This is a genomic window from Streptomyces sp. NPDC005805 (genome assembly GCF_040630445.1).
Taxonomy (GTDB): Bacteria; Actinomycetota; Actinomycetes; order Streptomycetales; family Streptomycetaceae; genus Streptomyces.
In genome coordinates, this window is the sequence record NZ_JBEXXN010000052.1 from 1 (window position 1) to 52,559 (window position 52,559).

The following is a 52,559-nucleotide window of genomic DNA, read 5'->3' on the forward strand; positions in this document are numbered from 1 at the left end:
CCCCACCCCGACGCTCTTCCGATCTGGTTCGTGGGCCGGGGGCGCGGCGTGCGGGGCCGCCGGACCGCCGGTACGGGCGGTCCGGCGGCTCATGCGTCCGCCCGGTCCGGGCCCGGCTCCCGGCCCGGACCGGGAGCCGGGCGCAGGAAGTGGACGCCGGGGTGCGGGTGCATCAGGAAGTCGTGGTGGGAGATGTTCCAGGCGTACGCGCCCGCGAGGGCGAACAGCACCCGGTCCCCCGCCCGCAGGCCCGGCAGGGGCACCCGGCGGGCGAGGACGTCCTTGGGGGTGCAGAGCTGCCCGGTGAGGGTGACGCGGCCACTGCGGGCGGCGGGCCGGGGCCACGGGTGGGGCCAGTGGTCGACCGGGAGCACGGCGCAGGGCTGGTCGTGCCCCTTGGTGGCCGGGGTGCGCAGATGGTGGGTGCCGCCGCGCAGGACGGCGAAGTCCTCGCCGTGGCTGTGCTTGACGTCCAGGACCTCGGTGGCGTACCAGCCGCAGTAGGCGGTCAGGGCGCGTCCCGGTTCGACGCGCAGTCGCAGTCCGGGGCGGTCGGCGAGGAGGCGGGCGAGGCCCTGCCCGTAGGCGTCCCAGTCGAAGAGGGTCCCGGGGCGGGTGTAGTCGACGGCCATGCCGCCGCCGGTGTTGACCTCGTGCAGGGCGGTGCCGTGCCGGGCGGCCAGCTCCTCGGCCCAGGTGACGACGGAGTGGGCGACGCGCAGGAGTTCGGGGGCGGCGGGGCCGCTGACCAGGTGGGCGTGGACGCCCCGCAGCCGGAGGCCGGGTGAGCGGGCCAGCAGGGCGAGGGCCTGGTCGGCCTCGGCGGGGTCGATGCCGAACGGGGTGGGTCCGCCGCCCATGGCGAGGGCGCCGGTCGCAAAGGCCCCGGCGTCCAGGGGCAGGTTGAAGCGGAGCAGGACCTCCGCTGTGCGGCCGGGCGCGCCGGACTCGGTGAGATGAGCCAGGGTGCGCAGTTCGGTGAGGCTCTCCACATGGACGCGGTGGACCCCGGCGGCGAGCGCGGCGGCCAGTTCGGCGGGGGTCTTGCCGGGGCCGCCGAAGGCGAGGGGGCGGCCGGGCACGGCCTTGGCGACATGGGCGAGTTCGCCGGCCGAGGCGACCTCGTAGCCGTCGGTGTGCGGGGCGAGCGTGCGCAGGAGTTCCGGTTCCGGGTTGGCCTTGGCCGCGTAGTACAGCTCGACGCGCTCGGGCAGGGCGGCCCGGACGCGGGCCGCGTGGGCGTCCAGGGCCCCGAGGTCGTAGAGGTAGGCAGGCAGGGCGGCGGCGCCGAGGGTCAGGGCGTGGTCGCGGACGGCGGCCGGGGGCACGGGGCGCGCCGGGTCGCCACTGGGGCGGGTGGCGTCGGGGGGCGGGGTCACCGGGCGGCTCCGGGGGCGAGGGGGGACGGCAGGTCGACATAGCCGGCCTCCCGGTCGGGGCCCCGGCCCCAGCGGGTGAGCAGGTTGGTCTTGGCGGGCAGCGGCGCCCCGGCGAGCAGGGCCCCGAGTGCGGGCGGGGTGCCGTGCCCGGCCGCGTACGCGGTGAGGACCCGGCGGACCTCCTGCCACAGCTCGTGCTCGGTGTGGGGGTGCAGATCGGCGACGGCGGCGAGGAGTTCGGCGATGTGGTTGACGAGGAGGCAGTAGGCGACGCGCCGCCAGCCCCGCGCCGGGTCGTAGGTGAGCGGTCCGGCGACCTCGGCGGGCAGGGCCGCGAGGGCGGCGGCGTGCGGGCCGGGGAGGAGCTTGGTGCCCTCCAGGTCGCGGAAGAGGACCCGCTCGGGCAGCCCGTCGGGCCCGGTGACCACCAGGACGTTCTGGAGGTGCGGTTCGAGGACGACGCCGTGGTCGAAGTAGGCGGCGAGGACGGGCGGGACGAGGAGGTCCAGATAGCGGCGCCACCAGTCGAGGGCGGCGGCCGGCGGGCGGCCGGCGAGCAGCCGGGAGACATGGTGGGGGCCGGTGGGGTACTCGTCGGCGACGGCGGCGGCGAGCAGGGCGGTGCCGCCGTCGGGGAGGTGGGGGTCGAGGCCGTCGCGGACGATGACGCCGAGCCCTTCGAGGAGTTCCCGGTCGGGGCGTCCGCCGGGGCCGGGGACGGCGGCGGAGCGGTAGGCGGGCTCGCGCAGGACGGCCGCGCCCGGGAAGCGGACCGCGAGGTCGGCGAGGGCGGGGCGCAGCAGACGGCTGAGGGCGACGGCGCCGCTGAGTTCGTAGTGGGCGTTCTTGCGGAGGCAGTTGGTGATGCGGACGTCCAGGCTGAACTTGAGGAAGGTGTCGCCGTCGTAGAGGGTGCGCACGGAGGCGGTGGGCACGAAGCGGCGGCGGCCGGTGCCCAGGTCGAGGACGTCGCCGCGGGCGAGCGCCCCGGCGAGGGCGGGCCGGGTGCGCAGCATGGCGTACTGCCAGGGGTGGGCGGGCAGCAGGCGGTAGCCGGGCGGGGCCTCGCCGAGGCGGTCGAGGGGGGCGGCGGCGCCGGGGTCGGCGCACTCCTCGGCGGTCAGTTCCTCGCGCACGGCGAGCAGGCGCAGGGGGAACGCGGCGCCGGACTCGGGGGCGTAGGCGGCCCAGGCGGCGGGGTCGGCGCCGTGCGCCTTGGGGGTGGGGTGGAAGCGGTGGCCGAGCGGGAGGGACTGCTCGGAGGCGAGGTAGGCGGCGAGGCGTCCGCTGCCGTGGGTGCGGCGGGGCGCGGCGAGGGCGGTGGCGACGGCCCGGTGCCCGGCGGCGACCTGGCCGGTGAACTCCTCGTTGGCGAGGCCGCTGCGCAGGGTGAGTTCGGCGTGGACGTGGTCGGCGAGGCGGCGCCAGCCGATGGGCGTCCAGGAGCCGTGCCGTTCCTCCTGGACCGGGCCGGTGAAGCGGTGGGCGCCGATCAGGGAGGTGCGGCGCAGGGCGATCCGGAGCCGGACCCCGCGGCGGGGCAGGCGCAGCAGCAGGTGTCCAACGCCGGTGGCGGCCTGTCCGTCGGGTCCGGAGACCTCCCGGAGGAGGCAGTTGACCAGGGTGTGGGCGACGGCGTCGTCCGCGGTGGGGGGCGCGGTGGGGGTGGCCGTCCGGGGCGAGGCGGGCGCACCCGGCGGGCGGGCCGGGGTGCGGGCGCCGGTGGGCAGGGGCGGGCGGGGCCGGGCGCGCAGGGGGCCGGGAGTGGTGCTGGGCATCGTCGGTCATGCCTCTCGCGACGAGGGGTTCCGGTGGTGGTTCAGGTAGTTGGGGCCGGTGGTGTAGTGCTTGTTGATGTCGCTCGCGCCCGAGCGGGCCTTGGTGAGCAGGGTGCCGGCGGTGACCATCGCCTTGACGGGCAGGTGCGGGGCGTCCAGGACGCGGGCGCGCAGCACCTCGCCGCCGTGTCCCTCGCCGAGCCGGGAGACGGCCTCGCGGAGCCGGTCGCGGACGAGGCCGAGAAGGGCGCCGAGGGGCGCGCGTCCCGCCCGGGCGAGGCCGAAGGCGTAGGCGCCCGCGCAGAGATGGACGGTGACGGTGGTGAACAGGTCGGCCACCGGGGCGTCGGAGGTGCCGGTGATCCGGGGGTCGTCGAAGCCGGGTCCGGTGGCCTCCTCGGCCGCGTCGCCGAGGCGGTCGCGCAGCCGGGCGGTGTTGACGCGCGGGCCGTCGTTGTCCTTGAACAGCAGGCGCAGCGGGTGGGGGCCTTCGGGGTCCAGGACCAGGGAGACGTTCTGCTGGTGGGACTCCAGGGCGATCCCGTAGCCGAAGAGGGTCGTCTGCCAGTCGAGCAGCAGGGTGAGCAGGGCGTCGAGGAGGGCGAGGGGGTCGCCACCGTGGTGGCGGTCGGCGAGGTGGTCGATCACCGGACGTCCGCCGGGGGCGGGGGCGAGGAGGGCGGCCAGGGGGACGGTCACGGCGGTGGCGGGCAGAGCCGGCAGGGTGCGGGCGAGGACGGCGAGGAGGGGGTGGCCGGCGTGGGCCCAGCGGGTCTCGTCGGCGAGCAGGACGGTGTCCCGGAAGCGGGGTTCACGGGCGAGGACGGTCTCCAGCAGTCGCTGCCCGGCCGTCCCGTCGCGCAGGGTGCCGGGTTTGACGGTGCGCCGGTTGAGCCGGCCGAGGGTGGCGGTGGCGAGGGGCAGTTTGAGGTGGACGCGGGGGTCGGCGGCGAGGGAGACGGTCCGCATCGACAGGGTGGGCACGACCGGGCCCCAGGTGCCGTCCGCGAGGTGCGCCCGGCCGCCGAGGCCGAGGTCCGCGAGGGCTTCCCGGAGGGGCCCGGCGGCGGTGAGGGGGTGGACGGGCAGCACGGTGTGGGTGGCGTCCAGCCGCGCGGGCAGCCCGGTCGCGGAGGGGGTCGCGGGCCAGGGCCACGGCGTGTCCCCGCCTGCGGTGGTGACGGTCCCGGCCGGGAGGGCGAGCAGCCGCAGCCCGAAGGAGGGGTGGAACTCGGGTGCGTGGGCGCGCAGTTCGGCGGGGCCGAGTCCGGCGCGGGCGCGGGAGGTGGGGTAGACGGGGTGGTCGGTGCGGGCGGCCAGGGTGTCGAAGGCGAGGGACGCGGCGGGGCCGGTCCAGTCGGCGGGGTCGGGGCCGTACCGCTCGCTCAGGGCGGTCGCGGTCTCCGCCCCGGTGGCCCGGTGCAGCAGGGTCGCGTCCAGGGCTTCGCGGCATTCGGCGGCGTAGGCGAGGTAGCCGGGCCGGTCGGCGGGGTCGGCCAGGGCGGCGAGCGCGGCGAGGATCTCGTCGGCGCCGGTCAGGTCGGTGCCGTCGGCCTCGCGGCGGAGGAGCGGCAGCCGGGCGGTCCAGCGGCTCTGGAAGCCGTCCTCGCGCACCGGCAGCAGCAGGGCCCCGGGGCCCTCGGCGACCCGGAGCCAGTGGCCGTCGGCGGCCCGGTGGACCGTGCTCCGGCTGCGCAGCCCGGCGACGTCCTCGCGCAGCAGGGCGCCGAGGACGCGCAGCAGCAGGGCCCCGGCGGGGTCGGCGCCCCCGGGGCCCGGGTCCGCGCTCACGGGGTGATCTCCCAGTGCTGCGCGGCGAGGAAGCCCTCCACGGCCCGGTCCACGGCGCTCTGGTCGTCGCCGGTGGCGCGGACCACACCGAGGAAGTCCCGGTTGGTGCGCCGCACCTCGTGGTAGCTGCCCTGGGCGCGCAGCGGACGGTACGTCAGATGCACGTCCCCGATGGCCTGTTCGAGAGGGCCGGGCGCGGCGGTGAGGGTGCCGTCCCGTTCGGCGACGGGGTAGTCCAGGCGTGCGGCCCGGCCGGTGCGGAGGCCGAGTGGGTCGGGCAGCGGGCGGCCGAGGTACGGGGCGAGGATCAGCTCGAACAGGGGGATGCCCAGCAGTTCGGCGAGGAGGAGGTCGCAGCGGTCGCCGATGGCCCGGTAGTTGACCTCCACCAGCCGGGCGCGCCCCTCGTGCACGGTGAACTCGGTGTGGCACGCCCCGAACCCCACGCCCAGGGCGTCGAGCTGGGCGAGGACCTGCGCGACGACCGGCTCGGGGTGGGCGGGGACCCAGGTCAGGCTCTCCTCGATGAAGTGCGGCGGCGGGGAGAGCCGGGTGCGGAAGCCGCCGAGCACATGGCGCCGCCGCCCGTCGCCCAGGGTCTCCAGGGTGCACAGCTCACCGGGCAGGTACTCCTCCACGACCAGCGTCCGACCGGGCCGGCGGTCCCGTATACCGGCGCAGAGGGCGGCGAGTTCCCCGGCGTCCCCGGCCAGCACCACGTCCTCGCTGGCCACGCCCTCGCGGGGTTTGACCACGCACGGGAACGGCCAGTCCGGTTCGGCGGCGAGGAGCCCGGCCGGGTCCCGGCCGGGCGGCACTTCGGCGGCGCGGACGGCGTCGAGCCCGGCGGCGGCCAGGGCGCGGCGCATCTGGGCCTTGTCCTTGGTGCGCAGGGCGGCGCGCCAGTCCTTGCCGGGCAGGCCGAACCAGTCGGCGGTGAGGGCGGCCTGCACCTGGAGGTGGTCGCTGTTGGTGAAGACCGCGTCCGGCGCGGGTCCGGCGCTCAGCCGGCTGATGACGGCCCGGAAGTCCCGCACCTCGCACGGCAGTACACGCGTTCCCGGGCAGGCGGCGAGGTGCGCGTCCGGCTGGTCGGTCAGCACGGTGACATCGAGGCCGAGCCGGCGGGCGGCGGGGAGGAAGCCCTCGGTGACGGAGTCGGTGGGGTTGAGGGCGAGCAGGGAGAGCTGCATGGGGTTCCGTTTCCGCGACGGCGCCGTGCCCGGCGCGGCGCACGGCTCCGCGCAGGGCGCCGGACGGCCCCCTGACACGGGTCCGTTCCAGGTCATGACGGGTGAGCTTAGGTTAGGCAAGCCTAAAAGCACCAACTCGCCACACCTGCACCCCGGTTCACACGGACCACAGCCGGGAGCGAGTAAGGTGAGCCTTCCTTCGACCCGGCGGCGACCGCCGCCGGGCGTGTGCCGCGCTGCCGTGCCCGCGCTACCCGCCCCCGGCCCGCGGACCCCGACCGGCCCTGCACGTCCCAAGGAGTTCCCGTGACCCCGGCCCCGGCGTCGGCGACCGTCCGACCCGCCGCGAGCTGCTCTGCCCTGCTCGCCTCGGCCTACCGCCGCCTCGGCGCGCTCTGCCCGGCGCTCGACCTCACCGTCGCCGAACCGGCCGCGCCCGCCGGCCAGGGCTGGGCGGACGGCGCCGAACTGGTCCTGCGGCCGCCGCTGCTGGAGGCGCTGCTGGACGCGGAGGCCGAGGGCATCCGCGAGCGCTACGGGGTCGGCCCCCGGCCGGATGTGGCCGCGACCCGCATCCTGCACGGCTGGCTGTGGTCCGTCTGCCTGCTCGTCAGCGGGCCCTGGTACCTGGAGCGCCGGGTTCCGAGGCTGCGCGCCGACGAGGTGCGGGTCCATCTCTCCTCCGGCGCCTGGCAGGTGGTGCCGGGGGCGTTCACCTGCCTGCCCGGTGACCCGGCCGCGGGGCTGCCCGGGGTGCAGACGGTCCCGGACGAGGACGCGCTGCGGGCGGAGGTGCGCGAGACGGCCGCCCGGCTGGCGCGCCCGCTGCTCGGGGCGCTCGGGCCGCGGCTGCGCCGGGGGCCGCGGGCGCTGTGGGGCATGGTCGGCGACGACCTGGTGTCCGGGGTCTGGTACCTCGGGCGGATGCTGGGCGAGGAGGAGGCCGCGGTGGGCGCCGCGGGCGCACTCCTCCCGGGCCCGGTGGGGCCGTTCCCCGGCGGCGCGGACTTCCGGACGCTGACCGGGCGCGGCGGCGCCCGCCATCCCACGCGCACCCGGCTGGGCTGCTGTCTGCACTACACGGTCCGCCCGCTGGAGGCGTGCGCGACCTGCCCGCGCACCTGCGACGTGGAGCGCCTGCGGCGGCTGGAGGAGGAGGCCGCGGGGGGCTGAGCCGAAGGCCGGTCCGGCCGGCGCGCCCGGGGCCGGCCCCGGGCCGATCGTCTCCCGGCATCCGGGCGGCCACCGGAACGGCTCCCGACAGACCTCCGGCCGACCGAACAGATACTGACAGGCCGTCAGCCGGTCGCGCGGGCGATCAGCAGGGCGACGTCGTCGGGGGTGTCGGGCCGTCGCAGGGCCCTCAGCAGCCGGTCGCACGTCTCCCCCAGTGTCGCGTCCGCCGTGTGCAGCAGCCCGGTCAGGGTGCCGAGCCGGGTGTCGATGTCCTGGTCGCGGGTCTCCACGAGCCCGTCCGTGTAGAGGACCAGCACATCCCCGGGGTCGATGCCGACGGTGATGCTGCGCAGTCCCGTCCCGCCGACCGCGCCGACGCCCAGCGGCGCGCCCGGCGGCAGGTCCAGCAGCCTCGGGGTGCCGCCCCGCCGCACCAGGACCGGCGGCAGATGCCCGGCGTTGGCGATGCAGACCTGGGCCCGGTGCGGGTCGTAGACGGCGTAGATGCAGGTCGCGATGTACGGGTCGAGACCGGCGGTGATCTCGTCGAGATGGCGCAGCACCACGGCCGGGTCGAGGCCGAGGCGGGTCAGGGTCTGGGTGGCGGTGCGCAGCCGGCCCATCGCGGTGGCCGCGTTGATCCCGCTGCCCATCACGTCCCCCACGACCAGGGCGGTGCGCTCGCGGTCCATGGGGACGACGTCGAACCAGTCGCCGCCGATCTCGCTCCCGGCGCGGGCCGGCTGGTACCGGGAGGCGGCCTCCAGGCCGACCAGGTGCCGGGGCATCTCGGGCAGCATGCTGCGCTGGAGGAGGAGCGCGGTCTCCCGCTGCTGCCGGTACCAGCGCGCGTTGTCGATGCAGACCGCGGCACGGGAGGCGAACTCGGTCGCCAGCAGCACGTCGTCCTCGCTGAACGGCTCCTGGTTGCGGGTCCGTTTGAGGTCGAGCGCGCCCAGGACCTCGCCGCGCGCGATCAGCGGGACGGCGAGGTAGGAGTGGACCCCGGCCCGGGCGAGGAGTTCGGCCGCCCGGTCGTCGCGGGCGATGTCGCGGAGGTCGCCGGGGCCCAGCACATCGATCCGCACCGGCTGCGCGGTCCGCACACACCGGGTGACCAGGCGTCCGGCACCGTAGCGGGCGAGTTCCCCGGGCCGGTCGGCCGCCTCGACGGCCACCGTGGGGTACGCGGCGGTGACGGCGAGCGCCCGGATGAGGACGTCCCCGTCGCCCTCGTCGCGATCCCGGTCGGGGCCCGCGCCGGGGTCGGCGAGGATCCTGTCCAGCACGTCCACGGCGGCCACGTCGGCGAGGTCGGGCACGGCGACATCGGCCAGTTCGCGGGCGGTCTGCTCCAGGTCGAGGGTGGTGCCGATGCGCATGGACGCGTCGGCGACCAGGGCGAGGCGGTGGCGTGCCCGCTCCGCCTCGGTCGCCGCCCGGTGCCGGTCGGTGACGTCCACGACGGAGACGGCGACGCCGATGACCCGGCCGCCGGGGTCGTCCAGCCGGTACAGGGAGAGCGACCAGGCCCGCTCCCCCGCCTCCGGCGGCAGCGGCCCGAGCACATGGCGGTCCACCAGCGGCTCCCCGGTCGCGAGGACGCTGCGCATGGCGGCCTCCAGGCGGTCGGCGTCGCCGAAGTGCAGGGTCTCGTGGATGCCCCGGCCGAGGAGTTCACCGGCGGGCAGGCGGCCGAGCCGCTCCAGGGCGGGGTTCACGGACACGTACCGCAGGTCGGTGTCGAGGACCGCGAGGCCGATGGGCGACTGGTCGACGAGCCGGACCGAGAGGGCGAGGTCGCGCTCGACGCGGTGCAGGGTGGCCCGGTCGGTGGCCAGGCCGAGGGCGTAGTAGCCGCCGAGGTCGTCCTGGAGGCGCATGTTCCGCCACTCCAGGAGGCGGGTGGAGCCGTCCTTGTGGCGGACCCGGAAAACGCCCTCCCAGCCCTCGCCGCTCTCCATGACCCGGCGGAAGAGGTTCAGCACCAGGTGCAGGTGCTCGTCGGCGACGAGCAGTTGGGCGGCGTACCGGCCGAGGGCCTCCTCGGTGGTCCAGCCGAGGAGTTCCTCCGCCTGCGGGCTCCACAGGACGATCCGGCCCTCGGCGTCCACGACCACGGCGGCGACGCCGAGGAGTTCCATCAGCCCGCCGGGCGGGGACAGGGCGAGGTCCGCGCCGCCGTCGTCGGCGAGGCTGCCGTCGTCGGCGAGACCCGCACGGAACACGTCAGCGCTGCCCACCGTGGCTCCTTCCGCTGTCACGGCTCGGGGCGCGCCCGGCCGCTCGCGCCCTCTCGCCGGGATGACGGGTACCCCCATACTCCCCCGGCAGGGGCTCGGACCGCAGCCCTTCGGACCGAACCGGGCGCCCGGGAAACGCGCGGGGGCGGGCCGGGCCGGGTCCGGCGGTGGTCGTAGGGCGAGCCGGGTGGGTCAGGCGGTGGTCGTGGGGCGGTAGGCGGCGAGCGCCCAGATCACGAAGACGTCGATCGCGATCATGATCACGGCCCAGACCGGCGAGTAGGGCAGGAACAGGAACTGGGTGATCAGGGAGAGCGAGGCGAGCAGGATGCCGGTGAGCCGGGCCCATTCCGCGCCCTTGAGGACACCCGCGCCGGTGACGGCCACCAGCACGCCGACGACCAGGTGGATCCAGCCCCAGCCGCTGAGGCTGATGCGGTACACGTAGTCGCCGACCCGGGTGTACCAGTCGTCCTCGGCGATCCCCGCGATGCCCTGGAGGACGGCGAGGACCCCGCCGCACAGCATCAGCACACCGGCGAACACGACTCCGCCGGTCACCCAGTCGCTGTCGGGATCGGGGACGGGCGGCCTGGCGCCGACCGGGGGCGTTTCCTGGGTCATCGAGCGCTCCTTCCGGATGCGCGCACCGGGTGGGCGCGGGAGGTTCGAGCGTCCGGCGCGGGCCCGCCGGTGCGCCATCCGGGCGCGTCCGAACGGGGTGTCCCGGGGGGAGCCCGTCTGGGTCCGGGAGCGTCCGAACGGGGTGTCCCGGGGTGGGCCCGTCTGGGTCCGGGCGTGTCCGAACAGGGTCTCCCGGGGCGGGCCCGTCTGGGTCCGGGCGTGTTCCCCAGGGGGCGTCCCGGGGGGGAGCCCGTTTCGGTCCGGGAGCGTCGGGACGGAGGGCGCCGGGCCGGGTGCGGCCTGGCCCGGGGGCGTCCCGGCCCGGTGCGGCCCGCCGCCGTTCACCCGGTCCGCGCAGCACACCGGGCAGCGGGACGGGCGGCGGGCGTTGACTGAAGGGTGCCCGGCGGTCCCCGAGCCGCCGGGCACCCCTGCGGGGGACGCCGAGCGCGGGAGGACCCATGGCGGAGGCGACCGGCCTGCGGGAGCTGCTGCGCAGCCCCGGCTACGCCCGGCTGCTGGCGCTCTCCGCCCTGATGGGCGTCCCCATCGCGCTGGCCTGCTTCTTCTTCGTCAGCCTCCAGCACGAGCTCCAGCACTGGGTGTGGGAGTCCCTGCCCGAGGCGGCGGGCTACGACGAGGCCCCCTGGTGGTGGCCGCTGCCCGCGCTGCTGCTCGCCGGACTGCTGCTGGCGCCCGTGGTGACCCGGGCGCCGGGGCACGGCGGGCACATCCCGGTGAACGGGCTGGGCGGGCCGATGCTGGGGCCGCGCGACCTGCCGGGGGTGGCGTTCGCGGCGCTGGCGACGCTGCCGCTGGGTGTGGTCCTCGGCCCCGAGGCGCCGCTGATGGCGGTCGGCAGCGGGCTGGCCCTGCTCGCCCTGCGGCCCGCGCGCCGGGCCGCGGACCCGCGGGCCGCCCTGGTCGTCGGCACCACCGGGTCGACGGCCGCGATCTCCACGATCCTCGGCGGACCGGTGGTCGCGGCGGTGCTGGTACTGGAGGCCGCGGGGCTCGCGGGCCCCCGGCTGGTGGTGCTGATCCTCCCCTGCCTGCTGGCCAGCGGGGTCGGCGCCCTGGTGTTCACCGGCTTCGGCGACTGGACGGGCCTGTCGGTCGGGGCGCTCTCCCTGCCGGACGTGCCGCCGCCGGCCGCGCCGGACGCGGGCGACTTCCTGTGGGGCGTCCCGCTGGCGGTGCTGATCGCCGTCGTCGTCACGGGCATGCACCGGATCGGACGGGTGACAGCGGCCTGGACCGCCCGGCGCACGGCGGTGCGGACGGTCCTCTGCGCGGCGGGCGTCGGGGGGCTGCTGGCCGCGTACGGGCTGATGACGGGCCGGTCCCCGGAGGAGGCGGCGCTCTCGGGCCAGGCGGCGATCGCGGAACTGGCCGCCGATCCGGGCAGCTGGCCGGTGGGCGCGCTGCTCGCGCTGGTGCTGTGCAAGGGGCTCGCGTGGGGGCTGTGTCTCGGCAGCATGCGCGGCGGGCCGATCTTCCCGGCGGTGATGCTGGGCGCGGCGGCGGGGGTGGCGGCGTCGGGCCTGCCGGGGCTGGGGGTGACCCCGGGGCTCGCGCTGGGCCTGGCGGCGGCGACCGCGGTGGTGACCCGGCTGCCGGTCACCAGCACGGTCCTGGCGGTGCTGCTGCTGGGCCGTGACGCGCACGACCAGATGCCGCTGATCGTGGTGTGCGCGGTGGTCGCGTTCGTGACGGCGGAGCTGCTGGAACGGGGCCCGGGCGCGCAGGCACCGGGCCCGGCCCCGGCGGACGTCCCGGCGGGACCGGCCCCGGCGGACGTCCCGGCGCAGGGCTCGGCGGGACCGGGTCCGGGGCCGGCCGGTCCTGGCCCGGGGGACGGTCCGGCGCAGGGCTCGGCGGGCTCGGCGGGTGGGCCCGGTCCGGACGGGCCTGCGGGTCCGGCTCCGGGCGGGGCAGGCTCGGCGGGTGAGCCCGGTCCGGCGGGGCCTGCGGGTCCGGGCCGGCCTTCGCGTCCCCCAGACGGGGACGGGTCATGACCGGCAAGGGCAAGGACCCGCACCCGGCCGCGCGGAAACCGCACCGCTCCGGACGCGGCCTCGCCCTGCGGTGGGCGCTGAGCCTCACCGTCGTGGCGGCGATGACCACCGGCTACTTCCTCTTCCCGCTGGAGCACTTCGGCCCGGACCGCCCCGTCCTGAGCTGGACGCTGTTCATCGCCGCGCTCGGCTCCGTGGCGCTGCTCCTGCTGCTCCAGATCCGGGACGTGATCCTGGAGAACGACCGCGCCCGGCCGGGCATCGCCATCCCGCTGCTGATGTGCCTCTCGGTGGTGGTCTTCTCGGGCGCGTACCACACCCTGGCCCGCACCGGCGGCGAGTTCCACGGCCTCGAAACCCGCCTGGACGCCCTCTATTTCACGATCATCACCCTGGCCACGGTCGGCTACGGGGACATCGTCCCGACCGGGCAGACGGCCCGGGTGGTGACGATCGTGCAGATCCTCTACACCTTCGTCTTCCTGACGGCCGCGACGACGACCCTGTCCCGCCGCGTCCGCCGCCAGGTCGGCCGCCGCCTCGGCCACCAGCCACCCGCGGACGACTCCTGAACGCGGGCGCGCCGCTTGTGGCGTGCGCGTACGCGTGCGCCCCGGCGGCCCGGCCCGCCGCCTCCTGACGGGGCCGGCTGTCAGTGGGTGCCCGCATGATCGGTGCGTCGGTCCCACCCACACGTCCCACGAGGAGCAGCACCATGGCGGTCACCAACCGGCAGGTGGCGGAGCACGCCTTTCTCCGTCCCCTGTACGAGGACCCGTATTTTCCCGACCACGTGCTCGACAAGGGCCGGGCGATCCTGCTGCGGCTCTGCGAGCGGATCGAGGCGGAGCAGCCGCGCGACCTCGCGGGCCTCTACCGGCTGACGGCGGGGGCCACGGAGGAGTTCAACCTGCTGGAGGCCGAGTTCGAGGCGGCCGGGAGCGAGATCGAGACCGTCGCGAGGGAGGAGATCGGCGACGCCTTCTGGTTCATCGCCCAGGCGTACGGGTTCAGGGACGCGGACGGGGAGGAGCTGATCGCCGGCCGGGACTGGTGAGGCTCGCCGACGGGGGCGGCCGGGCTCGCGTCAGGCGGCGCGGGCCAGGTCCTCGCGGGTGCCCTCGGCGCGGGCGGCCCGGTGGGCGCTCGCGTCCTCGGCGCGGACCGCTTCCGCCCACTCCGCGAGGAGTTCCCGGTACCGCTCCCGCTCGCTGACGGTCAGCATGCCGCGGCACCACAGCGCACGGATCTCGGCGTTCACGACGGAGGCAGCCCGTGAGCCCGTACGGCGGTGTGGTGTCGAAAGCATGGTCGAACTGTAGTGGCGGGGTACAACAGCGAGGGTGGAGGGCGGGCAGAGTGACCGGTTCTCGACCCCGGGGCCGCGGCGGCGTCGGCAAGGTGTAGGGCGGCGGCGCGGACCGCCAGCGGCGCCACTTCCGGCGCAGCGGCAGCCTGCGCGCCGTGGTGGACCGCGCGCCGGAAGCGGCGGGCTGACGCAGTGTGCGCGCAGCCCATGTGTGCCGGACCTATGTGTGCCGGGCCTATGTGCGCGCAGCCCAAATATGCGCCCACATATGAAGTCCGCACACGAAACCCGCAGTTGTACAGCGGCGCCGACCGGGTAGCCGGAGCCCAAGCATCCGTGAGGTGGTGAAGGCAATGAGCGACATCCGTCGGGATGTCCCGGACGAGCCGGTCGGAGAGCTCGTCGGCCGGGCGTCGCAGCAGATCTCGCAACTGGTCCGCGAGGAGCTGCTGCTGGCCCGGGCGGAGATGACCGAGAAGGGCAAGCGACTCGGCATCGGCGGCGGGCTGTTCTCCGCCGCCGGGCTGACCGCCCTGTTCGGGTTCCAGGCGCTGGTGGCCACGGCGGTCATCGCCCTGGCCCTCGTCCTGCCCTGGTGGGCGGCGGCGCTGATCGTGACGGTGGTGCTGTTCCTGACAGCGGCCGTCCTCGGCGCCGCGGGGAGAAGGAACGTCCGCGCGGCCACTCCGCCGAAGCCGGAGGAGGCCCTGCGCGGTGTGCAGCGCGACGTACACGAGATCAAGGAAAGGGCACATCGATGAACACCCCTTCGCACAGCAGCAACACGGAGCCCGGCGCCCCGTCCAGCGAGGAGCTGCGGGATCAGGTGGAGCACACCCGGGAGGAACTCGGCCGGACCGTCGAGGCGCTCGCCGCGAAGGCGGACGTGAAGAGCCGGGTCAAGCAGTCCGCGTCCGAGGCGAAGGCGAAGGCCGCGGACAAGGCCGCGCACGCCACGGAGGAGACCGCCCGCCGGGCGGGCGAGGTCAAGGAGCAGGCCACCCGCAAGGCGGCCGCGGCGAAGGAGCAGGCCGCCCACAAGGCGTCCGAGGCCAAGGAGAAGGCGGCACACACGGCAGCGCTCGCCAAGGACCAGGCGGCGCACAAGGCGGTCGAGGCGAAGGAGAAGGCGGCGGCCGCCGCGGCGACCGTCGGCGACAAGGTGCGGGAGAAGGCCCCGCCGGCCGTTCAGGACACCGCCCAGCAGGCCGCCGAGACCACCCGGCGCAACCCGAAGCTGATAGCCGGGGCCGCGGCCCTCGTGGTCGCCGTGGTGGCCCTGGTCCGGCGGAGGAGGAACCGGTGAGGACGTCGAAACTCCTCTACAAACCGGTCGGCTTCGCCCTCGGCGCGGCGACCGGAGCGGTGGCGGGAGCCGTCTTCGGCCAGGTGTGGAAGCGGGTCGGCGGCGACAGCGAGGCCCCACGCGCGACCGACGAGGACCGCGGCTGGGGCGAGGTGCTCCTCGCGGCCACCTTGCAGGGCGCGATCTTCGCCTGCGTCAAGGCGGCGGTGGACCGCGGCGGCGCGGTCGCCGTCCGGCGCGTCACCGGCACCTGGCCGGACTGACGTCTCCGGACCGCCTTCGCCCCTCCGGCCCGGGCCCGCTCACGGCGGGGTCCCGGACCGCCTTCGCCACGCCGACCGCGCACAACGGCCCGGGCCCGCTGAGACAGGGCCCGGGCCGTCGCACATCCGAGCCCCTGGCCGTGGCCCGGCGCGCGGAGCCCGGACGGCCGCCGCGCGCACCCCGGACCCGGTGGTGCCGTCCCGCCCGGAGCGGCGACACCACCGGGGACGCGATCGAACCCCGACCGCACGCCTCCGACCCCGGGCCGGGACGACCGAGGGCCGGTGACGGCCCGTCACATCGTCGCACCCCGGCGGTCGTCGTCGCTGGTCCGGCGGAGCCGGCCGGCGTGGGAGGTGACGTCGGCGATACGGCGGGCGATCTCGGGGTGGGTGTCCACCACATGCTCGTGGGTGTCGGCGAGCGGGGCGACGAGCCGGGCCGCGTCGTCCTCGCCGAGGGCGGTCACGACGCGGGCGACGTCCGCGCGGGCCTCCGGCGGCAGGTCCCCGAGGGAGGCGACCTGGCCGGCGAGCGCGCGCAGTTCGGAGGCGTGGCCCCGGGCCCAGGTGGTGACGCTCCGGTCGGCGGCCCTGCGGTCACGCGTGGCCCGGATCCGCCCCTCCCCCGTGCTGCCGGGGTTTCCGGGACGCAGGGCGGTGAAGAGGCATGGACCCCGTTCACCCGGTCCCGGACCCCATGTTCACCCGACGGCGGGCCGCGTCAGTCGCAGTGGACCGCGTCAGTCGCAGTGCCGGCCCTGCGGCGGGGTGTCGGAAGTACGCGGGACGATGTAGGTGGTGGCGCCGCTCGTACCGCTCTTGGCGTACGAGACGTTGTGGCCCGGCACGGTCCACTTGTGGCCGTCCAGCGCGATCTTCCAGTATCCGATCGTCTCGCGCAGGACCGGTGCGATCTCCACCCAGCCGAACTGCCGCGGCGGTACGTGCACCTGCACCTGCTCGGCCTTGGTGCTCTCCTGCAGCCAGCTGAAGTTCAGACTGAACTCACTGGACAGGAATCCGACCGAGACCCCCACGGTCCGGCCGAAGGAGAACTGCGTGCCGGTGGTGCGCGACCAACTGATGTAGTACTCCGCGTCCCGTTCGGGGCTCTGGTTGTACAGCACCTGCCCGCTCACGCAACCCTCGGCGGCCCGGTATGCCTTCGGCGTCTCCAGGGCGACGAACTCGCACGTACTGGTCTCGGGGCTCACCGCGCACCGTTCGGCGGCCTGCTTCAGGACGATGTCCAGAACCCCGGGAGCGGTGGCCGTCGTCTGCCCCGGAACCAGGGACTTGTTGCCGAACCGCCAGGTGTTGTGGTCGTTCTCCGCGTCGGTGTCGCAGTCGATCAGCTCCACCTTCCTGGCGGTGTGCGGCCAGACGTCCTCCGCCAGCGCGGTCAGGCAGCTGTCGGGGTCGGAACGGTGGCGCAGGCGGAACGTGGACGCGGTGTCCTTGCCGGCGTCGGCCCCCTTGGCCATGACCGGCTCGATGAACCACAGCTGCTCCTTCCGCTCCGGATCGCACGGGGCGATCACGAGGTGGTAGGGAGAGACGAGGTCGTCGTCCTCGTCGAGGCACCTGTCCTTGGCGCGGTTGACGACGGCGACCGCGCCGCGCGGGTCGTCCGTCTTCTTCAGCGCCCACTTCTGCCACGACTGGTTGCGCTCGGCGTCCCGGGTGACGTTGCCGCCGGGGTCGAGCGAGTTCTCCAGGCCCAGGACGAGCTTCAGATCGGCGCTCTCGATGCTCAGGCACTCCAGGGAGCCGGGGCCGGAGCACGGTCCGGAGCCGACGGGCGAGAGGTCGGCCCAGTCGAGCCAGACGTCCTCGCGGCTTCCGTCACCTGTGCCGGCGGACAGCCGGGACCGCTGGTAGAGCGTGGCCGAGTTCTTCCCGATGGCGAACACGTCGAAGGCGGTGGACGTTCCGAGCGACGCGGAACGCACCGCGACGGAATCGACCTGCCGGTCGCCGAGAGCCTTCCAGCCGGCGGCCCAGATCCCGTTCGGAGCGGCCTGGGTGGAGGAACTCGTCTGCGTCCGATAGGCGACATGGCCGTCGGCGTTGACGCTGTAGACAGCGAGGCGGCTGTCGCTGTGGGCGATGACGACGGGGCGGCCGGGCACCGCGGGGCCGATCCTCTGCGCGCTGTTCGCGGCCCAGGTCCCCGTCGGGTTCTTCGCCGTGCCGGGCTCGGACTGGGTGACGGTCCACAGCCCGTTCCCGCCGCGGTTGCCGAAGACCTGGAGGAACGTGCCCTTTTTGCGGTTGTTGAGGGCCACGGTGACGTTGCCGGTGTGCCCGGTCCCGATCTCCTGCCAGGGAACCCAGTTGTCCGCGGGCAGCGGCTTCTGCGGCGTGCTCGGGTGCTTCTGCGCCGTCACGCGCAGGCGTCCGTCGGGCTTGCGGGCGAAGACGCTGATACGCCCGTTCCCGGAGACCACGGCGGCGGGGTTGCCCGTCCACGTACCCGGCAGCGCCTCCCAACCGCTCCAGCCGGAACCGTTGGGCGCCTTCTGGACGCGGTGCCAGATCCGGTTGTCAGCGCCTCGGACGAAGAGTTCGAGCCGCCCGTCGGTGTTGCCCCGCACGACCCCCTCCTTGTTCGGAGCGGGGCTGCTGTACGTGTTGTCGTTGGCGACGACGACCGGCGCCCCGGCCGCCGTCGTGCCGGGAGGAGCCCCCAGTTCGCTCCACCCGCTCCAGGAGCCGTCGGCCTGCTGCTTCTGGTGCCAGAGACGGCCGTCGGCGCGCCGTACGAACACGACGGTTCGCTTGTTGAGGTTGCGGGCGGTCACCGGATCGCCGACGGCCTTGCCGCCCGTACTGGCCCAGGCGTTCCACGTGTTCTTCTCCGTGTGGTGGGCACGCCGGTAGACGGTGCCGTCCTCGCCGCGCACCAGAACCAGTGCCGCACCGTCCGCCCCGGTGGCCACGACCGGCGCTCCGGTGGAGGTGTCCGCCGCGGCGGCTGCCGGGGCCGGGCCGGCCGGTGCCTCGCTGAGCGGCACCAGCCATCCGACCACCAGAGCCGTCGCGGCCAGTAACGCGTTCCGGCCCCACATGCCCCGAAAAGATGGTCGATTGAGTGTTTCAGCCATCACATACCTCCATGAGAGCTTCTTTCAGCGAAAACGCGCATATCAGCGCGTCGGGCCGACCCTATGGGCATTCCGCAGGGTCCTGAGGCGGTTTCCGCTGATTTCACCGGGACTCGAGACCCGGCTCGTCCAGGCCGGCCGGCGATCCACGAGGGGCGGCGGCCGACCGGCCGGCGTTCATCACGGCGGGGAAGCACTGAGTCGCACCCGTGCACGTGCACGGTGGAGCGCCGATAATTTCGCCATGCTGTGCATACGCGAAAAGCGTCCTGCCGATCCCCCCTGACGCGCCGTCAGGAGTCCAACCACATGCTTCGCCTGCCCCGACCCGCAAGAACCCTGTTCAGCGGCTTGCCTGCCAGTCTCATTCAGGAGGTACCCATGAGGATGCTGATCAACGTGCCGGAGACCGTTGTCGCGGACGCCCTGCGGGGCATGGCGGCCGCGCACCCCGAACTGACGGTGGACGTGGAGAACCGGGTGGTCGTGCGGCGGGACGCGCCGGTGGCCGGGAAGGTCGCTCTGGTGTCCGGGGGCGGGTCGGGGCACGAGCCGCTGCACGGCGGGTTCGTCGGTCCGGGGATGCTGGACGCGGCCTGTCCCGGGGAGGTGTTCACCAGCCCGGTGCCGGACCAGATGGCGCGGGCCGCCGCGGCCGTGGACAGTGGCGCGGGCGTGCTCTTCGTCGTCAAGAACTACACGGGCGACGTACTCAACTTCCGGATGGCGGCGGAGCTGGCGGAGGACGAGGGTGTGCGGCTCGCCACCGTTCTCGTCAACGACGACGTCGCCGTGACCGACAGCCTCTACACCGCAGGGCGGCGCGGCACCGGGGCGACGCTCTTCGTGGAGAAGATCGCGGGCGCGCTGGCCGAGGAGGGGGCGCCGCTGGAGCGGGTCGAGGCGGTGGCGCGGCGGGTGAACGAGCGGTCGCGGAGCTTCGGCGTCGCGCTCAGCGCGTGCAGCACGCCCGCCAAGGGCGGCCCGACCTTCGATCTGCCGCCCGGCGAACTGGAGCTGGGCATCGGCATCCACGGCGAACCCGGCCGCGAGCGGCGGCCGATGATGACCTCGGGCGAGATCGCGGACGTGGCCGTCGGGGCCGTCCTCGACGACCTGCGCCCCGACGCGCCGGTCATCGCGCTGGTCAACGGGATGGGCGCCACCCCCCTGCTGGAGCTGTACGGCTTCAACGCGGAGGTGCAGCGGGTACTCGCCGAGCGCGGTGTGCCCGTGGTCCGCACCCTCGTCGGCAACTACGTCACCTCGCTCGACATGGCGGGCTGCTCGGTGACGCTGTGCGAGGCGGACGAGGAGCTGGTGCGCCTGTGGGACGCGCCCGTCGCCACGCCCGGGCTGCGGTGGGGCCGCTGACCGGGCCGGCGCCGGGCCGCCGCGCGGGTGACCGTTCGTCAGTGAGTCAGTGAGTCAAAGAGTCAGTGAGTCAATGAATCGACAGAACCAGGGAGTTACCGTGCTCGACACCGCGTTCTTCCGGCGCTGGCTGACCCTCGCCGCGGCGGCCGTGGACCGGGAGGCGGACCGGCTGACCGAGCTGGACTCGGCGATCGGCGACGCCGACCACGGCAGCAATCTCAAACGGGGCTTCGCCGCCGTGACCGCCGCGCTGGAGAAGGAGCCGCCGGCCACCCCGGGGACGGTCCTCACGCTCGCCGGGCGGCAGCTCATCTCCTCCGTCGGCGGCGCCTCCGGACCGCTGTACGGGACGCTGCTGCGCCGCACCGGCAAGGCCCTCGGCGAGGCCGCGGAGGTCACACCCGGCGAGCTGGCCGAGGCCCTGCGCACGGGTGTCGCGGCGGTGGCGCAGCTGGGCGGCGCGGCGGCGGGCGACAAGACGATGCTGGACGCGCTGGAGCCGGCGGTCGCCGCGCTCACGGACTCCGCGGACTCCTTCGCGGCGGCGGCGACCGCGGCGGAGGAGGGCGCCGTGGCGACCGTGCCCCTCCAGGCGCGCAAGGGCCGGGCGAGCTACCTCGGTGAACGCAGCATCGGCCACCAGGACCCGGGCGCGACCTCCTCGGCGCTGCTGATCGCGGCCCTGGCCCGCGCCGCCGAGCAGCCGACCGGGCCCGCCACCGAGGGGACGGCGTCGTGAGCGCCCCAGGCGACCGGCCCCGACCGGGCAACGCCCCCGGCGATCGGCCCGGACCGGACGCAGCCCCCGCCCCCGCCCCCGTCGGCATCGTGCTCGTCTCCCACAGCGCCGCCGTCGCCGCGTCCGTCGCCGAACTGGCCCGCGGGCTGGCCGGGAGCGGGGACACGGCTCCCGTCGCGCCCGCCGGCGGCACCCCGGACGGCGGCCTCGGCACCAGCGCCGAGCTGATCGCGGACGCGGCCCGGAGCGTGGACCGGGGCGCGGGCGTGGCGGTCCTCGTCGACCTGGGCAGCGCGGTGCTCACGGTCAAGGCCCTCCTCGCGGAGGGCGATGAACTCCCCGACGGGACACGGCTGGTGGACGCCCCCTTCGTGGAGGGCGCGGTCGCCGCCGTGGTGACCGCGTCGGCCGGCGGCGACGCGGACGCGGTGGCCGCCGCGGCCGGGGAGGCGTACGCGTACCGCAAGGGGTGACGCAGGCCCGGGCGGGGCCACGGCCCCGGGGGGCGCCCGGCCCACCGGTCCGTGACGTGGGACGCACCCGTGCGCGGGTTGTGAGGGCGCAGGTCGGAGGACTACTGTCACGCTGCCTTGGTGTTCGGGAAACCGGTGCGGTACCGGTGCGGCCCTCGCCACTGTGATCGGGATGTCCGGTTCCACCCCCTGCGGGGAGCCACTGGGACACCGCGGGAGACCGCGGTTCCTGGGAAGGCGGAGTCGGGCGGCTTCGGCGTGTCCGGAAGGCGACTTCCGGCCCTCTCCCGTCAGCCAGGAGACCGGCCAGGGTGCGTTGTCCATCCACGAGGTGCTGGAGAGGGTCTCCCGATCATGCATATAGCCGAGGGGTATCTGCCCCCCTTGCACGCCGTCGCGTGGGGTGCCGCGTCCGCCCCGTTCGTCGTCCACGGCGTCCGCGCGCTGACCCGCGAGGTCAAGGCGCATCCCGAGTCGACACTTCTGCTCGGTGCGTCCGGTGCGTTCACGTTCGTCCTGTCCGCTCTGAAGATCCCTTCGGTGACGGGCAGTTGCTCCCATCCGACCGGTACCGGGCTCGGTGCCATCCTGTTCCGGCCGCCGGTGATGGCGGTCCTGGGCACCATCACCCTGCTGTTCCAGGCACTGCTGCTCGCGCACGGCGGCCTGACCACGCTCGGCGCGAACATCTTCTCCATGGCGATCATCGGGCCATGGGCCGGCTACGCCGTCTTCCGGCTGCTGCGCCGGTACGACGTGCCGCTGATGGTCAGCGTGTTCTTCGCCGCGTTCGTCGCCGACCTGTCGACGTACTGCGTGACCAGCGTCCAGCTCGCGCTGGCCTTCCCGGACCCGGGCAGCGGTATCGCCGGGTCGCTGGCGAAGTTCGGCGGCATCTTCGCCGTGACGCAGATCCCGCTGGCCGTCAGCGAGGGCCTGCTGACCGTGCTGGTGATGCGTCTGCTGGTGAAGTCCAGCAAGGGTGAACTGACCCGGCTCGGCGTGCTGGTGAGCAGCGTCGGCGGGTCGAAGAAGAAGGAGGCCGTGGTCCGATGAGCCGCAATGCGAAGATCAACTTCCTGCTCGTCCTGGTCGTGGTCGTCCTCGCCGTGCTGCCGCTGGCCTTCGGGCTCGGCGACCACAAGGAGGAGCCGTTCGCCGGGGCGGACGCGGAGGCCGAGACGGCGATCACCGAGATCGCGCCGGACTACGAGCCCTGGTTCTCGCCCCTGTACGAACCGCCGTCGGGCGAGGTGGAGTCGGCGCTGTTCGCGCTCCAGGCCGCGATTGGCGCCGGGGTCGTGGCGTACTACTTCGGGGTGCACCGGGGCCGCCGCCAGGGCGCGGCGCGCGCGGCGGCGGACGCCTCGGGGCCGGCGGAGTCGACGGACCCCGAGGCCGCGGAGCCCGGCTCGGAGGCGTCCGGGTCCGGGGAGCCCGGGTCCGCGGCGGGCGCCGGGACCACGGCCGGTTCCGCCTGACCTCCGGTGCTGCCGATCGACGCGGCGGCGCACAGCAGTCGCTGGCGCCGCCGTCACCCCTGTGAGAAGGCCGTGCTGGGGCTGGGTCTGACGGTGGCGGCCGTGTGCCTGCCGCCCTGGCCCGGCGCCGTGCTCGTCGCCGCCGCGACCCTCGCCGTGCTGCTGGGCCCGGCGGGTGTCGGGGGCCGGCAGCTCTGGCGGGCCTTCCGGATTCCCCTCGGCTTCTGCGTCACGGGCGCGATCCCGCTGCTGTTCGCCGTCGGCGGGCCCGATGGGCCGGTGTCCCTGGCGCCCGGCGGGCCGCTCCACGCGGGCCAGTTGCTGCTGCGCACCTCCGCCGCCTCCCTGGGGGTGCTGCTGTTCGCGTTCACCACACCGGTGTCGGACGTACTGCCGCGCCTGGTGCGCGCCGGGGTTCCCCCGGCCGTGGTGGACGTGGCCCTGGTGATGTACCGCATCACCTTCCTGCTGCTCGACTCGGTGAGCCGGGTCCGCCAGGCGCAGGCCGCGCGGCTCGGGCACACCGGCCGTGCGGCGACCTGGCGTTCCCTCGCCGGCCTCGGCGCGACCGCGTTCGTACGGGCCTTCGACCGCGCCTCCCGGCTCCAGTCCGGTCTGGCGGGGCGCGGGTACGACGGGACGCTGCGGGTCCTGGTGCCGCAGGCGCGGGTCTCGCGGCCGTTCCTCGGCGGGGTCGCCGCGCTGCTGGCCGGAATCGTCCTGGCCACCCTCCTGCTCGAAAGGTTCGTCCTGTGACCGTCGTCCGCCTGTCCGGTGCCCGCTACGCCTACGAGGACGGCCCCGTCGTGCTGGACGGGGTGGACCTGGCCCTCGCCGAGGGCCGAGCCACGGCGCTCCTCGGCCGCAACGGCAGCGGCAAGACCACCCTGCTGCGGCTGCTCAGCGGCGGGCTGCGCCCCGACGCGGGGCGGCTGCTGCTGGCGGACGAGCCGGTGACCTACGACCGGGCCGGGCTGACCCGGCTGCGCACCACGGTGCAGCTCGTCGTGCAGGACCCGGACGACCAGCTGTTCGCGGCCTCCGTCGAACAGGACGTCTCCTTCGGCCCGATGAACCTCCGGCTGCCCGAGGAGGAGGTCCGGGCCCGTGTCGAGGAGGCGCTCGCCGCGCTGGACATCACGGCACTGCGGGACCGTCCGACGCATCTGCTCTCGTACGGGCAGCGCAAGCGGGCGGCGATCGCGGGCGCCGTGGCGATGCGCCCCCGGGTGCTGATCCTGGACGAGCCCACGGCGGGTCTCGACCCGCACGGCCAGGAGCGGCTGCTCGATGTGCTGGCCCGGCTGCGGGAGACCGGGACGACGGTGGTGATGGCCACGCACGATGTGGACCTGGCGCTGCGCTGGGCGGACGACGCGGCGGTCCTGGCACCGGACGGGCTGCGGACCGGGCCGGTGGCCGAACTCCTCACGGACCGGGCCCTGCTCGACGCGGCCCGGCTGCGCAGGCCGTGGGGCACGGCGGTAGGGGCGTTGCTGCGGGCGCACGGCCTGCTGGGCGCCGGCGACCCGGTGCCGCTCACGGCGGAGGACCTGGCCGGGCTGCACCCGGCCCAGGCCCCGTCCCCGGACCGGTCGGGGTGACGGCCCCGGGCCGGGGCGAACCGCACTCCCCGGACCCGTGGGGCCCATCGGCCCCCTTGAAGTGGCAGCCGCCCCCGGCCGCTCCTAGCGTCGGTGCCGTCGAGGCGCACCCTCCCCGCTGTGGACCCCTCCGCGACTGCTCCTCGGGAACCGGAGACCGACCATGCGCACGAGAACGAGCACAAGCACGATCCGGGCCGCCGCCGCACTCGGCGCGGCCGTGCCGACCGCCCTCGCGGCCCTCGCACCCACCGCCCTCGCCGCGCCCGCCGCGCCCGTCGGGGACACCGACGAGGTCTCCGGCATCACCTCGTTCGCGTACAGCGTCTCCCCCGCCAAGGTCGCGCCCGGCGGCAAGGTGACCGTGACGGCCTCCGAGTGCGAGAAGGTCGAGGTCACCGTCACCGCGCCGGTGTTCGACACCCTCACGGTGAAGGACGGGCACCCCGGCCACGCGCAGGTCTACGGGGACGCCAAGCCCGGGGCGCGGTACGAGGTCGTCTTCGACTGCGACGGCGAGAAGGGGCGCGCCACCCTCACCATCGAGGCGGGCTCCACCCACCCCTCCCCGCGGCCGAGCCCCGGTCACGGCGACAAGACGCCGGGCGGCAAGGAGTGGCCCGCCGAGGACGTGAAGCCCGGCGGAGGCGTCAAGGCGGGCACCGGCGGCAGCCTCTCCGACCTCGGGCCCGCCCGGCTCGCGGCGGGCGGCACGGTGATCGCGGGCGCGGTCGTCGCCGGCGCCGTACTGCTGCGCCGCCGCCCCGGCCGCCGCGTCTGACGGGCCGGGGCACACGGTGACCGCCACCGGTGACACCGCCCGGCGCGGCGCCTGGTGCACCGTGCTCTGCGTCCTGCTGTTCGGCGTCTTCCTGGTCCGGGGCGGCGCGCTGTCCACACCCGCGGGCGGTCCGCCCCGGCCCGCCCCGGCCGCGGCCGCCCCCGATCGCGCCGCTCCCCTCCCGCCGTCCGCCGCCCCGCTTCCGCACGCCGTGCCCCGGCGGGTGGCCGTGCCGTCCGCCGGTATCGACGCCCCGGTGGCGCCGGTCGGCCTGGACGCGGACGGCTGGGTCGCGGCGCCGCCCCCGGAACGCGCCGGCACCGCGGGCTGGTACACCGGCGCCGTCTCCCCCGGGCAGCGCGGCACGGCCGTCGTCGTCGGCCACGTCGACAACGACGCCGGGCCGGCCGTGTTCTACGCACTCGGCTCGCTGAAGCCCGGCACCCGGGTGGAAGTGGCCCGGGCCGACGGCCGCACGGCGGTCTTCGCGCTGTACGCGGTCGAACTCTTCCCGCAGCAGGGCTTCCCCGCCCGGTCCGTGTACGCGGACGGCCCCCGGGCGGAGATCCGCCTGATCACCTGCGGCGGCGCGTACTCGCCCCGGGACGGCTACACGGGGAACGTGGTGGCCTCGGGACGGCTGGTCGCGGTCCGCTGACCGGCGCCCCGGTCGGCCGCTCCCCGGGGCATCCGCCGCCGCCCCGGCTACGAATGCCGGGTGAGGGGGAAACCGGCAGAGCCGTCCCGAGGAGCGGTCATGACCACCACCGCGTCACCGCCGACAGCGGCGCAGCACACCGCCGCCCTGGCCTGCGACCCGTGCGCCCCGGCTGTCGCCCGGCGTCTGGTGGCGCGATGGCTCGGCGCGGACGACGGCCCGGCGAACCGGGTGCGCACCACGGACGCGGTGCTGATCGTGTCGGAGCTGGTGACCAACGCCGTCCGGCACACCCGCGGCCCGTGTGTGCTCAGCCTGACCGCACGGGACGAGCTGCTGGACATCGCGGTCGCCGACCACAGCGAGGAACTCCCGGAGGTGGACCGGACGCGGGGCGGCGACGAACGGGGCGGCTTCGGTCTGGAGATCGTCCGCCGGCTCGGGGGCCGGATCACCGTGGTCCCCCGGCTCGGCGGGAAGACCGTCCACGTCCTGCTGGACGGGGCGGCGGACCCCGGCGGGGCACGGAGTCCGCGATGAGTCCCGGACCGCCGCGCCGCCGCCGTTCTCACCCGGTCGGCGGTGCCGCCCTGCGGTCGCGCCGGTCCGGGGGCAGAGTCGGGCAGGGGCCGCAGGGGCACGCCGGGAGAGCCCGTGGCCGGGCGGCGGACGACGAGGTCGCGGGGGGCGAGGCGGGTGAGGAGGATCAGCGCGTGCCGCAGGCAACCGGGCCGGACGCCCCCGTCGACGACTTGCTCCTGCGCGCGGCGGCCGGTGACGAGCAGGCGTTCGCCGCTGTCTACGACGCCCTCGCCCAGCCGGTCATGGGCCTCGCCTGCCGGATCGTGCGGGACACGGCACAGGCCGAGGAGGTGACCCAGGACGTGATGGTGGAGGTCTGGCGCACCGCCGGGCGGTACCGCCCGGAGCGCGGCACGGCCCGGTCGTGGGTGCTCACCCTCGCGCACCGCCGGGCCGTGGACCGGGTCCGCACGGCCCAGGCGGGCCGGGAACGCGAACGCCGGGCCGGGATGCTGTCGGAGGCCCGGGAGTTCGACGAGGTCGCGGAGGCGGTGGAGGGCGACGACGAGCGCCGGCGGGTGTACCGCTGCCTGGCCCGGCTCGCCCGGCTCCAGCGCGTGCCCCTCGTACTCGCCTACTACCAGGGCCTGACGTACCGGGAGGTGGCCGACTCGCTGTCGACGCCGCCGGGGACCGTGAAGTCCCGGATGCGCGCGGGCCTCAAGGCGCTCCGCGCATGTCTGGAGGCCGGCTCATGACGCCCGCCGGGAACGTGCCGCCGCCGGGGGCGGAGGATCCGCACCTCGACGCGGCCGCCTACGCGCTGCACGCCCTGCCGCCGGCCGAGGAGACGGCGTTCGAGCACCATCTCGCCGGCTGCGCGGAGTGCCGGCGCGCGGTGGACGGGTACCGCGAGACGGCCGCGCGGATGGCCTCCGCCGAGAGCGCCGAGGTGCCCGCAGGGCTCCGGGGGCGGGTTCTCGGCCTGGTCTCGCGCACCGCGCAGGAGCACGCCGGGCCGGGGGAGGCACGGCCCGGGCCCGGGTCGGCGCCGTGGTGGCGGGGCCGGCGGGCCCTGGTCCTCGGTCTGGCGGCCAGTCTGGTCGCGGCGGCGGCCCTGGGCGGGGTGGCGGCCTGGCAGCACTCGGAGGCGGAGGACGCCCGCGCCCGCGCCGCCGAGATCGAGCGGAGCGGCGACGTCTCGGCCGCCGTCCTCGCGGGGGTGCTCACGGCGCCGGACGCGACGGTGCACACCGGGCGGCTCGACGACGGCGCGGCGGTGGCCGTCGTGGTCTCCCGTTCCGAGGGCCGGGCGGCGTTCGCGGCCGAGGAGCTGCCCGCCCTGACCGGCGGGCGGGTGTACGAGCTCTGGTACGCGGAGCCGGCGGGGGACCTGCGCCCGGCGGGGCTGCTTGCGGGGTCCGGCGACCACCCGGCCCGGGTCCTGGAGGGGCGGCTCGGCGACGCGGTGGCCGTGGGCATCACCGTCGAGCCTGCGGGCGGTTCGCCGCAGCCGACCACCCGGCCGCTGGGGCTCGTCCCGATCGGTACCTGACGGCGCCCGTCGGTACGTGACGGCGCCCGCCGTGCGGGGCGGGCGCGCGGACGCGCCGGTGCCCGGCCCCGAGCGGGACCGGGCGTCGGCGGAGGGTGCTCAGCGGTGCTTGCAGTCCCAGTGGCCCTTCACCCACTGGTGGTCCCAGTGGGCCTTGACGTAGACCCACTTGTACTGGCGGTCGTGGTCCCAGTAGCCCTTGTGCCACTTGCCGTGCTTGTACTCGCCCTTGTGCCAGGTCTTGTGGTGGGTCCACTTCTTCTCCCAGTGGCCCTTGACCCACTTCTTCTCCCAGTGGCCCTTCTTCCACTCGCACCGGTCGTGGTGGCGGTGGTCGCGGTCCTTGTGATCGCCCGTCACGGTGCTGACGGCGGACGCGGGAGCGGGAGCGGCGGTGGCCGTGCCGGACATGCCGAACGCGGCTCCGCCGGCCAGCAGACCGGTCGCGGCGGCGCCGGCGACGAGCCGGCGGGCCTTGGCGGATGACGTCATCGAAACGCACTTCCTTCGCGTGTCGCGGGGTTCGGATCCCGGCGGTCGCGGCGAGGGGCTGGCGCCCGCCCGGGGCGGTCGTCGGAACGCATCTCACAGGTGATTCGAAGCCGTCGGCGGCCCGGATGACCAGGTTGTCGGGATTCTTGCCTTTCCTCTGCCATGACGCTCCGCTCCGGGCTCCGGGGAGTGTCGGTGGCCGGTGGCAGACTGGGGCCATGTCAGCTCCCCGCCGGTTGTGCCCCGTCTGCCGTCGTGAGATCGCCGTGGTCGCGGGGCGGTTCGCGCGGCACGATCCCGCCGGGGCCCGGGGCGGGTCCGAGCTCGTCTCCTGCCCGGGGTCGCGGCGGCACGCACCGCTCGATCCGGCGCTCCAGCCCTCCCTGGACGGCAGCGTCCTGCCGCCGTTCCCGGGGCAGTTGCCGCTGTTCTGACCACCGGCCGGCGGGCCGCCGGGCCCCGGGCCCGTCAGGTCGCGCTGCGTTCCCCCGCGTCCCGTGCGCCGGGGGCCGGTTCGCGGTCGCCCGCCTCGCGCAGCAGTCGGCGCCAGCGTTCCGTGTCCCAGTCGGCGGGCAGGGTGGTGGTGACGAAGTCCTCGATCAGGGACAGGAAGCGCACCGGGTCGGAGTGGAACGGGAAGTGGCCCGCGCCTTCGAAGATCTCCAGGCGGCTGCCGGGCATGGCCAGGTGCGCGGTGTGGGCGTGGTCGACGGGGACGACGCTGTCGCGCGAGCCCCACAGCAGCATCACCGGCATGTCCTCGGTCAGATGGCAGCGGTCCAGCATGGTGACCACCTGGCCCCGCCAGTCCACGACGGCCCGCAGGGTGCGGATGAAGGCGTTGCGGGCGGTCGCGTCGGGCAGGGCGTCCACGAGCCCGAGGAGTTCGGGGGCGTCCAGTCCGAGGCCGGTGTCCAGACGGCGCAGCAGGTCGGTGGCGAGGCGGGTGCCCAGGCGCATGCCGGGGAGCCGGAGGGCGTGCAGCAGCAGGTCGGCGCCGGGCAGGGAGACGGCCCGCAGGACGGGGTTGACCCGGCGGCCCACTCCCCCGGCGCCGACGAGGACCAGCCGCTCGGTGCGTTCGGGGAACTGGTAGGCGAACTGCATGGCCACCCCGCCGCCGAGCGAGTGGCCGACCAGGGTGACGCGGTCGATGCCGAGGACGCCGAGGAGGTCGCGCATGCCGTTGGCGTAGGCGGCGACCGAGTAGTCGGCGCGCGGCTTGGCGGAGGCGCCGTGGCCGAGGAGGTCGGGGGCGATCACCGTGTGGCGGCGGGCGAGGAGGTGTCCGGCGGATCAGGGCCGGACAGGACGCGGCGTCTGGTGCGGTGGATCGCAAGGCGCCGGGATGCCTTCATAGCGGAGCTATTCAGGCATTGCGGCAACGCAGCGAGAGGCCGTGCCAGGCGTCGTGGCCCCGGCCAAGATCCGCCGGACATCTCCTACGTCGGGGATCAGGTCGATCCAGGTCGCGGAGGAGTCCCCTATACCGTGGATGAGCAGCAGGGCGGGCCCCTGTCCGGCGATGCGGTAGGCACGGCGGTAGCCGTGCACGGTCCGGGTACACAGGCGGACATCCGCCTCGTCGACCGGGCGCAGCCTGCCCCGGTACGGGAGGGGGACGGTGCCGGGCGGGCGCATGGGGGCCTCCTGACCGCCTGCGGACGGGTCGCATCCGAGCGTAGAGGGGCGGTCGCACGGCACGTTTCGTCCGCGTTTCACCCGGGGTACGCATAGGCGGCCGCCCGGACGGGAGGGGCGGGGGGCGCGCCGGGGAGACAGGAGTCCGCCCCACCGGGTAGATTGGTCTACACCACTGCGCGCTTTCCAGAGACAGGGATCCTCGTGGAAGTTGTCATCGTCCCGGACGCCGCCGCGGGCGGCGAACTCATCGCCGACGCCATGGCCGGCCTGCTGCGGCGCAAGCCGGACGCCCTGCTGGGCGTCGCCACGGGCTCGACGCCCCTGCCGGTCTACGAGGCCCTGGCCGCCAAGGTCCGGGCGGGTGAGGTGGACGCCTCCCGCGCCCGGGTCTGCCAGCTCGACGAGTACGTCGGCCTGCCCGCCGGGCACCCGGAGTCCTACCGCTCCGTGGTGCTGCGCGAGGTCGTCGAACCGCTCGGTCTGAGCGAGGCGGCCTTCATGGGCCCGGACGGCGCCGCCGAGGACGTCACCGCGGCCTGCCTGGCGTACGACAGGGCCCTGGCCGAGGCCGGGGGCGTGGACCTCCAGCTGCTGGGCATCGGCACCGACGGGCACATCGGCTTCAACGAGCCGTGCTCCTCGCTCGCCTCCCGCACCCGTATCAAGACCCTCACCGAGCAGACCCGCGTCGACAACGCCCGCTTCTTCGAGGGCGACATCGAGCAGGTGCCCCACCATGTGATCACCCAGGGCATCGGCACGATCCTGGAGGCCCGCCACGTGGTCCTGCTGGCGACGGGCAAGGCGAAGGCCGACGCGGTGGCCCTCGCGGTCGAGGGCCCGCTCTCCGCCCTGGTGCCCGCCTCGGCGCTGCAACTGCACCCGCACGCCACGGTCGTGGTGGACGAGGCGGCGGCCTCGGGCCTGAAGCTGGCCGACTACTTCCGGGCGACCTACGCGGCCAAGCCCCCGTGGCAGGGCCTGTGACGGCGCACCGCTGACCACCGCACACATGGTGGGCCGGGCCATGGGGGCCCGGCCCACCCTTGTGCTGTTCGAGGGGTGGGGGGCGCATATCACTCGTTGGGGGCGCACCCCCGGAACTCTTCGTTCCGGGCGGTTCCAAGGGGTGTGTACGCGGGCAAACCGATCTGGAACGCCCCGCGAGCCCAGGGGTGTTCGGAGAAGGAGCACCGCGATGGCAACGCCGCTTTCCGCCGACAGATTACTCAAAGCCCTCCGCGACGAAGGTCTGCGCGTCGTCGAGCACCGGAGCTGGCGCACCCACAACCGCAACCACAAGGGGCCCTGGGGGCCCGTGCACGGGGTGATGATCCACCACACCGTCACCTCGGGCACGCAGAGTTCGGTCGAGCTCTGCTACAACGGCCACTCCACCCTGCCGGGGCCGCTGTGCCACGGTGTGATCGCCAAGGACGGGACCGTCTACCTCGTCGGCCACGGCAGGGCGAACCACGCGGGCCTCGGTGACGACGACGTGCTGCGCGCCGTGATCAACGAGACCGCCCTCCCCGCCGACAACGAGGCCAACACCGACGGGAACCGCTACTTCTACGGCTTCGAGTGCGTCAACCTCGGTGACGGCAAGGACCCGTGGCCCGCCGCCCAGTTGGAGGCGATCGAGAAGGCCGCGGCGGCGGTGTGCCGTGCGCACGGCTGGAACCAGCGCTCGGTCATCGGTCATCTGGAGTGGCAGCCGGGCAAGCCGGACCCGCGCGGGTTCACGATGAACTCGATGCGCGACCGGGTCAGAAAGCGCCTCGGGGGCGCCCCCGAGGGCCCGCCGCCCGCGCCTCCGCCACCGGCGTACGAGCCGTTCCCGGGCGCCGCGTTCTTCCGGGCGGGTCGGCGCAGTCCGATCGTGACGGCGATGGGCCGGCGCCTGGTCGCCGAGGGCTGCGGCCGCTACGAGGTGGGGCCGGGGCCCGAGTGGACGGACGCCGACCGGGTCTCGTACGCGGCATGGCAGCGCAAGCTGGGATACTCGGGCGCCGACGCCGACGGTATCCCCGGCAAGGCGAGCTGGGACCGGCTGAAGGTGCCGAACGTCTGACGGGCGACGGCGCGCCGGGCCGGGCGTTTCGAGCGCCCGGCCCGGTGGCCCGCCGCCGCGTCAGGAGGTCAGCGCTGCCAGGAGGTCAGGAGCGGCTCGCCGTGCAGTCGGCGGAGGTCGGCCGCCCGGTCGGCCAGGCGAGGCCGACGAACCGGATGCGGCCGGGCGCGTCGGGCGAGAGCTCCACCACGGAGACCGCCTTGTTGTACGGGTTGCCGTAGTTGTCGAGGCAGATCCAGCCGCTGGCGCCCTCGACCTTGCCCATGCCGTGCAGCCGCAGCCAGGCGTCCCGGATGCGCCCGAGGTCCGGGACGACCGGGTCGGCGTCGTCGCGCATCCGGATCGCGGTGATCGCGGTGAGCCCGGCGTCGTAGAAGGTGATGGTCCGCGAGTCGGTCAGCTCCACCTCGCCGATGTCGCCGACCTCCTTGCTGCCGGCCAGGTCGGCGAGGGTCCGGTACGCGGCGGCGGAGCCTCCGGTGGCCGGGGCGCCGGGCGAGGTCCAGGCGTCGGGGTGGGCGACGGAGGCGTACTGGAGGGTCACTCCCTTGCGGAAGGCGTCCCAGTCGAGGAGCTTGTCGGAGGAGAGGGTGGAGGCGCCGGAGCCGGTGATGACGGTGTACTTCTTCTCGGTGCAGCCGCGGTTGCCGAGTTCGTTGACGAACTGCCGCAACTGGACGGGGCGTCCGGCGAAGTAGACGACCTTCGCCGAGGAGGTGCAGATGGTGTCCACCATCTGGTCGAAGGCGTTGGCGGTGGTCCCCTCCTCGTGGAACTCCTCGGGCGCGCGGTACTGCTCGGGCGCACGGGGCGAGCCTGCGGTCCGTGCGGCGAACGCCCGCTTGAGAGCGTCGACATAGCTGTCCCCGGTGCGGATGTCCTCGACGACCAGGGTGTGCTTCGGGTCGATGCCCTTGTTGAAGTGGGAGAGGGCGCGCGCCTGGTCGGTGGTGGTGGGGACGACCCGGGCGAGGCCCGGATAGGCGTCGGGGCGCTCGGCGCTGTTGCCGGAGTCGTCGGCGGTGATCGGGCCGCCGACGACGGGGATGCCGCGTTCGCGGGTGAGGTGGGCGATGGCCTCCTGGGTGGTGGCGGTGGAGACGTCGAAGCCGATGACCGCGCGGAGGTTGTGCTCACGGGACTCGGACATCGCGCCGAGCTGCTCGGAGACGGCCCGCCAGTGCTCGTGGTTGCGGCCGGGGTTGGCGAGCAGCAGCCGTATCGCGGGCTTCTTGCTGTTGGAGTGGTGGTTGGCCCGGTACTGGGCGAGGTAGGCGCCCTGGACCTCGTGGAGGGTCTTCTCCTGCTCGAACGGCTGGGCCGGCGCCATCGGGAGCATCACCGCGACGGAGACGTGCGGTTCACCGGCGACGCGGTCGTTCTCGGCCTTGATGCGCGCGCTGACGGCCTTCAGGTTCTCGGCGAACGCGAAGCCGCCGTCGGTGACCCCGGTGCACTCCCGCCGGCCCTCGGGCCCGCGTTCCTCGACACCCCGGGCGCAGGCCGGGTCGGGCCGCAGCAGGACGGCGGTGACCCAGCCGGCCGCGCCGAGGACGATCAGCACGGCGGTCAGCACGGCCGCCTTGGTCAGCGGCCCGCCAGGGATTCTGCGCAGGTAGGAGGTCATGGGGCGGCCCCTTCCGGTACGGGCAGTCGGGGGGCCTGGGTGCCGGCCCGGAGGCGGGCGGGCCAGGCGGTGGACGCCTCGCGGTAGGCCGCGTGCGCGGCCCGGTTGCCGTACAGCGTCTCCAGCGCGATGCGTACGGTGGTGAGCTGGTCCTCGCGGGGCGCGAGGGTGAGCGGGTCGGAGAGCCGCCACAGCAGCGGGACGAGCCGGGCGACGGCCTCGTGCACGGGGTCGGGCGCGTCGCTGCCGCAGGCGGTGCAGGAGAGGGCGGCGGCGGGCGGGGGCGGGTGCCCGGGCCGGGGGTGCGGGGCGGCGCACACGGTGTTCAGGGTGGCGAGCCAGCGTTCGGGCGGGGTGACGGTGTACCGGTGGTGGAGGGCGACGACCACTTCGTCGGCCCGTCCGAGGGCGAGGCTGTGCACGAGCGGGGTGTCCCCGCGCGGGTCGCACAGCGAGCGGAGCCGCAGATGGGTGTCGCGCCAGCGCTCGTACGGGGTGGTCGCGGCGAAGCGGTGGCGCAGCAGCAGGTCGAGGGCGCGGTCGCCGTCGAGGCAGGAGGCGGCGCGGTGGGCGTCGGCCTCCCGGATGCGGGCGGCGGCCAGGTCGGCCGTGTGGTCCTCGGGGTGGGCGTAGGTCCACAGGGCCTGCCGGGTGCCGGGGTCCTCGGCGGCGGAGAGGAGCACCAGCCGCTCGCGCTGGACGGGGTCGGGCAGCAGGGCGGCGAGCAGTTCACCGGACGCCTCGTCGAGGAGGTCCGCGGTGTCCAGGGTGCCGTCCTCCCCCACCCGGCGGACGGCGGTGTCGGCGAGGATGCGGGCGGCGGCGGCCCGGCCCCCACCGTAGCGGGCGACGAGCCGGGGCAGGTGCTCGGGGTAGTCGACGGTGCCGAGCATCCGGGCGATCTCGGTGCTCCCGACGTCCGGTATGCCGACGACGAGGGGCCGCTCGGCGGGCGCGGCGGTGCCGGCGAGTTCGCCGAGGGGCGGGTGGCGGCCGGTCCGGCCGAGCTGGGTCGCGAGGACGACGGGCCGGGTGGTGTCCCGTCCGCCGGGCCCGAACGCGCCCTCCAGCAGGGCCAGCAGGGCGGGCCCGGGGCCGGTGTGGGCGTTGTCCAGGAGGAGCAGGGGGCGGGGTTTGCGGTTGAGGCGGCGCAGCCGGCCGTAGCCCGCGTCGATGTCGGCGAGAAGGGCCGCGACAAGGTGTTCCTCGGCGGTGCGCCGGCGGTCGTCGAGCCGCCGGAAGACGCGCACGAACTGGAACAGGCGTTGCAGGGAGTCCCCTTGGTAGCCCTGTGCGGCGGTGAGCCGGTCGCCCCACCAGGCGAGGGCGCCCTTGTCGGGTTCCCCGCGTACGAGCTGGTTGCGGGCGGTGTCCAGGACGACGCCCGCGATGGTGTCGAGGCCGGGGACGGCGGAGAGCACGAGCGGCAGGTTGTCGGTGACGAGGTCGAACCAGCGGCCGAGGCTCTCCCGGCGGCGGCGGGTGTCGGGGTCCTCGGCGGTGACGATCGCCCGCAGGTCGGCCTCGGCCCGGCGCAGGTCGGCGGGGCGGACGTCGTGCTCGCCGCTGCCGGGCGGGCGCCAGGCGGTGACGACGAGGAGGCCGAGGGAGAGCCGGGGGAAGCTCAGCGGGCGGCCGAAGTGGCGGACGTCCAGGCCGAGCCGGTAGGCGAGTACATAGAAGAGCTGGGTGATACGGCTGGCGTTGGCCGCCTCGTCGTCGAGGTCGCTGACGCCGGGCTCGCCGAAGCCCGGGGCGGCCAGGTCGGCGCGGGCGAGCGGTATCCGGCCGCTGTAGGCGTCGTGGACGGCGCCGATCAGGGCGGTCTTGCCGCTGCCCCGCCCGCCGACGACGCGGACGACCGGGGCGCCGGCGGGATAGGCGAACGGGACCTGGTAGCCGTCCGTGTGGTGCAGTCCGACGAGCCGCGGCACGAACTGCTCGTGCAGCGCCTGCTGGCCGTGCAGTGCTGTGCCCATGACGCCCCCGTCTCCCCCGGGCAACCCCGCGCACGCGAGGGCGCGGACACCCGGGCACACAACGGCACGGGAGATCAACTCACCGTGCACAGAGGGAATTTACCCGACAACGCGCGGTGAGGCAGCGCCTTGGACAAGGCCGGTGAGCGAGGGAACGGTGTTGAGGACAGGGCGGGGTGACGGTGCGCCGGCCGTCACTCCTTCCCGTACCAGAGCGTGGTGATGTTGCAGAACTCGCGGATGCCGTGGGCCGACAGCTCGCGCCCGTAGCCGGACCGCTTCACGCCGCCGAAGGGGAGGGCGGGGTGGGAGGCGGTCATCCCGTTGAAGAACACCCCGCCCGCCACCAGGTCGCGGGCGAACAGTTCGGCCTCGCCGGCGTCCCGGGTCCAGGCGTTGGAACTGAGGCCGAAGTCGGAGTCGTTGGCGATGTCCACGGCCGCCCGGGCGTCCGCGACCCGGTAGAGGGTGGCGACCGGGCCGAAGGTCTCCTCGCGGTGGATGCGCATGTCCTCGGTGACGCCGGTGAGGACGGTGGGCTCGTAGTACCAGCCCCGGGCGAGCCCCGGCGGGCGTCGGCCGCCGCACTCGGCGCTCGCGCCCTTGGCGAGCGCGTCGTCGACCAGTTCCTCCAGGTCGGCGCGGCCCTGCTCGGTGGCGAGGGGGCCGACGGCGGTGCCCTCGTCCAGCGGGTCGCCGACGCCGAGGCCCCGCATGGCGGCGGTGAAGCGGTCGCGGAAGGCGTCGTACACCTCGGTGTGGACGATGAAGCGCTTGGCGGCGATGCAGGACTGGCCGTTGTTCTGGACGCGGGCCGTCACGGCGGTGGCGACGGCCTTCTCCAGGTCGGCGGAGGGCATGACGATATAGGGGTCGCTGCCGCCGAGTTCGAGGACGGTCTTCTTGATCTCGTCACCGGCCACGGAGGCCACGGCCCGGCCGGCGCCCTCGCTGCCGGTGAGGGTGGCGGCGGCGACCCGGCGGTCCCGCAGCACGCCCTCCACGGCCCCGGACCCGATCAGCAGGGTCTGGAAGCAGCCCTCCGGGTATCCGGCCCGCCGGAACAGGTCCTCCAGGTAGAGGGCGGTCCGCGGGACGTTGGACGCGTGCTTGAGCAGGCCCGTGTTGCCGGCCATCAGCGCGGGGGCGGCGAAGCGGACGACCTGCCAGAGCGGGAAGTTCCACGGCATGACGGCGAGGACGACGCCGAGGGGCCGGTAGCGGACGAGGGCCCGCGAGGCGCCGGAGTCGGCGACATCGGCCTCGTCCGGGTGCTCGTCGGCGAGCAGGCCCTCGGCGCGGTCGGCGTACCAGCGCATGGCCTTGGCGCACTTGGCCGCCTCGGCCCGCGCGGCGGCGACGGGCTTGCCCATCTCGACGGTCATGGTGCGGGCGATGTCCTGCTGGTCGCCGTCGAGGAGGTCGGCGGCGCGGTGCAGCAGCGCGGCCCGCTCGGCGAAGGAGGTCGCGCGGTGCCGTTCGTACGCGGCGTGCGCGGCGGCGATCCGGCGCTCGACCTCCTTCTCGTCGTACGCCTCGAAGGTCTCGATCGTCTCGCCGGTCGCGGGGTTGACGGTGGCGATGGGCATGAAGGCTCTCCTCGGTGGTGCTGCTCGGTCGTGCTGCCGGGGGCGGCGGCTTCCGTGGGGGGAGGGAGGGGTCAGGTGTGGACGCCGCTGGCCAGGCGGAGTTGTACGTCCTTCTCCTGGTCGCCGGCCGCCATGCCCTCCTGGCGCACGTCGAAGCTGGTCTCCAGGGTCTCGGTCATCCGGTCGACGGCCCAGTAGCCGCCCTGGAGCTCGACGGTCACCGGGGCGGCCAGCCGGACGGGCTCGGCTTTGCCGTGCGGGTGGGAGACCTCGAAGGTGGTCGTCCACACCGTCCGGTCCTGCCGCTTGGTGTACTGGGGTGTCTCGTGGGCGGCCCGGTCCGAGTCGTACGACCTGCCGAGGGCGCGGAAGACGGCGTCGGCGTCCTCCCGGGAGCAGCCGGTGAGCGTCACCACGACCGACTCCTCGTGCTCCTGTGCTGTGTTCACGGTGCTCAGCCTTCCGTCGTGCGTGCGTTCTGCTCCGCCGGGCTTCGTGCTCCGTCCCGGCGTCGTGCTTCGTCCGGCACCGGACGAAGCACGACGCCGGCCGTCCGTGCGCGGGTACCCGCCCTCTCCAGCCTCACCCGCCGGGCGCGGGCCTGCGACCGGGCCGCGCCTGCGGGCGGGGGCCGGCCCTACCGGGCGGGGGCGGCCGGGCCGGCCGGGTGGCGCGGGGCCGGGCGGGAGCCGGACGGGGTGCGGCGCAGCGCCCACGCGACGAGCACCAGGGACGCCAGCGCGGCGGCCGCGCACCAGGTCGAGACGAACGCCGTCCGCCACAGCACGGCGCAGGCCGCGGCGGACACCCCGGTCAGCACGCCGAGCAGCCGCAGCACACGGTCCCGGGCGAGGAGGAGCGAGCCGACCGTGGCCAGGAGATAGCCAGCGAGCAGCCAGCCCGCGTGGGGCAGGCCGATCGCGTAGCCGACGGTCCGCTCCCGCACCTCGGCGCCGACCGTCCGGGTGGCCAGCACCCAGGTGAGTACCGCCGCGGTGACCGCGCCCACCACGGCGGGCGTGTACAGGCGGGCGCGGCCGGACGGGGGCGTCGCCAGCAGGACGCCGAGCGGTACCCAGGCGGCGAGCACAGGCAGCGCGATCACGGCCCAGGCGGTGGTGGCGGGACCGGTGCCGCCGCCCGTATGCCATACGGCGGCCTCCACGAGCTGGTGGGCGCCGAGGAGGAGGGGAAGGGCGGCGAGGGGGAGTTCGCGGACCCGGCCGTGGTGGAGGGTGCCGGCGACGGCGGCGATCCCGGCGGCCGAGATCGCGGTACCGGCCACGAGGTCGGCTGTGGCGCTCCAGCACATGGGCTCACCGTACGACGGTCGGGATCCGGACACCGGCGGGCGCTGCGCGAACAGGGCCGATCGCGGCATATGGGTGGGGCGCCCATGGCCTTCGGGCCCATGTGCGCCCGGCACATGGGCCCCGACCACACGGGCCCCCCCGCCCTGGGACACCGTCGCAAACGGTGTGTACACACGCCACGGCTTCACTCGATTACGCTCCGGCACAAATGCGGAGCCGGAAGCTCCTTTTCCGGGGGCCCTCCTTCGCGGAGGTGGTTGACGAGCAAACAACCGAATCGTTTGCTCCCGGCGGCACTCACGCCCCCGCACCCCCACCGCCCGGCCGCCCCGGACCCCTCCGAATCCCGGGACCGCCGCGATCACCGGGCGGACGCGCGTAGAGCGGCCGAAAGGCGATCTTGTGGCATGCCCCTCCGGAACCCAGGATTCCTGTCGTGGCGATTGTCAGGCACATGGCGGACCACTCCGCCGGACGCCCGGTGATCGCCCTTCCAAGGGCCCGCCCACCCAACGGGCCCCGGATCCCCCACCGGAGGATGCAGTGAATCTCAAGCGCCTGTCCCCCCTCGGCGGCACCGCGAAGGGCGTGCGGCTGATCGCCGTGGCGTCCGCCCTCGTCGCCGCCACCGCGCTTGCCGCCCCCTCGGCCCTGGCCGAGCCCGCGCCCGCCAAGGCCACCGCCGCCCAGCTCGCCCAGGCGGGTGAGGCGGTCGCACAGGCCGACGTGGCGGGCACCGCCTGGTACACCGACAAGGCGACCGGCAAGGTCGTCGTCACGGTGGACTCCACCGTCACCGCCGCCGAGATCGCCAGAATCAAGGAGCAGGCCGGCAACCGCGCCGGCGCCCTGGAGATCAACCGCACCGAAGGCACCTTCACCAAGCTCATCGCCGGCGGCCAGGCCATCTACGCGGGCGGCGGCCGCTGCTCGCTCGGCTTCAACGTGCGCAGCGGCAGCACCTACTACGCCCTGACCGCCGGCCACTGCACCGACAGCGCGAGCACCTGGTACACCAACTCGGCCAACACGGCACTGCTGGGCAGCCGCGCCGGCAGCAGCTTCCCCGTCAACGACTACGGCCTGATCCGCCACTCCAACTCCGCGGCGGCCGACGGCCGGGTGTACCTCTACAACGGCAGCTACCGGGACATCACCTCGGCGGCCAACCCGTCCGTGGGCCAGTCCGTCCAGCGCAGCGGCTCCACCACCGGACTGCGGAGCGGCACCGTCACGGGCCTCAACGCGACGGTCAACTACGGCGGCGGCGACGTCGTCTACGGCATGATCCAGACCAACGTCTGCGCCGAGCCCGGTGACAGCGGCGGCCCGCTGTTCGCCGGCACCACCGCCCTCGGCCTGACCTCGGGCGGCAGCGGCAACTGCTCGTCCGGCGGCACCACGTTCTTCCAGCCGGTGGTGGAGGCGCTGAACGCGTACGGCGTGAGCGTCTTCTAGCGGCACCGGTACACCGCACCATCTGCACCGAGGGCCGGCGGCCCCGCCACCAGGCGGACCGCCGGCCCTTCGCCGTCCCCTCCTGCCCTCCCGTCACCCCGTTGTCAGTGGTCCACGACATCCTTGACGGTCCGACACCTTCACGAGGGGAAGAGCGAGATGAACGAACCCGAACTCGCCGCCGCCCAGGCGTATGTACGGCTGCTGCAGACCGCGCGGGCCGCGCTCGCCGACCCGGGGCACGCGCCGCACGCCCTGCCGCTGCTGACCGGCCCGATGGCGGAGGCGGACGCGGCGCTCACCGCGGTCGGACTCGCGGGGAACGAGGCGCGGTTCTTCGGCCTGGTCGCCGCCCTCCCCCTGGCGGCCGGCGGCCCGAGGCCGGGCCCGGGCCACCCCGCCCACCCGGACCGCAACGCGGCCTGACCACCACCGGCGCCCCCGCCCACCGAGACGGACCGGCGGCGGCCGGCGGACCCACCGCGACGGCACCCCGCGAGACCGGCAGACCACGAGACCGACCCGAGGGACCGGCCGCCGGCCCGGAACGCGCCCCGGGGCCGAGCACGGATGCTCGGCCCCGGGCCCCTGCAGCGGTGCCCGTCAGCTCACCGCGGCGACCTCGATCGCGGCCGCCTCGGCGGCCTCGGCCGCCACGGGAAGCGGCAGCGGACGGAACTCGACGGCGGGCACCCGCGGCGCGCGCGGCCCCCGCAGGACCCGCTCGGCCTCCTTGACCCGCCGGCTGAACCAGATGACCTTGCCGTCCTCGGTACCGCAGGTTCCCCAACTGTCGCTCAGCTTGGCGACCTTGGCGAGGCCCCCGCGTACCGGGGCGGAGGTGTGGACCGGCGGCAGCCGCCGGTCGTGGTCGGCGACCGAGACCACCAGACGGCTCCCCGTCGAGCGGAGTTCGACCACACAGGTCTTGTCGCCGGAGACATGCCGGACGACGTTGTCGACGAGTTCGTCGACCGCGCTGCAGACCGGTTCGACATGCGGCGCGAGACTCCAGTAGCGCAGATGCGCAGCGACGATGCGCCGGATCTGCGGGATGCGTTCGGGCGATGCCGGCACTTCGACGATGTAGTGACAGGCGGCAACCGGGACGTTCATGAACGTGGCTCCTCACCGCGACGGCCCGTCATTCGCTGGACGGGTTGGAACCCCGAGTACGAAGAGTGAGCACTTGTCGCTTCTGGGTCACCACGAGGATGACCCGGCCCGGCCGGACCCGCAACCCGCACGGCCCGCGCTCGGTCGGCGCAATCAGACGGCCGGGGTGCGTGACCTGCGCCAGGGTTCGCACCACGGCCGGACCGCCGGGCGGCCGGACGGGCAGATCGTTAGAATTCGGACATGGCAGAGCGCCCTGTCGCACCGACGGCGCCCGAACTCCTCGTGGAAACCGACAGCGGATCCACGGTGCTGAGTCCGAGCCGGGACTACCACGTCGGCCGCGACCCCCTCAGCGACATCGTGATCGACGACGCACGCGTCTCCTGGCACCACGCGGTGCTGCACGCGGTCGACGACCACTGGACCGTCCACGACGAGGACAGCACCAACGGCACGTACACCGAGGGCCATCGCATCCGGCAGTGGAGCGTCGGCCCCGGGAGCGTGATCCGGTTCGGCAGCGCGGCGGACGGCCCGAGCGCCACCCTGGTGGGCCGCTCCCCGGCCCGCGCCGCGCCACCCGCCCCCGAACCGGCGCCCGCGCCCGCCCGCGAAGCCGCGCCCGGACAAGCACCCGCGGCCCCGGCCGGTCCGGACGGACAGCCGCCCGGACCCGAGCGGCAGCGGCCCGGGGCCGACCGACAGCGCCCCGGAGCCGGAGCCGCGCGCCCCTCCTCGGTGTCCATGCCCTCCGCCACCGGAACCTTCCGCCGCCCCACCACGGTCCGCCCGCTGCCCGCCCGCACCGTGCGCATCGGCCGGTCCCCCGACAACGACCTCGTGGTGGACGACCTGATCGTCTCCCGCCGGCACGCCGAACTGCGCTCCCTCGCCGACGGCGGCTACGAGATAGCCGACCTCGGCAGCCACAACGGCACCTACCTCAACGGCCGCCCGGTCGGCCGCGCCCCGGTGCGGCCCGGCGACATCGTGGGCATCGGCCACTCCGCGTTCTGCCTGGTGGGCGACCAGCTCCAGGAGTTCGTGGACACCGGCGAGGTCTCGCTCGACGTACAGGACCTCGCCGTCTCCGTGGACCGGGGCCGCAAGACCCTCATGGACCATGTGTCCTTCCCCGTCGGCGAGAAGTGCCTGCTCGCGGTGGTCGGCCCGAGCGGCGCGGGGAAGTCCACCCTGCTCAACGCGCTGACCGGGCTGCGGCCCGCCGACTCCGGGACGGTCCTGTACGACGGGCGCGACCTGTACCGCGACTACGCCGAACTGCGCCAGCGGATCGGCCTGGTGCCCCAGGACGACATCCTGCACACCCAGCTGACCGTCCGCCGGGCCCTCGGGTACGCGGCCGAACTGCGCTTCCCGCAGGACACCGCCCGCGCGGAGCGCCAGGAGCGCGTCGCCGAGGTGATCCGCGAACTGGGCCTGGAGGAACGGGCCGACCAGCCCATCCACAGCCTCTCCGGCGGCCAGCGCAAGCGGGTCAGCGTCGCCCTCGAACTGCTCACGAAACCGTCCCTGCTCTTCCTCGACGAGCCCACCTCGGGCCTGGACCCCGGGATGGACCGCTCGGTGATGCACATGCTGCGCGGGCTCGCCGACGACGGGCGCACGGTCGTGGTGGTCACGCACAGCGTGCTCAGCCTGGATGTGTGCGACCGGCTGCTGGTCCTCGCGCCGGGCGGCCGGATCGCCTACTACGGCCCGCCGGAGGACGCCCTCGCGTACTTCGGCACCGAGCAGTGGCCGGAGGCCTTCGAGGCGTTCGAGACCGACCGGGAGCGGGACTGGGCGGGGGCCTACGCGGCCTCGCCCTTCCATGACCGGTACGTCGCGGGCGCGACCGCCCAGCCGCCCGTCCCCGCCGGTCCGGCGACCGGGCCGGTGGCGCCGCCGCCGAAGGCGCAGAGCTGGGGCGCCCAGTTGCGGACCCTGGTGCGCCGGTACGCGGCGGCCCTCGCCGCGGACCGGACCTTCCTGGTCATCATGATCGCGCTGCCCTTTGTGATGGGTGCGATGGCGCGGGCCCTCGCGGGCAGCGTCCTGGACCGGGAGACGGCGCTCAACGCGCTGCTCATCCTGTGTGTGGGCGGGGTGCTGACGGGTGCGGCCAACGCGGTGCGCGAACTGGTCAAGGAGCGGGTGATCTACCGGCGGGAACGGGCGGTCGGGCTGTCCAGATCGGCGTATCTGATGTCGAAGATCGTCGTCCTGGGCACGGTCACGGTGGTGCAGGCGGTCGTGCTGACGCTGGTCGCGCTCGCGGGTGTGGACCTCAACGCCCCCGGTGGCGAGGGCGTGGTGACCCTCCCGCTGGTCGAGATCACCCTCGCCGTGGCCCTGCTGGCGTTCACCGCGATGATGCTCGGTCTGCTGGTGTCGGCCCTGGTGCGCAAGGAGGAGGTCACCATGCCGCTGCTGGTCCTCCTCGCGATCGTCCAGGTCGTCTTCTGCGGGGCCCTGCTGGAGCTGGACGGCGTGCCGGTCATCGAGCAGCTCGCCTGGCTGGTGCCGTCGCGCTGGGCGCTGGCGGCGATGGCCGGGACGATCGACCTGGGCCGGATCGTGCCCGGGGAGCTGAGCAGTGACCCGCTGTTCGCGCACTCGGTGGGGATCTGGCTGCTCGACATGGGCATGCTGGTCGTGCTGTCCGCGCTGTTCGGCTTCGCGGTGGCCCGTCTGCTGCGGCGGCACGAGCCCGCGATCATGCGGAAGTAGGCGCCTGTGACGAGCTGGGACTTCGCCCCGACCCATGTCGTGCCCCGCGCCGGGATGCCGGCCTGGGAGACCCCCGACACCGCCCGTCCCACCGCGCCCATGGACCCGCTGCTGCCGGTGCAGCTGCTGGAGCGGCGCGGCGACTGGGCGCAGGTCCTGTGCGTCAACGGCTGGTCGGCGTGGGTGGACGGGCGGCTGCTGGTCCCCGTCCCCGCCGAGCCGCCCCCGGCGGGGAATCCGACGGAGTCCGCCGAGGACCCCCGGCCGCTGCTGGCGCGCGTCGAGGACTCGCTGGGCCGCTACCGCCGCGCGGCGGAGGACCTGGCGGCCGGCCGCACGGACGGCGAGGGCTACCGGCGGCGCACGCAGGGGCTGCGGGTCGGGATGGTGGTGGACGGGGAGTCGATGTGGCTCTTCGACGCGGAGCACGAACGGTGGGTGCACTGCGACGGGGCGCGCCTGACGACGCTGACGGCGGGGTCCCCGCCCGTCGCGGGCCCGTCGCCCCCGGAGCCGGGCGGCGCGGACCCGGTTCCGGGGGCGCCCGCCGCGTCCCCCGCCCCGGCCCCGGACGCCGCCGGGCCCCCGGGGCCCGGCCCCGAACCGCCCCAGGTCGTGGACCCGGACGCGGACGCCGCCCGGCCCGCTCCAGGGCCGACGCCCGGTGACGCAGGCGAGCCGGCGGCGCACGAGCCCACCCGGGTCGTGTCGCCGGAGCCACGGCAGCGGAAGCCGGACGCGCCCGGGGCGGCGGAACGCGACGACGCCGCGCCCCGCACCGGTGGCGACGCGCAGCTCCCGGACGCCACCCGCCTCGTCGGCGCGACCCCGGCCCCGGAGGCCGCCGCGCCCGCCCCGGAGGCCCCCGAGCCGACGCGCGTCGTCTCCCCGGCACCCGACGCCCCCGAGCCGACGCGCGTCGCGGACCCCGCACCCGAGACCCCGGAGCCCACCCGCGTCGTCACCCCCGCGCCGGAACCGGCGGACGCGCCCGAGCCGACGCGCGTCGTCGCGCCGGCGCCCGAAACGCCCGGTGCCCCCGAGGCCACCCGCGTCGTCGCCCCCGTGGAGGGGCCGCACGAGCCCACCCGGGTCGTGGAGGCCCCGGCCCCCGGCCGGCCGGACCGCCCGGACCGGGCGGACCGGGCGGACCGGGCGGACCCGCGAGGCGGTGAGGGGTGATGGCGGAGGCCGCCTCACCGCACGCCGGGCGCCCGTCCGAGCTGGTCGGCCGCAAGGTCGCCGACTACCTCGTGGAGCGCGAGATCGGCCGCGGCGGCATGGCCGTCGTGTACCGGGCCCGCGACCTGCGGCTGGACCGCACCGTCGCGCTCAAGCTGCTCGCGCCCGAACTCGCCCGGAACGACACCTTCCGGCAGCGCTTCAGCCATGAGTCGCGGGTGGCCGCATCCATCGACCACCCGCACATCGTCCCCGTGTTCGAGGCGGGCGAGACCGACGGGATGCTCTACATCGCGATGCGCTACGTCGCCGGGCAGGACCTGCGCGTCCTGCTGGACCGCCAGGGCCCGCTGCCGTTCCCCACGGCGGGCCGGATCGCCGCCCAGGTGGCCTCCGCGCTGGACGCCGCGCACGCGCACGACCTGGTGCACCGGGACGTCAAACCGGGGAACATCCTGGTCGCCGAGGGCACCGACAGCGAGCACCCCGAGCACGTCTACCTGACCGACTTCGGGCTGACGAAGAAGTCGCTGTCGCTGACCGGCTTCACCACCGTGGGCCAGTTCGTCGGGACGCTGGACTATGTGGCCCCCGAGCAGATCTCGGGCCGTCCGACCGACGGCCGGTGCGATGTCTACAGCCTCGCCTGCGTGGTGTTCGAGACCCTGGCGGGGGCGCCGCCGTTCCGGCGGGACGACGACATGGCGCTGCTCTGGGCCCACCAGTACGACCCCGCGCCGCCGCTGACGGAGCAGCGGCCGGATCTGCCCGCGGCCGTCGACGCCGTGCTCGGCAAGGCGCTGGCCAAGGCCCCGGAGGACCGGTTCGGTTCATGCACCGGCTTTGTGGCGGCGCTGCGGGCCGCGGCGCGCGCCGGGAAGCCCCGCACGCCCACCCGGGTGGTCGGGCCGGGCGGTGGTCCGGGGGACGAGGACGGGGCGGGACGCCCGCCCGAGCCCCCGCGCTGGGCCCGCCCGGTGTTCCGCGGGGCCGCCGCGGAATGACCCCGTACCGCGCCCGGTCGGACGGCCGGGTCGGTCCTTCACGCCTTCACGGGTGGGTCAGTCCTTCGGCGGGGCCTCGCCCTGGTGCCGGAAACGCGTGGCGAGCAGGCCCCCGACGAACCCGGCCACCAGCCCCCAGGCCGCGCCCAGCCCGATGTTCTGCCACAGTCTCGGCCGCAGCGACACCTCGCCGCCGAGGTCGCCCCCGAGGTCGCCGATGCCCAGCAGGGAGAGGCCGTAGTGCGCCTCGACACGGGCCAGCAGCGACACGCACAGCACGGTGACCGCGAGGGCGACGGCCAGGTGCAGGGCGTGCCGCCACGGTGGGATCCGGGCCGGGGAGCGTACGGCCATGAGGAAGCCGGCCGCGAGGACGAGGACCACCGCGCCGGCCAAGAGCCACCAGGCCCGCCCGTCGCGTCCGGTCAGGGTGCCGAGGTCCACCGTGGAGAGGTCGCCGGTGCGCAGCACCTGGTCGAGGACCTGCGGCATGGGCAGCCCGAAGGGACCCTCCACCCGCCCCTGCCACGCCCCGCCGAGCCCCACGGTCAGGGCGAGCCACATCAGGTTGGGCAGGCCCAGCAGGATGACGGCGAAGGTGTCGGCGGGGTGCCCGCGGGTGGCCGCCACCACCAGCCCGATGACCAGTCCGACGGCGAGGGTGGCGAGGAGCAGCACGACCATGGCGTGGGCGGCGGGGCGGACCCCCTCCTGGAAGCGCAGCAGCCGGGAGGGCAGCGGCGCGCCCCGCGAGACGAGCAGGGCGAGGGCGAGCACCCCGGCCAGCCACAGCAGTCCGATGACCAGGGTCTGCGGGACCTCGGTGCGGAAGCCGACGCGCGGTTCGACGCCGAAGAGGTCGCCGATGACACCGCCGGTGGGGTCGTCGAAGGTGATCTCGAAGGTGTGGCGGGCGAGGACGGCGAGCCCGGTGAGGCCGAGCAGCCACAGCACGGCGATCCGCAGGGCCCAGCCGGCGAGTTCGGGCGCTCCCGCCACGGCCCGGCGGCGCAGCGGCCGCAGGAAGCCGGCGGCGACGGTGAGGGCCCCGGCGACGGTGACGGAGAGCGGGAGGGCGGTCAGTCCGGCGTCGGTCTCGGCGATCGCGCCGGCGTCCCCCGCGACCTCGACGGACCCGCCGGCGGCCAGGACGACGACCGCGGCGACGACCTTCACATAGGCGCCGTCCGGGAGGTCGGCCGCCCCCGCCGCCCACAGGCCCAGCGCCGCGACGACGATCATGGCCACGAGTCCGGCGACCACGGCCAGCAGTGCCTGGGGCCAGCCGTGTGCGGCGCGCGGCGGCGCGGCCGGGTCGGTCGTTGCGTGGTCGCTCACACGGCCACGCTAAACAGGGCGCGGCGGGGGCGCGCCCCGGGAGGAGCCGACCGCGTCCGCGTGCGGGGCCCGGGGCGGGCCGGGCAGACGACTTGCGGGCCCCACGGCCGCCGGGCAGACAATGGGCGGGGAGGGGGAGGCCCGCGGACCGCGCGCCTCGTCCGCGTCTTGCTCAGGGAAGAAGCGCCCCATGAGTACCGAACCTCCGTCACCGTCCGGATCCTCGGGGTCCCCGTCGTCCGGGCACCCGCCCGCCGGTCCGCCGTCGTCCGACCGTCCGACGGGTCCGCCGTCCGGGCCGCTGTCGGGCGGCTCGCAGCCGGGTGCGACGCGCCCGGACTCCTCGTCCCCCGGCTCTCCGCCACCCGGTCCGGGCGGCTCGGGCGCGTCCGGTCCGCCGAGCGGCCCGGGCGGTGCCGGCGGCCCGGGGCCGGGTGGTCCAGGTGGGCCGGAGGGCGGCGCGCACGCCGGCTCCGGCGGGCCGGGGCGGCCCTGGTGGCGGTCGGCGCCCCGGATCGCGCTGGTGTCCTGTGTGGTGATCGCCGCGGTGGTCGCCGCCGTGGTGCTGACCCGACCGGGCGGCAGCGGCGGCGGTGAGCAGGGCGAGGTCTTCCTCCAGGCGGCAAGCACCAGCGGTCCCGACCCGTTCACCGAGTCGACGGCCCGGGACGCGGCCCCGCCCGAGGCGTCCCGGTCCCCCGAGCGCAGCCCCACCGGCACCCAGGCCACGCGCAGTGTGCGCGGCTCCTCGCCGGGGCTGTACGGCGGGACGCGTGACGTCGCGAGCTGCGACGTGGAGAAGCAGGTGCGCTTCCTGTCGGACGCCCCCGACCGGAACCGGGCCTTCGCCGAGGTGCAGGACATCGCGCCCGACCGGGTCCCGGCGTATCTGCGGTCGCTGACGCCCGTGCAGCTGCGCATGGACACCCGGGTGACCAACCACGGCTTCCGGGACGGCGGTCCGACCTCCTACCAGGCGGTGCTCCAGGCCGGGACGGCCGTGCTGGTCGACGACCGGGGCGTGCCGCGGGCGCGCTGCGCCTGCGGGAACCCGCTGCTGCCGCCCGTCGCCCAGGACACGACCCCGAAGGTGGTCGGGGACCCGTGGCCCGGCTACCGGGCGTCGGAGGTCGTGGTGGTGGCCCCGGCCGAGAAGCCGGTGAAGGAGTTCGTGCTCTACGACGCCGAGTCCGAGGGCTGGATCGCGCGTCCCGCGGGCGACACCACCGGCAAGGGCGACAAGGAGACGGAGGAGCCGTCCCGTGACGGCTCGCCGAAGCCGGACCCGTCCGACTCGCCGGACCGGTCGCCCGGTGAGTCGCCGCCGTCCTCCGAGGACCCGGGGGGCGATCCGCCCTCGGAGCAGCCGCCGTCCGAGCAGCAGCCCCCGCCCGAGGACCCGCCGTCCGCGCCGCCGCCCTCCGAGGAGCCGCCGCCCGCGTCCGAGCCGGGTTCCCAGCCCGCGTCGGAGCAGGCGCCGCCGCCCGCGTCCGATCCCGCCTCCGATCCCGCTCCGGACGCGCCGCCGAGCCCGGGTCCGCAGTCCGCGCCGCGGGCCGCGGTCTGACCGGAGCTCCCGGCCGCCGCCGCCCGAACGGCCTTGCGCGCGGCGGCCGTTAGCGCGCGGGGCGCTGTCGCGCAAGGGGGTGCGGCGAGGCGTCGTGGGGCACCGCTATGGGTGCCGTCACCATGTCCCGCACCCACGGTCCCTTCCTACCGTGACCGGCGTCACCGTCGGCTGCGGGAGGTTCGGATGTCTCGTCGTGAAGGGCGGCCGGAGCGCGTCCGGCCGCGCCCGGTCCCGGGTTCCCCGGGTGCCCGCCGTCCGCTCGGGCGGCTGCTCGCGGTGCTGGCCGTCCTGCTGGGCGGGCTGTGGTTCGCCCCGGCCCCGTCCGCCCGGGCGGCGGTGCCCCTGGAGCGGGTGGTGTCCTTCGGCGCGAACCCGGGCGCGCTGGAGATGTATGTGTACCGGCCGGCGTCGCTGCCGCCGCAGCCGGCCGTGGTCGTGGCCCTGCACGGCTGCACCCAGAGCGCGCAGCTGTACGCGGACAACGCGGGCCTGACGGAGCTCGCGGACCGCCACGGCTTCCTGCTGGTGTTCGCGGGCACCACCTCGGCGAACAACCTGAGCAGGTGCTTCAACTGGTTCCAGGCGACGGACAACCGGCGCGGCCAGGGCGAGGCGGAGTCGGTCCGCCGGATGGTGGCGCACGCCGAGAGCGCCTACGGGGCCGACCCGGGCCGCACTTTCGTGACCGGGCTGTCGGCGGGCGGCGCGATGACCGCGGTGATGCTGGCCGCCTATCCGGACGTGTTCGAGGCGGGCGCGGTCGTCGCGGGCCTCCCGTACGACTGCGCCCGGGACGCGGGCCCGTACCCCTGTATGAGCCCGGGGTCGGACCGGACGCCGGCGGCCTGGGCGCAGCGGGTGCGCGAGGCCCATCCGTCCCACGGCGGGCCCTGGCCGCGGGTGGCGGTCTGGCACGGCGACCGGGACACCACCGTCGCCCCGCGCAACGCGGACGAGCTGCGGGACCAGTGGACGGCGGTGCACGGGATCGGCCAGAGCCCGGACCGGACGGACACCATCGGCCCGAACGGCACCCGGCGCGAGCAGTACCTCGACGGGGCCGGCCGGGTCGCGGTGGAGGTGGACCGGGTGCCGTCGACCGGCCACGGCACACCCGTGGACCCGGGCAGCGGCCCGGAGAACTGCGGCGCCACGGGGACCGCGCACTTCATCGACTCGATCTGCTCCGGCCGCTGGATCGCCGGGTTCTTCGGGCTGACGGGCGGAGGCGAACCGGACCCGGGGACCCTGCCCGCACCCACCGGGCTGACCGTGACGGGCACCACCGGCAGCACGGTCTCCCTGCGGTGGGACGCGGTCCCGGGCGCGACCGGTTACGCGGTCCGCCGGGACGGCACCGTGGTGGCCCGCCCCATAGAGGCGGCCCATACGGACACCGGCTTGAGCGTGGGGTCCCGCCATACGTACACGGTCGCGGCCCTCGACACGGACGGCACCGAGGGCGCCCGCTCCGCGCCGGTCACGGCCACCACGGCGGGCGGCGCCGTCTGCTGGACCGCGAGCAACTACGCCCATGTGCAGGCGGGCCGGGCCACCACCAGTGGCGGGCGCACCTATGCCAAGGGGTCCGGCCAGGACATGGGGCTCTACAACACGTTCGTCACCCACACCCTCAAGGAGTCCCCGCCGGGGCACTACGTCGTCGCCGACGGCGCCTGCCCCTGAGCCGGTCCCGCACCTCCCCCTGTCCCTCTCACGCGTCCCAGGAGGCCGTACCGTGCGCTCCACCCCGCCGTCGGGCACCGTCCCCGCTCCCCCGCCCCACCGCCCGGGCCACCGGCTGCTGCCGCGCGCCGCCACGGTGGCCGCCCTGCTGCTCTGCGTCACCGCCGTGCCCGCCGTCGCCCGGCAGTCCGCCCCGCCGGCGGGCGGGGCCGGGCACTGCGCCGGCGTCGCCGAGCTGCGGGTGCCGGGCGCCCAGCGGGTGACGGCCGCCTGCCTCGACGAGCTGACGACCGCCGGCACCGTCGCCTCCGGTCACACCGACCCCGCCGACTGGGCCGGACTCACCCCCGCGGGCCTCGCCACCCCCGGCGGGGTGCCGGGCATCCAGTTGGACGGCCACTTCCAGGACGACTCGGCCGGCAACACCAACCACGGCTGGATGCGGGACTCGCAGTTCGTCGTGCGGCTGCCCGACCGCTGGAACGGCGGCCTGGTGATCGCGGGTTCGCCGGGCGTGCGCGAGCAGTACGCCAACGACCGGGCGATCTCGGACTGGGTGCTCGCGCGCGGCTACGCCTTCGCCGCCACCGACAAGGGCAACACCGGCGCGGATTTCCACCGGGACGGCACGGCCCCCGGGGACGCGGTGGCCGAGTGGAACCGCCGGGTCACCGAACTGACCCGGGCGGCCCGCGCGGTCGTCACCCAGCGCTACCAGCGCCCGCCCCGGCGCACCCTGGTCACCGGTCTGTCGAACGGCGGCTATCTGGTGCGCTGGCAGCTGGAGAACCACCCCGAGCTGTACGACGGCGGAGTGGACTGGGAGGGCACCCTCTGGCGCGCCGACGGCCCGAACCTGCTCACCTTCCTGCCCCCGGCGCTGCGCCACTACCCGGTGTACGCGGCAGGCGGGCCGGGCGCGCCGCGCGCCCACCGGGAGCTGGTGCGGGCCGGGTATCCGGCGGGCTCGGAGTTCCTGTGGCCCTACCACCACCAGTACTACTGGGACCTGACGCAGCGGATCTACCGCGAGGAGCTGGACCCCGGCTTCGACGGCCCGCTGGAGGGCGGCACCCCGTTCTGCGCCCCGGGCACCCCGGCGTGCGACGCGGACTACGCCTACCGCCAGCGCCCCCGCGAGGTCCGCGAGGCGGTACGGAAGATCGCGCTCACCGGGCGGATCAGAAAACCCCTGATCACCCTGCACGGCACCCTCGACGTGCTGCTGCCGATCGGCGAGGGCTCGGACGTGTACGCGCGGATGGTCCGCGACGCGGGCCGGGGCTCACTGTTCCGCTACTACCGGGTCGAGGGCGGCACCCATGTCGACTCGCTGTACGACGCGTTCCCGGACCGGCTGCGTCCGCTGACGCCGTGCCACCGCTCGGCGTTCACCGCCCTGGAGACCTGGATCGGGCGCGGCGAGCGCCCCGCCCCGAGCCGTACCCTGCCGCTCCCGCCGCCGGCCGGGGCGACGGCGCGGACCTGCTGAACCGCTGCTCGCTGCGCGGCTGAGCCCCGGCCCGGGGCGTGCCCGCGCGACCCGGGCGGCGGGGTGCGCCGTCCGGGTCGATCACGGCGGTCATCGGCGCCGGACGGGGTAGTCGGTAGGCATGACCCTTCACAGTGCATCGGCCCACGACACCGCCACCGAGCTCGCCAGCGACGGAGCCCCGGCGGTCATCGTCTTCCTGCTCGTCGTGGTCGGTCTGCTGGTCCTGCTCGTGTACGTCGTCTGGCGGCAGGGCGCCAACCGGCGCCGCGACTCCGCGCCCACGCGGGACGAGCTGCCGACCCCGCCGGACCGCCAGTCCCACGTCGAGTCCCGCCTCGAACCGGACGAGATCGACCCCGAGCAGGGGCACCAGACCCCCGGGCGGCTCACCCCGCACGAGATGCACGGCTACGGCAACATGGGCAGCCGGCCCGTCGCCGAGCCGCCGGAGCGCGACGGCGACGACGACACCGCCGCGCCCGGCGACCGGCGCCCCGGCGCCTGACCCGGCACGGGACGGGACGGCGGCGGCCGGTCCCCGCGCCGCCGCGCCCGACCCGCGCGGGCGGCCGCGGTTCTCCACCGCCCCCGCCGTCTCCACCGCCCCCGCCGTCCCGTGCCGGGTGCTCCCGGCGCGCGCCGCGCCGCGTTCCGCCACAGGCTGGGAGGTGCCGTCGCCCCGGGCCCGTCCCGGCGGCGCACCACGGCCGGAGCGGACGGAGGCGACGCGTGGAAGCCAGCACCACGACCGGGCCGGCGGGGCCGGGGGCCCCGGCCCCCACCACGGGGGGGGCCCACCCGGGGAACGGGGGGGGCGGGGGCCGGGGCCGGGGCCACCGGGCCAGAAGGGGGGGGAGGGGGGGGGGGGAGGGGGGT

Annotated in this window: 47 protein-coding genes, 3 pseudogenes and 1 riboswitch; of the genes and pseudogenes, 31 read left to right on the forward strand and 19 right to left on the reverse strand. The window is 75.4% G+C overall.

The window, feature by feature from the left end; translation table 11 throughout:
- Positions 1–89 precede the first annotated feature (89 nt).
- Genes ABZ457_RS23980 through ABZ457_RS23995 form a run of 4 tightly spaced genes read right to left on the reverse strand, consistent with a single transcriptional unit; the run spans position 90 to position 6,141 of the window.
- Positions 90–1,328 carry a type III PLP-dependent enzyme gene (locus ABZ457_RS23980; protein WP_359160799.1) on the reverse strand — a complete coding sequence of 413 codons (1,239 nt, stop codon included), beginning with the start codon at positions 1,326–1,328 and terminating at the stop codon, positions 90–92.
- Between the two features lie 47 nt (positions 1,329–1,375).
- Positions 1,376–3,157, reverse strand: a complete 1,782-nt coding sequence (locus ABZ457_RS23985; protein ID WP_359160683.1) for an IucA/IucC family protein — start codon at positions 3,155–3,157, stop codon at positions 1,376–1,378.
- Positions 3,158–3,163: 6 nt separating this feature from the next.
- Positions 3,164–4,948 (reverse strand): IucA/IucC family protein, encoded by a 1,785-nt coding sequence (locus ABZ457_RS23990; protein WP_359160686.1) that lies wholly within the window; start codon positions 4,946–4,948, stop codon positions 3,164–3,166.
- Positions 4,945–6,141 (reverse strand): siderophore biosynthesis protein, encoded by a 1,197-nt coding sequence (locus ABZ457_RS23995; RefSeq protein WP_359160689.1) that lies wholly within the window; start codon positions 6,139–6,141, stop codon positions 4,945–4,947. Before ABZ457_RS23995 ends, ABZ457_RS23990 begins: the two co-directional genes overlap by 4 nt.
- A gap of 306 nt (positions 6,142–6,447) precedes the next feature.
- On the opposite strand from ABZ457_RS23995, the gene ABZ457_RS24000 reads away from it, so the two are divergent.
- Positions 6,448–7,314, forward strand: coding sequence for a (2Fe-2S)-binding protein (locus ABZ457_RS24000; RefSeq protein ID WP_359160692.1), 867 nt, complete (start codon positions 6,448–6,450; stop codon positions 7,312–7,314).
- A 125-nt stretch (positions 7,315–7,439) separates the two neighbouring features.
- Here ABZ457_RS24000 and ABZ457_RS24005 read toward each other — a convergent pair whose 3' ends face one another.
- Both ABZ457_RS24005 and ABZ457_RS24010 read right to left on the reverse strand, forming a co-directional pair.
- Entirely contained in the window at positions 7,440–9,482 is a 2,043-nt protein-coding gene (locus ABZ457_RS24005; RefSeq protein WP_359160801.1) for a SpoIIE family protein phosphatase, read from the reverse strand.
- A 270-nt stretch (positions 9,483–9,752) separates the two neighbouring features.
- Positions 9,753–10,184, reverse strand: coding sequence for a hypothetical protein (locus tag ABZ457_RS24010; protein ID WP_359160695.1), 432 nt, complete (start codon positions 10,182–10,184; stop codon positions 9,753–9,755).
- A 461-nt stretch (positions 10,185–10,645) separates the two neighbouring features.
- Here ABZ457_RS24010 and ABZ457_RS24015 point away from each other — a divergent pair.
- The 3 genes and pseudogenes from ABZ457_RS24015 to ABZ457_RS24025 all read left to right on the forward strand — a co-directional run.
- Positions 10,646–11,917: pseudogene (locus ABZ457_RS24015) on the forward strand (chloride channel protein); the annotation flags it as partial.
- Between the two features lie 281 nt (positions 11,918–12,198).
- Positions 12,199–12,774, forward strand: coding sequence for a potassium channel family protein (locus ABZ457_RS24020; protein WP_359160698.1), 576 nt, complete (start codon positions 12,199–12,201; stop codon positions 12,772–12,774).
- Between the two features lie 143 nt (positions 12,775–12,917).
- Complete coding sequence (locus tag ABZ457_RS24025) at positions 12,918–13,259, forward strand: DUF5713 family protein (RefSeq protein WP_359160700.1); 342 nt, start codon at positions 12,918–12,920, stop codon at positions 13,257–13,259.
- Between the two features lie 30 nt (positions 13,260–13,289).
- On the opposite strand, the gene ABZ457_RS24030 is transcribed toward ABZ457_RS24025, so the two are convergent.
- Positions 13,290–13,511 carry a hypothetical protein gene (locus ABZ457_RS24030; protein ID WP_359160703.1) on the reverse strand — a complete coding sequence of 74 codons (222 nt, stop codon included), beginning with the start codon at positions 13,509–13,511 and terminating at the stop codon, positions 13,290–13,292.
- Positions 13,512–13,864: 353 nt separating this feature from the next.
- Here ABZ457_RS24030 and ABZ457_RS24035 point away from each other — a divergent pair, with 353 nt between their 5' ends.
- From ABZ457_RS24035 to ABZ457_RS24045, 3 genes are read left to right on the forward strand one after another with little or no spacing between them, the layout of a single operon-like run.
- Positions 13,865–14,272 (forward strand): phage holin family protein, encoded by a 408-nt coding sequence (locus ABZ457_RS24035; protein ID WP_359160706.1) that lies wholly within the window; start codon positions 13,865–13,867, stop codon positions 14,270–14,272.
- Positions 14,269–14,817 carry a DUF3618 domain-containing protein gene (locus tag ABZ457_RS24040; RefSeq protein WP_359160709.1) on the forward strand — a complete coding sequence of 183 codons (549 nt, stop codon included), beginning with the start codon at positions 14,269–14,271 and terminating at the stop codon, positions 14,815–14,817. The genes ABZ457_RS24035 and ABZ457_RS24040 overlap by 4 nt, the downstream gene beginning before the upstream one ends.
- The gene (locus ABZ457_RS24045; RefSeq protein WP_359160712.1) at positions 14,814–15,080 is read left to right on the forward strand and encodes a DUF4235 domain-containing protein; all 267 of its coding nucleotides are present in this window, start codon (positions 14,814–14,816) and stop codon (positions 15,078–15,080) included. Before ABZ457_RS24040 ends, ABZ457_RS24045 begins: the two co-directional genes overlap by 4 nt.
- Before the next feature lie 296 nt (positions 15,081–15,376).
- Here ABZ457_RS24045 and ABZ457_RS24050 read toward each other — a convergent pair whose 3' ends face one another.
- Positions 15,377–15,550, reverse strand: coding sequence for a hypothetical protein (locus tag ABZ457_RS24050; RefSeq protein ID WP_359160715.1), 174 nt, complete (start codon positions 15,548–15,550; stop codon positions 15,377–15,379).
- 273 nt (positions 15,551–15,823) lie between these two features.
- Positions 15,824–18,154, reverse strand: coding sequence for a hypothetical protein (locus ABZ457_RS24055; protein WP_359160718.1), 2,331 nt, complete (start codon positions 18,152–18,154; stop codon positions 15,824–15,826).
- Between the two features lie 417 nt (positions 18,155–18,571).
- On the opposite strand from ABZ457_RS24055, the gene dhaK reads away from it, so the two are divergent.
- The 12 genes from dhaK (at position 18,572) to ABZ457_RS24115 (ending at position 27,380) form a co-directional block, all read left to right on the forward strand.
- Entirely contained in the window at positions 18,572–19,564 is a 993-nt protein-coding gene (gene dhaK, locus ABZ457_RS24060) for a dihydroxyacetone kinase subunit DhaK (RefSeq protein WP_018849373.1), read from the forward strand.
- Positions 19,565–19,664: 100 nt separating this feature from the next.
- Positions 19,665–20,306, forward strand: a complete 642-nt coding sequence (gene dhaL / locus ABZ457_RS24065; RefSeq protein WP_359160722.1) for a dihydroxyacetone kinase subunit DhaL — start codon at positions 19,665–19,667, stop codon at positions 20,304–20,306.
- An 86-nt stretch (positions 20,307–20,392) separates the two neighbouring features.
- Positions 20,393–20,779: a PTS fructose transporter subunit IIA gene (locus ABZ457_RS24070; RefSeq protein ID WP_359160803.1), complete on the forward strand. Its 387-nt coding sequence runs from the start codon at positions 20,393–20,395 to the stop codon at positions 20,777–20,779.
- A 101-nt stretch (positions 20,780–20,880) separates the two neighbouring features.
- Positions 20,881–21,105, forward strand: a riboswitch (cobalamin riboswitch).
- Positions 21,106–21,133: 28 nt separating this feature from the next.
- Complete coding sequence (locus ABZ457_RS24075; protein ID WP_359160725.1) at positions 21,134–21,835, forward strand: energy-coupling factor ABC transporter permease; 702 nt, start codon at positions 21,134–21,136, stop codon at positions 21,833–21,835.
- Entirely contained in the window at positions 21,832–22,260 is a 429-nt protein-coding gene (locus ABZ457_RS24080; RefSeq protein WP_359160728.1) for an energy-coupling factor ABC transporter substrate-binding protein, read from the forward strand. The genes ABZ457_RS24075 and ABZ457_RS24080 overlap by 4 nt, the downstream gene beginning before the upstream one ends.
- Before the next feature lie 6 nt (positions 22,261–22,266).
- On the forward strand, positions 22,267–23,016 hold the full coding sequence (gene cbiQ / locus ABZ457_RS24085; RefSeq protein ID WP_359160731.1) for a cobalt ECF transporter T component CbiQ: 750 nt from the start codon (positions 22,267–22,269) through the stop codon (positions 23,014–23,016).
- Entirely contained in the window at positions 23,013–23,864 is an 852-nt protein-coding gene (locus tag ABZ457_RS24090; protein WP_359160734.1) for an ATP-binding cassette domain-containing protein, read from the forward strand. The genes cbiQ and ABZ457_RS24090 overlap by 4 nt, the downstream gene beginning before the upstream one ends.
- A 163-nt stretch (positions 23,865–24,027) precedes the next feature.
- The gene (locus tag ABZ457_RS24095) at positions 24,028–24,645 is read left to right on the forward strand and encodes a hypothetical protein (protein ID WP_359160737.1); all 618 of its coding nucleotides are present in this window, start codon (positions 24,028–24,030) and stop codon (positions 24,643–24,645) included.
- Between the two features lie 16 nt (positions 24,646–24,661).
- The gene (locus ABZ457_RS24100) at positions 24,662–25,303 is read left to right on the forward strand and encodes a class F sortase (protein ID WP_359160740.1); all 642 of its coding nucleotides are present in this window, start codon (positions 24,662–24,664) and stop codon (positions 25,301–25,303) included.
- A gap of 99 nt (positions 25,304–25,402) precedes the next feature.
- Positions 25,403–25,843, forward strand: a complete 441-nt coding sequence (locus ABZ457_RS24105) for an ATP-binding protein (protein ID WP_359160743.1) — start codon at positions 25,403–25,405, stop codon at positions 25,841–25,843.
- Between the two features lie 173 nt (positions 25,844–26,016).
- Complete coding sequence (sigK, locus tag ABZ457_RS24110) at positions 26,017–26,583, forward strand: ECF RNA polymerase sigma factor SigK (protein ID WP_359160746.1); 567 nt, start codon at positions 26,017–26,019, stop codon at positions 26,581–26,583.
- Complete coding sequence (locus tag ABZ457_RS24115) at positions 26,580–27,380, forward strand: anti-sigma factor (protein ID WP_359160749.1); 801 nt, start codon at positions 26,580–26,582, stop codon at positions 27,378–27,380. Before sigK ends, ABZ457_RS24115 begins: the two co-directional genes overlap by 4 nt.
- A 99-nt stretch (positions 27,381–27,479) precedes the next feature.
- Here ABZ457_RS24115 and ABZ457_RS24120 read toward each other — a convergent pair whose 3' ends face one another.
- Positions 27,480–27,872, reverse strand: a complete 393-nt coding sequence (locus ABZ457_RS24120) for a hypothetical protein (RefSeq protein WP_359160752.1) — start codon at positions 27,870–27,872, stop codon at positions 27,480–27,482.
- A 218-nt stretch (positions 27,873–28,090) separates the two neighbouring features.
- Here ABZ457_RS24120 and ABZ457_RS24125 point away from each other — a divergent pair, with 218 nt between their 5' ends.
- Positions 28,091–28,306 (forward strand): hypothetical protein, encoded by a 216-nt coding sequence (locus ABZ457_RS24125; protein ID WP_359160755.1) that lies wholly within the window; start codon positions 28,091–28,093, stop codon positions 28,304–28,306.
- A gap of 34 nt (positions 28,307–28,340) precedes the next feature.
- Here the strand turns inward: ABZ457_RS24125 and ABZ457_RS24130 are convergent.
- Positions 28,341–29,153: pseudogene (locus ABZ457_RS24130) on the reverse strand (alpha/beta hydrolase); the annotation flags it as partial.
- A 162-nt stretch (positions 29,154–29,315) separates the two neighbouring features.
- Positions 29,316–29,513, reverse strand: a pseudogene (locus ABZ457_RS24135) (alpha/beta hydrolase); the annotation flags it as partial.
- 204 nt (positions 29,514–29,717) lie between these two features.
- Between ABZ457_RS24135 and nagB the strand changes: the two are divergent.
- Both nagB and ABZ457_RS24145 read left to right on the forward strand, forming a co-directional pair.
- The gene (gene nagB, locus ABZ457_RS24140; RefSeq protein WP_359160758.1) at positions 29,718–30,503 is read left to right on the forward strand and encodes a glucosamine-6-phosphate deaminase; all 786 of its coding nucleotides are present in this window, start codon (positions 29,718–29,720) and stop codon (positions 30,501–30,503) included.
- 211 nt (positions 30,504–30,714) lie between these two features.
- Entirely contained in the window at positions 30,715–31,590 is an 876-nt protein-coding gene (locus ABZ457_RS24145) for a peptidoglycan-binding protein (protein WP_359160761.1), read from the forward strand.
- Positions 31,591–31,675: 85 nt separating this feature from the next.
- On the opposite strand, the gene ABZ457_RS24150 is transcribed toward ABZ457_RS24145, so the two are convergent.
- The 5 genes from ABZ457_RS24150 to ABZ457_RS24170 form a co-directional block, all read right to left on the reverse strand.
- Complete coding sequence (locus ABZ457_RS24150; RefSeq protein ID WP_359160763.1) at positions 31,676–33,217, reverse strand: hypothetical protein; 1,542 nt, start codon at positions 33,215–33,217, stop codon at positions 31,676–31,678.
- Positions 33,214–35,196, reverse strand: a complete 1,983-nt coding sequence (locus ABZ457_RS24155; protein ID WP_359160766.1) for a hypothetical protein — start codon at positions 35,194–35,196, stop codon at positions 33,214–33,216. Before ABZ457_RS24155 ends, ABZ457_RS24150 begins: the two co-directional genes overlap by 4 nt.
- A 194-nt stretch (positions 35,197–35,390) precedes the next feature.
- Positions 35,391–36,785 carry an NADP-dependent succinic semialdehyde dehydrogenase gene (locus ABZ457_RS24160; RefSeq protein ID WP_359160769.1) on the reverse strand — a complete coding sequence of 465 codons (1,395 nt, stop codon included), beginning with the start codon at positions 36,783–36,785 and terminating at the stop codon, positions 35,391–35,393.
- A 71-nt stretch (positions 36,786–36,856) separates the two neighbouring features.
- Positions 36,857–37,234 carry a hypothetical protein gene (locus ABZ457_RS24165; protein ID WP_359160772.1) on the reverse strand — a complete coding sequence of 126 codons (378 nt, stop codon included), beginning with the start codon at positions 37,232–37,234 and terminating at the stop codon, positions 36,857–36,859.
- 188 nt (positions 37,235–37,422) lie between these two features.
- Positions 37,423–38,097, reverse strand: a complete 675-nt coding sequence (locus ABZ457_RS24170) for a DUF6629 family protein (RefSeq protein WP_359160775.1) — start codon at positions 38,095–38,097, stop codon at positions 37,423–37,425.
- A gap of 544 nt (positions 38,098–38,641) precedes the next feature.
- Between ABZ457_RS24170 and ABZ457_RS24175 the strand changes: the two genes are divergently transcribed.
- Together ABZ457_RS24175 and ABZ457_RS24180 are read left to right on the forward strand one after the other, a co-directional pair.
- Positions 38,642–39,556, forward strand: coding sequence for a S1 family peptidase (locus ABZ457_RS24175; protein ID WP_359160778.1), 915 nt, complete (start codon positions 38,642–38,644; stop codon positions 39,554–39,556).
- A gap of 159 nt (positions 39,557–39,715) precedes the next feature.
- Positions 39,716–39,982, forward strand: coding sequence for a hypothetical protein (locus ABZ457_RS24180; protein WP_359160781.1), 267 nt, complete (start codon positions 39,716–39,718; stop codon positions 39,980–39,982).
- Positions 39,983–40,159: 177 nt separating this feature from the next.
- On the opposite strand, the gene ABZ457_RS24185 is transcribed toward ABZ457_RS24180, so the two are convergent.
- A complete protein-coding gene (locus ABZ457_RS24185) occupies positions 40,160–40,672 on the reverse strand; it encodes an ATP-binding protein (RefSeq protein WP_359160784.1) in 513 nt (170 codons plus the stop codon).
- Positions 40,673–40,915: 243 nt separating this feature from the next.
- On the opposite strand from ABZ457_RS24185, the gene ABZ457_RS24190 reads away from it, so the two are divergent.
- The 3 genes from ABZ457_RS24190 to ABZ457_RS24200 are packed head-to-tail and all read left to right on the forward strand — an operon-like array spanning position 40,916 to position 45,594.
- Entirely contained in the window at positions 40,916–43,408 is a 2,493-nt protein-coding gene (locus ABZ457_RS24190; protein ID WP_359160787.1) for an FHA domain-containing protein, read from the forward strand.
- A gap of 6 nt (positions 43,409–43,414) precedes the next feature.
- Complete coding sequence (locus ABZ457_RS24195) at positions 43,415–44,590, forward strand: hypothetical protein (protein WP_359160789.1); 1,176 nt, start codon at positions 43,415–43,417, stop codon at positions 44,588–44,590.
- Positions 44,590–45,594, forward strand: coding sequence for a serine/threonine-protein kinase (locus ABZ457_RS24200; protein WP_359160791.1), 1,005 nt, complete (start codon positions 44,590–44,592; stop codon positions 45,592–45,594). The genes ABZ457_RS24195 and ABZ457_RS24200 overlap by 1 nt, the downstream gene beginning before the upstream one ends.
- A 57-nt stretch (positions 45,595–45,651) precedes the next feature.
- Here ABZ457_RS24200 and ABZ457_RS24205 read toward each other — a convergent pair whose 3' ends face one another.
- Positions 45,652–46,932 carry a streptophobe family protein gene (locus ABZ457_RS24205; protein ID WP_359160793.1) on the reverse strand — a complete coding sequence of 427 codons (1,281 nt, stop codon included), beginning with the start codon at positions 46,930–46,932 and terminating at the stop codon, positions 45,652–45,654.
- 301 nt (positions 46,933–47,233) lie between these two features.
- Here ABZ457_RS24205 and ABZ457_RS24210 point away from each other — a divergent pair, with 301 nt between their 5' ends.
- From ABZ457_RS24210 to ABZ457_RS24225, 4 genes are all read left to right on the forward strand, one after another.
- On the forward strand, positions 47,234–48,499 hold the full coding sequence (locus ABZ457_RS24210; protein ID WP_359160806.1) for a DUF6777 domain-containing protein: 1,266 nt from the start codon (positions 47,234–47,236) through the stop codon (positions 48,497–48,499).
- Positions 48,500–48,685: 186 nt separating this feature from the next.
- Positions 48,686–50,188, forward strand: a complete 1,503-nt coding sequence (locus ABZ457_RS24215) for a PHB depolymerase family esterase (RefSeq protein WP_359160795.1) — start codon at positions 48,686–48,688, stop codon at positions 50,186–50,188.
- Positions 50,189–50,354: 166 nt separating this feature from the next.
- Positions 50,355–51,680: a tannase/feruloyl esterase family alpha/beta hydrolase gene (locus ABZ457_RS24220; protein WP_359160809.1), complete on the forward strand. Its 1,326-nt coding sequence runs from the start codon at positions 50,355–50,357 to the stop codon at positions 51,678–51,680.
- A 121-nt stretch (positions 51,681–51,801) separates the two neighbouring features.
- A complete protein-coding gene (locus tag ABZ457_RS24225; RefSeq protein ID WP_359160797.1) occupies positions 51,802–52,188 on the forward strand; it encodes a DUF6479 family protein in 387 nt (128 codons plus the stop codon).
- Positions 52,189–52,559 lie beyond the last annotated feature (371 nt).

Excerpts from the sequence above, each read along its gene's own strand:
- ABZ457_RS24200 (WP_359160791.1), top strand. The coding sequence starts at position 44,590 with ATGGCGGAGGCCGCCTCACCGCACGCCGGGCGCCCGTCCGAGCTGGTC.
- ABZ457_RS24120 (WP_359160752.1), bottom strand. The coding sequence starts at position 27,872 with ATGACGTCATCCGCCAAGGCCCGCCGGCTCGTCGCCGGCGCCGCCGCG.
- ABZ457_RS24040 (WP_359160709.1), top strand. The coding sequence starts at position 14,269 with ATGAACACCCCTTCGCACAGCAGCAACACGGAGCCCGGCGCCCCGTCC.
- ABZ457_RS24035 (WP_359160706.1), top strand. The coding sequence starts at position 13,865 with ATGAGCGACATCCGTCGGGATGTCCCGGACGAGCCGGTCGGAGAGCTC.
- ABZ457_RS24025 (WP_359160700.1), top strand. The coding sequence starts at position 12,918 with ATGGCGGTCACCAACCGGCAGGTGGCGGAGCACGCCTTTCTCCGTCCC.
- ABZ457_RS24030 (WP_359160703.1), bottom strand. The coding sequence starts at position 13,511 with ATGCTTTCGACACCACACCGCCGTACGGGCTCACGGGCTGCCTCCGTC.
- ABZ457_RS24125 (WP_359160755.1), top strand. The coding sequence starts at position 28,091 with ATGTCAGCTCCCCGCCGGTTGTGCCCCGTCTGCCGTCGTGAGATCGCC.
- ABZ457_RS24160 (WP_359160769.1), bottom strand. The coding sequence starts at position 36,785 with ATGCCCATCGCCACCGTCAACCCCGCGACCGGCGAGACGATCGAGACC.
- ABZ457_RS24215 (WP_359160795.1), top strand. The coding sequence starts at position 48,686 with ATGTCTCGTCGTGAAGGGCGGCCGGAGCGCGTCCGGCCGCGCCCGGTC.
- ABZ457_RS24185 (WP_359160784.1), bottom strand. The coding sequence starts at position 40,672 with ATGAACGTCCCGGTTGCCGCCTGTCACTACATCGTCGAAGTGCCGGCA.
- ABZ457_RS24155 (WP_359160766.1), bottom strand. The coding sequence starts at position 35,196 with ATGGGCACAGCACTGCACGGCCAGCAGGCGCTGCACGAGCAGTTCGTG.
- ABZ457_RS24180 (WP_359160781.1), top strand. The coding sequence starts at position 39,716 with ATGAACGAACCCGAACTCGCCGCCGCCCAGGCGTATGTACGGCTGCTG.
- ABZ457_RS24225 (WP_359160797.1), top strand. The coding sequence starts at position 51,802 with ATGACCCTTCACAGTGCATCGGCCCACGACACCGCCACCGAGCTCGCC.
- ABZ457_RS24105 (WP_359160743.1), top strand. The coding sequence starts at position 25,403 with ATGACCACCACCGCGTCACCGCCGACAGCGGCGCAGCACACCGCCGCC.
- ABZ457_RS24080 (WP_359160728.1), top strand. The coding sequence starts at position 21,832 with ATGAGCCGCAATGCGAAGATCAACTTCCTGCTCGTCCTGGTCGTGGTC.
- ABZ457_RS24020 (WP_359160698.1), top strand. The coding sequence starts at position 12,199 with ATGACCGGCAAGGGCAAGGACCCGCACCCGGCCGCGCGGAAACCGCAC.
- ABZ457_RS24150 (WP_359160763.1), bottom strand. The coding sequence starts at position 33,217 with ATGACCTCCTACCTGCGCAGAATCCCTGGCGGGCCGCTGACCAAGGCG.
- ABZ457_RS23995 (WP_359160689.1), bottom strand. The coding sequence starts at position 6,141 with ATGCAGCTCTCCCTGCTCGCCCTCAACCCCACCGACTCCGTCACCGAG.
- ABZ457_RS24075 (WP_359160725.1), top strand. The coding sequence starts at position 21,134 with ATGCATATAGCCGAGGGGTATCTGCCCCCCTTGCACGCCGTCGCGTGG.
- ABZ457_RS24190 (WP_359160787.1), top strand. The coding sequence starts at position 40,916 with ATGGCAGAGCGCCCTGTCGCACCGACGGCGCCCGAACTCCTCGTGGAA.
- ABZ457_RS24145 (WP_359160761.1), top strand. The coding sequence starts at position 30,715 with ATGGCAACGCCGCTTTCCGCCGACAGATTACTCAAAGCCCTCCGCGAC.
- ABZ457_RS24115 (WP_359160749.1), top strand. The coding sequence starts at position 26,580 with ATGACGCCCGCCGGGAACGTGCCGCCGCCGGGGGCGGAGGATCCGCAC.
- ABZ457_RS24055 (WP_359160718.1), bottom strand. The coding sequence starts at position 18,154 with ATGTGGGGCCGGAACGCGTTACTGGCCGCGACGGCTCTGGTGGTCGGA.
- ABZ457_RS23985 (WP_359160683.1), bottom strand. The coding sequence starts at position 3,157 with ATGCCCAGCACCACTCCCGGCCCCCTGCGCGCCCGGCCCCGCCCGCCC.
- ABZ457_RS24010 (WP_359160695.1), bottom strand. The coding sequence starts at position 10,184 with ATGACCCAGGAAACGCCCCCGGTCGGCGCCAGGCCGCCCGTCCCCGAT.
- ABZ457_RS24095 (WP_359160737.1), top strand. The coding sequence starts at position 24,028 with ATGCGCACGAGAACGAGCACAAGCACGATCCGGGCCGCCGCCGCACTC.
- dhaK (WP_018849373.1), top strand. The coding sequence starts at position 18,572 with ATGAGGATGCTGATCAACGTGCCGGAGACCGTTGTCGCGGACGCCCTG.
- ABZ457_RS24170 (WP_359160775.1), bottom strand. The coding sequence starts at position 38,097 with ATGTGCTGGAGCGCCACAGCCGACCTCGTGGCCGGTACCGCGATCTCG.